The following is a 47852-nucleotide window of genomic DNA, read 5'->3' as shown; positions in this document are numbered from 1 at the left end:
AGCCCCGACAACCCCCTGCCCCTCAACCGCGGAAGCACTTGTGCAAGGGCATTGCCAGCCGCCGTGGCGGGGCGGCTCTCCTCTGGAGGCGGGCGGAACCTCGCCCCCGAGGCCGAGGCGGCTGTCGGGTGCGCTGAAAAAACTCCCTGTCCGGCAGGGAACGTCGGAGGAAAAACGACGGACTGCCCGGCCTCGGAGGCAGGCGTGCGCCAAAGCGAACGCCCGCCAGGTGGCCTGAGGGCCGCTGGCGGGCGCCGGGTGCCTCCACCTGCTTCAGGGGTGAATCAGAGCACCTTGACCTGAATCTCCTTGAGCACCTGGTCCCCGCGCAGCACCGACACCGTCCACGTGCCAGGCTTGCTCATCCGCAGGCCCGTCCACTGCCGCGCGCGCCAGCCTTCGCCCTTGATTTTCACGTCCTTCGTCTCACGGACGACGGTGCCCTGCTTCGACTGCACCATGAGGTCGTCGACGGTGTCGCCCTGCGGCACGAGGTAGGCCTGCCACAACATGACGCTGGTGCCGGCCTTGATGCCCTCGGGCCCCACTTCGGCGGTGCAGTCGTACTTGTTGGGGCCTTCCTTGGCGACCTCGGTGCAGACCTTGGCCTCCACCAGCACGGGGCCCTGGCCCTGGCCCTTGTAGAAGTAGTTCCAGGTGTCACGCACCGCGTCCGCGTCCGGCGCCTTCACCTGCGCGGCGGCGGGCTCCGCCTCCTGCGCCAGGGCCACCGGCGAAACTCCCAGCACCGCGCACAGCAGGCTCCGCGTCAGCATCTTCGCCATCTCAAGTCCCCTCGCTCTCGTGATGTGACAGGCCCCCAGGCCCGCCTTGCCAGGCTGGATTTAGCACAGCCCGCGGCGTCGCTCAGCCGAAGAGGAGGAAGGCCAGCGTCACCAGCGGCAGGTACACGAGGAAGGCCACCAACAGGAAGCCCAGGAGCGCCTTGAACTCCAGGCGCGCCACGGCCAGCAGCGGCAGCGCCCAGAAGGGTTGGATGAGGTCGGTGGCCATGTCCCCCCACGCATACGCCAGCACCACCTTCTCCGGCGCCACGCCCAGCCGCGTCGCGGCGTCCAGGAGGTAGGGCGCTTCAATGGCCCACTTCGAGCCGCCGGAGGGGACGAAGTAGTTCACCACGCCGCTGTACAGGTAGACGATGGCGGGGAACGTCTCGCGCGTGGACAGCGACACGAACAGCTCGCCGATGCGCTCCGTCAGGCCGGTGGCCTTGAAGATGCCGTAGATGCCCGCGTACAGCGGGAACTGGAGGACGATGCCGTGCAGCACGGTGCCGGCCTCCTCGCTGGCCTTGAGCAGCCGCGCGGGCGTGCCGTGCAGCAGCACCGCCAGCACCAGGAAGGTGAAGTTCACCACGTTGAGGTTGAGCGCGCGCCAGCCGCCGTTCATCCACAGGTGCCGCGCCAGCCACACGAGCCCCAGGACACCGATGAGGGTGTTGAGCAGCCTGGAGTGGTCCAGCCACACGGCGAAGCCGCGCTCGGTGGGGCGCGGGGGCGGGGTGAAGTCCCCCAGGGCCTCCAGCACCGCCGGGTCCACGCGGACGGTGTTCTCCGGCTTCGGGTGCAGCACCCACGCCAGCAGCGTCAGCCCCGCCACCACGGCCAGCGTGAGGCCGAGGTTGAAGGGCGAGAAGAGCGTCCTGTCGATGGGCAGCACGCCCAGGCTCTTCTCCAGGAAGTGGCCCGGCGTGGCCACCAGCAGCGGCGCGGAGGCGGACAGGCCCGAGTGCCAGGTGGCGCCCAGGCCGAAGTACGCGCACGCCACCAGCAGCCGGTAGTCCACGTCCGGTCGGCGCTTCACCATGAAGCGCACCAGCATGGCGCTGGCCACCAGGGACAGGCCCCAGTTGACGTAGGCCAGGGCCATGGAGACGAAGGCCATCCACGCCGCCGCGCCGCGGGGCGTGCGCGGCACTCGCGCCGCGCGCTCCAGCACCGCCCGCACCGGGCTGGTGAGGGCCAGCAGGTAGCCGGTGAACATCACCAGCGCCATCTGCATGGAGAAGCCGAGCAGCTCCCAGAAGCCGCCGCCCCAGGCGTCCAGCACGGCGGGCGGCGCGGCCCCAGCCCAGCCGGTGGCCAGCGCCAGGGTGAGCAGCGTGAGCAGGACGGCGATGGCGAACGCGCTGGGGACGAAGCGCGAAGAGAAGCGGCCCAGGCGCTCCGCGATTCGGACAAGGGTCTCCACGAGGTGTCGCTCCTTGGTGGGGGCGGCACGTTACGGCATGTGTGGCGCACCGGTTGCGCAATCCCGCCCGCGGGTCCTGGCCTCTCGACGAGCCCGGGGACGCAGGCTCCCCTGTCCGCGGGGGAGGCGGGAGAGGGAGGGCGGAGGTTCTTTCCGCGCCGCACGGTGTCAACGCTCCAGGATGCGCCGACTGCTGAGACACCTGCGCGCCGTCCTCCGCGTCCGGCCAGGCAAGCCCGCCATTGGCGCGGGCCTGCGGACCGCGCTAGCCACCTCCGTCCCCCTGGCCCTCGCGTTCCTGCTGGGCGTGAAGGACGCGGGCTGGGGGGGCCTGTCCGGTCTCCTGGTCTCACTGGCCGACAAGGGCGGCTCGTACCAGACGCGGGCGAAGGAGCTGGGCACGGTGACGCTGCTGGGGGCGCTGGTGGGCGCGCTGGGCGCGCCGGGCGGGTCCATGCCGTGGCTGGACGTCTCCCTGATGTGGCTGGGCGTGACGACGGCGGCCTTCGCGCGGAGCTACGGAGAGACGGCGGGCTCCATCGGCGGACAGCTCGCGGTCATCTTCGTCGTGTCACTGGGCGCGCCCGCGGTGGGCGTGGATGTCGCGCTGGGCCGCGCCTTCTGGCTGCTCTTCGGCGGCCTGTGGGCCATGACGCTGTCCCTGGTGCTGTGGCCGCTGCGGCCCTACCGCCCGGCGCGGAGGGCCATCGCGCGCGTGTACCGGGAGCTGGCGGAGGCGTGCTGGGATTTGGGCCGCCTGTCGCGCGAGGGCGCCAGCTCCCAGGAGTGGGTGGAGGCCGCGCAGCGGCACATGAGCGTGCGGCCCCTCATGGAGCAGGCGCGCGCCACGCTGGGGGTCATGCGGAGCAGCCACCTGGGCAAGTCCCGGCGAGGCGAGCACCTGCTCGTGTTGCTCGAGACGTGCGAGCCGATGTCCGCCCAGCTCATCGCCCTGGCCGAGGCCATGGAGGCGGCCGTGCGCGAGCCCCGCTTCCTGCCGCTGCGCGCGCGCGTGAGTTCGCTGTGTGACGCCTACGCGGCCATGACGAGCTGGGTGGAGCAGGTGCTGGAGCGCGAGCGCAATGAGGGCGTCCCGCGCGCGCCACGGATGGTGCCTGGCTCGCGCAGACGGAACTACCGGCCCGCTCCAGGCATCCGGAGCCGCGAGGACCCGTTGTCCCTCCACGTGGAGGCGCTCTTCTCGAAGCTGCGGGAGATGGCGGGGGTGGTCCATGAGACGGCCGCGGGCCTGCTGCATGGCGACCCGGTGTCCGACCGCGGGCGGAGCGTGGTGTGCCCTGAGCAACGGCGCGCGCGCTCGTGGCTGGCCCCGCTGCGCGACCACCTCCGCTCGGATTCGCTCGTCTTCCGGCACGCGCTGCGGGTGGGGCTGGTGGCGACGGTGGCGCTGGTGGTGACGCAGGCGCTGGGCATCCGCGACGCCCACTGGGTGAGCCTCACCGTCATCGCCATCCTCCAACCGTATTCGGCCATCACCGAGGAGCGCGCGCTCCAGCGCGTCGGCGGGACGCTGCTGGGCGCGGGCCTGGCGGCGGTGATTGCCACGCGCGTGCAGTCCCCCTCCGCGCTGCTCGCCGTCATCGTCCTGCTCACGGCGGTGTCGGTGTCCCTGCTGCCCATCAACTTCGGCGCCTTCCAGATTCTGCTCACGCCGGACTACCTGCTGCTGGCCACGCTGAGCTCGGGGGACTGGAGCCTCGCCGGGCAGCGCGCGCTGGGCGTGCTGGTCGCGTGTTCGCTCGCGTTGATGGGCGCGTGGTTGCTATGGCCCATGCCGGAGCGCCTCCGCTTCCCGGAGGCCGCGGCGGCCGCGCTGCGCGCGGACGGTGAATACCTGCGCGAGGTCGTCGCCAAGCGCAGCGGCACCCGGCCCGAGGTGGGCGCCGCGCGGCGCGCCTTCGGCCTGGCGCTGCTGGACGCGGAGGCCTCCTTCGAGCGGCTCACCGCCGAGTACCACGGCCCGCCCCAGCAGCTCGAGTCGGGCATGGCCGTCATCACCTACGCGCGCCGCTTCGCCACCGTGGTGACGGCCCTGGGCATGGAGCGGCCGGAGGCGGAGGTCCCCGGCCAGCTGAAGCAACTGGCGCATCAGGCGGGGCGCGCGCTCGACGAGCTCGCGGACGCGCTCAGGGACCGGCGCGTGCCGCCGCCCCTGCCGCCGTTGCAGGTGTCATGCAAGACGGATGACCCCGTCTTCGGCGCGCTGCTGGAGCGGGCGCCCCGCCAGTTGGGCATGCTGCACGGCGCCGTGTCGCGGCTCAGCAGTGGCACCGTCCTGCGGTGAGCCGCGTCAGGGCCGGGCTTCCCGGTGCGCCGTCGCGTTCAGCACGGGCAGCGAGACATGGAACGTGGAGCCCCGGCCCAGCTCGCTGTCCACCCAGATGTGACCGCCGTGCCGTTCGATGATGTCCCGGCAGATGTAGAGCCCCAGGCCCAGGCCCCCGAAGCCCGAAACGGGCGCGTTGCTCGCGCGGAAGAAGCGGCCGAAGAGGTGCGCCTGGTCCTCCCGGGAGATGCCGATGCCGCCGTCCGCCACGCTGAGCACGGCGTCGCCGTCCGCGCGAGACAGGGAGATGCGCACGGTGCCGCCCAGCGGGCTGTACTTGACGGCGTTCTCCAGGAGGTTGGCCAGCACCTGCGACAGCCGGCCCCGGTCGCCCATGACGACGAGGTCCTCCTGGGGCAGCTCGCACGAACAGGCGTGCGCCGCGCTGAGGGCGCGGAACTCCGAGCACACCTCGCGCGCCAGCTCCAGGAGCGATACGGGCTCACGTTGCAGCTTCAGCCGGCCCGCCTCCACGCTGGTGGCGTCCACCAAATCATTGACCAGCGCGGACAGGCGGTGCACCTGCGCCATGGCCTTGTCCACGCGCTCCGGCGCGATGGGCTCCTTGGCGTCCATCGTCCGCTTCAGCAGCTGAAGGTGGAGGCGCAGCGGCGTCAGCGGCGTCTTGAGCTCGTGGGCGGCGATGGAGAGGAAGTCGTCGCGCACGCGGATGGCCTCGTGCGCCTCGTCCAGCAGCCGCTCCTGCATGCGCTGCGCGTGCACGCGCTCGGTGACATCGCGGAAGCTCCAGACGCGGCCGGTGATGAGCCCGCGCCGCCGCTGAGGCAGGGAGTAGCGCTCCAGGACGCGGCCGTCGCGCAGCTCGACGATGTCGAAGCTCTCCTGGCTGGGTTGCTCGTACAGGGCCTGGACCCGCGAGAAGAAGGCGTCCGGGTCCTTCAGCTTCGCGCGCACGGCCGCGAGCAGCGCCGTGTCCTGGGCGCAGGCCGTCAACCCCGTCAGTCCCCAGAGCTGCTCGAACTGGCGGTTGCGGGCGGTGATATGTCCGTCCTGGTCGACGACGAGCAGTCCGTCCGCCGTCGAGTCGAGCGTGGCCTCCAGCAGGGACACCGTCTGCTCCAGCCGCTCCTTGGCCTGCCGCTGCTCGGTGACGTCCACCATGAGGCCGTGAAGCCTGTAGGCACGGCCGTCCCTGCACAGCACGGTGACGAGGTCGCGCAGCCAGACGACGCTCCCGTCCGCGGCCAGCATCCGGTACTCGAATTCGTGGGGCAGGCGCTGCTCCACCGCGGAGCGGCAGGAGGCGGAAGCCCAGTCCCGGTCGTCCGGATGCAGGTGCTCCACCCAGAAGTCAGGCTCCGTGAGCCACCGCTCCACCGGGTAGCCGAGCAGCCGCTCCGCCTGCTTGCTGACGAAGGTGAAGTGAAGAGAGGGGTCCGCCTCCCAGACGATGCCGTCGACGTTGTCGACCCGCGCGTCATGTCCTCCCCGGGCAGGCGGGCTGACGTCCCCGGCTGCGTCGAGGCCAGGCTCCCTCTCCGCCATGGCGCGTTCCCTCCCCTGGAGCGGGGGCGCTCCCGTGTCTCGGGCCCCCTTCAATCAATACACCCGGGGCGCCAGGCGCCACCGGCCCCTGGCGGCCAGGGAGGCATCGCCCGGCGAATCTTCGGGCCGGGCAGGCTGGGGCGCCCCTGGGCAAGGCCTTGCTTGCGCGCCGGGAATGGACAGGCGGGGACATGGGAGGGTGGCGCACCGAGCCAGCTCATGCCGTCTCCTCGCCCCGCCCGTGCCCGTGTGACGCCCTCCCGAGATTGCCGGGGTGCATGTTTTTACAAGCGAGCGGGGGGCTGGGGCGCGAAGGTGGCGCCATGACCAGGAGGAGTCCATGTCGATGAAGGCGAAGCTGCGCGCCGCCTTTGAAGCGGCGCTGCGCGAGGCCCATGAAGCGGAGTCGCGTTCGGAGCATGTGCGTGCCTGGCGGCACCTCGAGCGGGCCCACGTCCTCAGCCAGGCCCACGCGGGTCCTCACGTGCGCGTGCACTGGCGCATGCTGGGGTTCGGTTGGCGCAGGCGGAACGCCGCGGAGTGGGTGGGGCAGGTGGTGCGGTTGCTGGTCGCCGCGCCGGGCTCATGGCTGGGGCGGGCGCCGCTGGGAAACACCGGTGGCGCGAACGTGGGCATCCTCACGCCCATGCCCATTCCCGACGACCTGCGCGCCCTGCTGGACGCTGACCGTTGAGGCGCTTCAGCCGTTCACGGCCCGCGCGGTTTTCTTCGCACATTCCGGCGCGCGCACTGGGGCGAATTACGGTATGGAACGGGCATCATGTCCTCTTCCGAGCAACCCGCACGGCAGGACGCACGCGTCTCCACTGGCGTGCCTGGGCTTGACGCCGTGCTGGGCGGCGGCCTCGTGTCGTCGGGTGTCTACATCGTCGTGGGGGAGCCGGGCGCGGGGAAGACCCTCTTCGCCAATCAGCTCTGCTATCATCAGGGGCGCGCCGGCGCCCGGTGCCTGTATGTCACGCTGCTGGCGGAGTCCCACGCTCGCATGCTGGCCAACATGCGGGACATGGCCTTCTTCGACTCGGCGCTGTTGCCCGAGGGCGTCTACTACGTCAGCGGCTTCCGCACCCTGGAGGAGCAGGGCCTGCCGGGGCTGCTGGAGCTCTTGCGGCGCGAGGTGCGCAACCACAACGCCAGCATGTTGGTGCTGGACGGGCTGGTTCAGGCGCAGGAAGCAGCCGGCAGCAGCCGCGACTTCAAGAAGTTCATCCACGAGCTGCAGGTCGTCGCGGGGCTGGCGCGCTTCACGGCGCTGCTGCTCACCAGCGCCAACGGTCCCGCCGTCCACCCGGAGTACACCATGGTGGATGGCATCCTGGAGCTGCGCGAGCGCACCCAGGGCGTGCGTTCCTGGCGCGAGCTGCAGGTGCGCAAGTTCCGCGGGAGCGCCACGCTGCACGGCGTGCACGCCTTCCGCATCACCAGCGAGGGGCTGGAGGTCTTCCCCCGGTTGGAGTCGCGCGTCCAGCGCTCGCCGCCGCCCGACCCGGGCGCCCACCGCCTCCACTTTGGCGTCCCGTCCTTGGACGCGCTCTTCCCGGAGGGCCTGGCGGCGGGGTCCACCTCCCTGCTGCTCGGTCCGCCCGGCGCGGGAAAGACGCTGCTGGGCAGCAGCCTGCTGGCGGAGGGGCTGCGGCAGGGGGAGCCGTGCCTCTACATGGGCTTCTATGAGCCGCCCAACCGGCTGCTGGGCAAGGTGACGTCCGCGGGCATCGACCTGGGCGGCGCCATGGCGGACGGGCGGCTCAACATCATCTGGCAGCCACCCTCCGAGTGCATCCTGGACGTGCTGGCGGACCAGCTCCTGTCGGATGTGCGGCGCCGCAACGTGAAGCGGGTGTTCGTGGACGGGCTCAGCGCCATGCAGCAGGCCTCGGCCGAGCCCGCGCGCATCAATTCGTTCTTCGCGGCGCTCACCCAGGAGCTGCGTTGCACGGGGGCCACCACCCTCTTCGGCATGGAGACGCCGCGGCTCTTCGGTCCGGTGCTGGACGTCCCGATGGAGGTCGGACTCTCCGCTGTGGCGGAGAACCTCTTTTTCCTGAGACATGTCGAGCTTGAAGGCAGCCTGCGCAGGCTGCTGAGCATCTTCAAGATGCGTGACACCCACTATGACCCCACCCTGAGGGAGTTCGTCATCACGTCACAGGGAATCGAGGTGCTGCCCCCCTTCAGTGTCGCTGTGGATACCTTGCTCACGGGACTTGCCCGACACCCGGGCGCTGGCCATTTCTGAACGAACGTCTAGGAGTAGTACCACCCGTATGGAGACGGTCCTGGTGGTGGATGACGAGCAGGGCATCCTGGAAGCCCTGGCGGACCTCCTTCGAGAGGAGGGCTACCGCGTTCTGACGGCCTCTCACGGTCGTGAGGCGCTGGAGCGGATGGCGGAGCTCCGGCCGGACCTGGTCCTCACTGACTGGATGATGCCCGTGCTGGACGGACCGGCGCTCATCGAGCGCATCCGGGCCGAGTCGGCCTACAAGGATGTATCACTCATGGGGATGAGCGCGGTGGACGTGGCCGCGCTGCGGCATCTGTATCCCGGCATGCCGTTCCTTCAGAAGCCCTTCGACATCCATGCGTTGATGCGACAGGTCCGCAAGGCCCTGGACGGAAAGCAAGGCTGAGCCCCATGTTCTACCTGCTCAAGCTGGGCCCCGTGCCACTCAGCCAGGGCGACACGCAGGTGCAGGTGTATCTGCGTATCTCCGACTCCGGAGAGCCCTCCGCGCCCGTCTTCGAGTCGGACGACGGGGCCGGGCTGCGGGCCCTGCTGGAAGGGGTGGACGCGGCGGAGGTGCGCTGCGTGCCGGCGCTGGCCGAAGCGGGCGCGGAGCTGGGGCTCGCCGTGGCGGAGCCTTCACCGCAGGCGCTGTCATCCTGCGCGGCCATCGCGACCTTCGTGGCGTGGGGGCAGCGAGGCTTGTCCGGGCTTGGCTCGGACAAGGCGCTGCTCTTCGTGCAGGCGTCGTCGGAGTACTGGGATGCGCGGCCGTGGACGCACTGGGATGACAGCCAGCCCTTCGAGGTGGCCGTCACCGGGCCGATGAACCACACCTTCGAGGGGTGTGTCTTCCACATGGGGGACGGGCGCGCGGGGCTGGCGCTGTACTTCAAGCCGGGCGCGCTGCAGGTGTTGATGGAGATGCAGGCGCGCGGCCAGGGTGACGCCGCCACCAGCCTCCCCGCGATTGCCGTCACGCTGGACACGTCTCCTGCGTATGCCGTGGACGCGCTCACCGCCGCGGGGCGCGCGCCGCGCCTGCCGTTGCCCCTGAAGACGGGGCCGGACGGCGTCAGCGTGCCGTCTCCGCTGGAGTCCCTGGTGCTGGTGGCCTCGCTGCGCGCCGTGGCCCGGCTGTCACCGGACCAGCGCGAGGTGCTCAGCAGCGTCGTGGCCGGAGACGAGCAGATGCAGGTGCGCGTCCGCGCGCCCGCGCCTCGCGTCCGGCACTGAGCCTGCCTGCCCTGTCAGCGCGCGCACCGGCTTTCACGCCGGGTGTCGCCGCGCTCGCGCCAGTGTTGGCTGCCGGACGAAGTCCGCTCGGAGTGTCGCCTGATGGCCAGCCGAGCGTCTCGGGGGGGCTGGTCCAAGTGTGTGAAAGCGCGAGAAAACACGCTCCAGCTGCGAGATTCCCGCAGGACGGCAGCCCGTGCTTCGCCGTTCCGGGACCGACCAGGAACTCATATGGCCACGAAGAAGGTTTCCTCCCGCCGCGCACCCGTCGCGGCTCCCCCTCCGCCGCGAGTCCGGGAGGATGATTCGCAGTCGCTCGATTCGCGTCAGTTGCTGCGGGTCCTCACCGCGGTCCGCAAGGGCGACTTCTCCGTGCGCATGCCGGTGGACAAGGTGGGCAGCGCCGGCAAGGTGGCGGACACCCTGAACGAAATCATCGAGCTCAGCGAGCGCATGGCCCGGGAGTTCGAGCGCATTGGCAGCGTGGTGGGCAAGGAGGGCCGCATCACCCAGCGCGGCAACGTGGTGGGCGCGCTGGGCTCGTGGGGCGACTGCGTCGAGTCGGTGAACACGCTGGTGGCCGACCTGGTGCAACCGACGACGGAGATGGGCCGCGTCATCGGCGCGGTGGCCAAGGGTGACCTGTCCCAGACGATGGCGCTGGAAGTGGATGGCCGTCCCCTCCGGGGCGAGTTCCTCCGCACCGCCCGGCTGGTGAACGGGATGGTGGAGCAGCTCGGCGCCTTCGCTTCCGAGGTGACGCGCGTGGCCCGCGAGGTGGGCACCGACGGAAAGCTGGGCGGGCAAGCCAAGGTGAAGGGCGTGGCCGGCACGTGGAAGGACCTCACGGACAACGTGAACTCCATGGCCTCCAACCTCACCGCGCAGGTGCGCAGCATCGCCGAGGTGACGACGGCCGTCGCCAAGGGCGACCTGTCGAAGAAAATCACCGTGGATGTGCGCGGTGAAATCCTGGAGCTGAAGAACACCATCAACACGATGGTGGACCAGTTGTCGTCCTTCGCTTCCGAAGTGACGCGCGTGGCGCGTGAGGTGGGGACGGAGGGCAAGCTGGGCGGTCAGGCCGTGGTGAAGGGCGTGGGCGGCACGTGGAAGGACCTCACCGACAACGTGAACTCCATGGCGTCCAACCTGACGTCCCAGGTGCGAAACATCGCCGAGGTGACGACGGCCGTCGCCAAGGGTGACCTCTCCAAGAAGATTACGGTCGACGCGAAGGGCGAGGTGCTGGAGCTGAAGAACACCATCAACACGATGGTGGACCAGCTCAACTCGTTCGCCTCGGAGGTGACGCGCGTGGCGCGCGAGGTGGGCACCGAGGGCAAGCTGGGCGGACAGGCCGAAGTGAAGGGCGTGGCCGGCACGTGGAAGGACCTCACGGACAACGTGAACTCCATGGCGTCCAACCTGACGTCCCAGGTGCGCAACATCGCGGAGGTCACCACCGCCGTGGCCAACGGTGACCTGTCGAAGAAAATCACCGTGGATGTGCGCGGTGAAATCCTGGAGCTGAAGAACACCATCAACACGATGGTGGACCAGTTGTCGTCCTTCGCTTCCGAAGTGACGCGCGTGGCGCGTGAGGTGGGGACGGAGGGCAAGCTGGGCGGTCAGGCCGTGGTGAAGGGCGTGGGCGGAACGTGGAAGGACCTCACGGACAACGTGAACTCCATGGCGTCCAACCTGACGTCCCAGGTGCGAAACATCGCCGAGGTGACGACGGCCGTCGCCAAGGGTGACCTGTCGAAGAAAATCACGGTCGACGCGAAGGGCGAGGTGCTGGAGCTGAAGAACACCATCAACACGATGGTGGACCAGTTGTCGTCCTTCGCTTCGGAGGTGACGCGCGTGGCGAGGGAAGTGGGGACGGAAGGAAAGCTGGGTGGTCAGGCCATCGTGCGCGGCGTCGGTGGGACGTGGAAGGACCTCACCGACAACGTGAACTCCATGGCGTCCAACCTGACGTCCCAGGTGCGAAACATCGCCGAGGTGACGATGGCGGTGGCGCGCGGGGACCTCTCCAAGAAAATCACCGTGGACGTGCGCGGCGAAATCCTGGAGCTGAAGAACACCATCAACACGATGGTGGACCAGCTGTCGTCCTTCGCTTCGGAGGTGACGCGCGTGGCGCGCGAGGTGGGCACGGAAGGCAAGCTGGGCGGTCAGGCCATCGTGCGCGGTGTCGGTGGGACGTGGAAGGACCTCACCGACAACGTGAACAGCATGGCGTCGAACCTGACGTCCCAGGTGCGAAACATCGCCGAGGTGACGACGGCCGTGGCCAACGGTGACCTGTCGAAGAAAATCACCGTGGATGTGCGCGGCGAAATCCTGGAGCTGAAGAACACCATCAACACGATGGTGGACCAGCTCAACTCGTTCGCCTCGGAGGTGACGCGCGTGGCGCGCGAGGTGGGCACGGAGGGCAAGCTGGGCGGTCAGGCCGTGGTGAAGGGGGTGGCCGGCACGTGGAAGGACCTCACGGACAACGTGAACTCCATGGCGTCCAACCTGACGTCCCAGGTGCGAAACATCGCCGAGGTGACGACGGCCGTCGCCAAGGGTGACCTGTCCAAGAAGATTACGGTCGACGTGCAGGGCGAAATCCTGGAGCTGAAGAACACCATCAACACGATGGTGGACCAGCTCAACTCGTTCGCCTCGGAAGTGACGCGCGTGGCGCGTGAAGTGGGGACGGAGGGCAAGCTGGGCGGACAGGCCGAGGTGAAGGGCGTGGCCGGCACGTGGAAGGACCTCACGGACAACGTGAACTCCATGGCGTCCAACCTCACCACGCAGGTGCGCGGCATCGCCAAGGTCGTGACGTCGGTGGCCAACGGCGACCTGAAGCGCAAGCTGGTGGTGGACGCGAAGGGGGAAATCGCGGAGCTGGCGGACACCATCAACGGCATGATTGACACCCTGGCGGTGTTCGCCGACCAGGTGACGACGGTGGCCCGCGAGGTGGGCATCGAAGGGAAGCTGGGCGGTCAGGCCCGCGTGCCCGGTACGGCGGGCATCTGGCGTGACCTCACGGACAACGTGAACCAGCTGGCCGCCAACCTCACCACGCAGGTGCGCGCCATCGCCGAGGTGGCCACCGCCGTGACGAAGGGTGACCTCACGCGGTTCATCACCGTGTCCGCGCAGGGCGAAGTGGCCGCCCTGAAGGACAACATCAACGAGATGATCCGCAACCTGAAGGACACCACGCGGAAGAACACGGAGCAGGACTGGCTCAAGACGAACCTGGCCAAGTTCACCCGCGTTCTCCAGGGCCAACGGGACTTGCTCACGGTGTCCAAGGTCATCCTGTCGGAGCTGGCGCCGCTAGTGGATGCCCAGCACGGCGTCTTCTACATCTCCGAGCGCGTGGACGCCGGCGACCAGATGCTCAAGTTGCTGGCGTCCTACGCGTACCGTCAGCGCAAGGGGCTGGCCAACACCTTCAAGTACGGCGAGGGGCTGGTGGGCCAGTGCGCCCTGGAGAAGGAGCCCATCCTCCTGTCGGACGTGCCGGACAGCTACATCCGCATCGCGTCCGGACTGGGCGAGGAGGTGCCGCGCAACATCGTGGTGCTGCCGGTGCTCTTCGAAGGGGAGGTCAAGGCCGTCATCGAGCTGGCCTCCTTCCACGCCTTCAGCGAGGTCCACATGGGCTTCCTGGAGCAGCTCACGGAGTCCATCGGCATCGTGCTCAACACGATTGCCGCCAACATGCGCACGGAGGCGCTGCTGAAGCAGTCGCAGGCGCTGACGGACGAGCTCCGCAAGCAGCAGGAGGAGCTGACGGAGACGAACAAGCGCCTGGAGCAGCAGGCCACCTCGCTGCAGCAGTCGGAGGAGCTGCTCAAGCGCCAGCAGGAGGAGCTGCGCAGCACCAACGAGGAGCTCCAGGAGAAGGCGAAGCTGCTCTCCGAGCAGAAGACGGAGGTGGAGCGCAAGAATGGCGAGGTGGAGCAGGCCAAGCTCGCCCTGGAGGAGAAGGCCGAACAGCTCAGCCTCACGTCCAAGTACAAGTCCGAGTTCCTGGCCAACATGAGCCACGAGCTGCGCACGCCGCTCAACTCGCTGCTCATCCTCAGCCAGACGCTCAGCGACAACGTGGACGGCAACCTCACGTCGCGGCAGGTGGAGTTCGCCAAGACGATTCACGCGTCCGGCGCGGACCTGCTGGAGCTCATCAACGACATCCTCGACCTGTCGAAGATTGAATCCGGCACCATGGCGGTTGACGTGGGACCGCTGCGCTTCGGCGACCTGCGCGAGTTCGTGGACCGCACCTTCCGGCAGGTGGCGGACAAGAAGAGCCTGGAGTTCCACATCGGCCTGGCGGACACGCTGCCCGGCGAGCTGGAGACGGATGCGAAGCGCCTGCAGCAGGTGCTCAAGAACCTGCTGTCCAACGCCTTCAAGTTCACCGAGTCCGGATCGGTGTCGCTGGAGATTGGCCTGGCGAAGGGCGGCTGGTCTCCGGACCACGCCATGTTGTCCTCCGCGCCCTCGGTGGTGGCCTTCACCGTGGTGGATACGGGCATCGGCATCCCGAAGGACAAACATCAAATCATCTTCGAGGCCTTCCAGCAGGCGGACGGCTCCACCGCCCGCAAGTACGGGGGCACCGGCCTGGGCCTGTCCATCAGCCGTGAAATCGCGCGGCTGCTCGGCGGCGAAATCCGGCTGGAGAGCGACGTGGGCAAGGGCAGCGCCTTCACCCTCTACGTGCCGCTGGCCTTCATGGCGGAGCGCTCGCCGGAGGAGCCCGCGCGCTGGGACTACAACCCGCTGGCCACCGCGGTGCTCCCCGCGCCCGTCGCGGAGCCGGCCATCAAGGCATCGGTGTCCGCGCTGAGCCGGATGGACATCGATGATGACCGGGGCTCCATCCAGCCCGGAGACAAGGTGCTGCTGGCCGTGACGCACCTGGCGGACCATGCCGCGCGCCTGCGCGCCGCGGCGCAGGGCACGGGCTTCAAGGTGCTGGTGTCCACGGAGGTGGAGGGCGCGCTGGACGCCGTCCGCAACACGCGGCCGGTGGCCGTGGCGGTGGACCTGGACCTGCCGGAGATGGCGGGCTGGGTGGTGCTGGACCGGCTGAAGCACGATTCGTCCACGCGCGCGCTGCCGGTGTACACGGTGTCGGTGGAGGACCACCGCGAGCGCTCCCTCAACCTGGGGGCCCTGGGCCACCTGCGCGCGGCGGCGGACCCGGAGGCGGCGGTGGCCGCGCTGGAGTCCCTCAAGCGCTTCGTGGAGCGCAAGGGCCGCGGGCTGCTCGTGGTGGAGGACGACCCCGTCCACCGCCAGACGCTGACGGAGCTGCTGGGCAGCGATGACGTGCAGACGGTGGCGGTGGGCACCGCGACGGAGGCCCTGGCCGCGCTGGCCGAGCGCCGCTTCGACTGCATGGTGTTGGACCTGGGCCTGCCGGACATGCCCGGCACGGAGCTCATCCGCCGCATCCATGAGGCGCACGGCGCGGGCGGGCCGCCCCTCATCGTCTATACGGGCCGCGAGCTGACGCGCGCCCAGGAGACGGAGCTGCGGCGGGTGGCCGAGGCCATCGTGGTGAAGGACGCGCAGAGCCCGGAGCGGCTGCTGGAGGAGACGAGCCTGTTCCTCCACCGCGCTCCGTCGGAGCTGACCGAGCCCAAGCGCCGCATGCTGGAGAAGGCGCGCGAGAAGGACCCCTTGCTGGTGAACCGCAAGGTGCTGGTGGTGGACGACGACGTGCGCAACATCTTCGCCCTCAACACCGTGCTGGAGCGCTACGGCATGAAGGTGGCTTTCGCGGAGAGCGCGCGCGAGGGCCTGGACCAGTTGGAGAAGGACGCCGACATCGAGCTGGTGCTGATGGACGTGATGATGCCGGAGATGGACGGCTACCAGGCCATGCGCGCCATCCGCCGCATGGAGCGCTTCGTCCACCTGCCGATACTCGCCCTCACCGCCAAGGCCATGAAGGGTGACCGGGAGAAGTGCCTGGAGGCCGGCGCGTCCGACTACATCACCAAGCCGGTGGACATCGAGAAGCTGCTCAGCCTGCTGCGCGTGTGGCTGCACGCGCCGCGGGGCATGCCGCCGCGCGGTCCGCGCACGGAGGTCTCCGGATGACGGGGCCCGGCGCGCGCGGCGCGGAGCTGGAGGCGCTGGAGGTGGACCTGCTGCTGGAGGGCGTGGCCCGTCAATGGGGCTTCGACCTGCGCAGCCGCTCCCGGCCGCAGCTCTTGCGGCGGCTGCGGCACCACCTCCGCGAGGAGCGGCTGGACAGCTTCTCCGCGCTCCAGGCCCGCGTGCTGCACGACGCCGAGGCGCTGGACGCGCTGCTGCGCACGCTGTCATGCACCCCGCCCGCCCTGTTCGCGGAGACCGCCTTCTTCCGCGACTTCCGCGCCCGGGTGGTGCCCGTGCTGCGCACCTGGCCCTCCGTGCGCGTGTGGCACGCGGGCTGTGGCACCGGCGAGGACACGTACGCGCTGGCCATCCTCCTCCAGGAGGAGGGGCTGTGGGGCAAGTGCCGGCTGTATGCGTCCGACGCCAGCGAGGGGCTGCTGGCGGACGCGCGCACCGGGGTGCTGCCGCTGCCCACGCAGGAGGACGCGGACCACTATCTGGAGGCGGGCGGGAAGGGCGCGCTCTGCGACTACTACACGCGCGATGGCAACTGGGCGCTGCTCCAGCCCCGGCTGCGCGACCGCATCTTCTTCACCCAGCACAACCTGGCCACGGACGGCTCGTTCAACGAGTTCCACGTCATCGTGTGCCGCGACACGCTGCTGACCTTCAACCGCGCGCTGCACGACCACATCCACGGCCGGCTCTTCGAGAGCCTCGCCCGCTTCGGCTTCCTGTGCCTGGGGCGCAAGGAGTCGCTGGCGCGCACGCCGCACGCGGGGGCCTATGAGTTGCTGGAGGACCGCGGTCGCATCTTCAGGAGGGTGGCATGAGTCCCTTGGGCCTGCTGGTGGTGGGGGCGCCGCGCTGCGCGGCGGCGGACGTGGAGTCGGTGCTGGCGCTGCTGCCTCCGCACCTGCCCGTGCCGGTGGTGTTGGCGCTGCACCGGGGCCCCCTGGACGCGCTGGCCGCGCCGCTGGGCCGCCGCTGCGCGCTGCCGGTGGTGGAGCCGGACGACAAGGCCCCGCTCGTGCCCGGCGCCGTCTATCTGGCGCCCGCGGGCTACCACCTGCTGGTGGACCGGGGCTGCGTGGCCCTGTCCGTGGAGCCGCCCGAGCATGGGCAGCGGCCCGGCCTGGACGCGCTCTTTGAATCCGCGGCGGACAGCCATGGCCCCCGCGCCGCGGGGCTGCTCTTCGCGGGGCACGAGGATGGGATGGCGGGCTTGCACGTGCTCCAGGCGAGCGGCGCCCGGGTGGCCGTGGTGAGCGCGCTCCAGACGGGCGGAGAGGGTGAGGAGGGGGAGATGGAGCATTTGACGGTGGGGTCCGTGGGAGGGTGGCTCGCGCGGCTGGCCTATGTGCCGCGTTCCAAGGTGCTGCCATGAGCGGCGCGCCCACGCGCGAGCGCCTGCCCGCGATTCCGTCAGAGCCCGTCCGCCTGCTGCTGGTGGATGACCAGCCGGAGAACCTGCTGGCGCTGGAGGCGACCCTGGCGCCCCTGGGGCAGCGGCTGGTCACCGCGAGCAGCGGCCGAGAGGCGCTGCGCCACCTGCTGACGCAAGACTTCGCCGTCATCCTCCTGGACGTCGTCATGCCGGACATGGACGGCTTCGAGACGGCCCAGCTCATCCGCGAGCGCGAGCGCAGCCGCGGCACGCCCCTCATCTTCCTCACCGGGCTGTCGCGTGGGCCGCATCCGGAGCTGCGCGGCTACGCCATGGGCGCGGTGGACTACCTGCTCAAGCCCTTCGAGCCGGCCATCCTGCGCTCCAAGGTGAGCGTCTTCGTGGAGCTGTACCGCAAGACGGAGCTGGTGCGGCGGCAGGCGGAGGCGCTGCGCGAGGCCCAGCAGCGCGAGCACGCGCGGGAGCTGCTGGAGGCGCAGCGGCGCGTGGAGGCCGAGCGGTTTCGTTCAGAAACCAACCGACACCAGCAGCGCTGGCTGGAGGCGGTGATGTCCGCGCTCCCCATGCCGCTGGCGCTGGTGGAGCCGGGAAGCGGCCACACCCTGCTGGCCAACCGGGCCGCGCAGGGGCTGGCGGGGGGCTGCCTGGCCTACCGCGAGGCGCGCGCGCTGCATGTGGACGCACGCTTCCGCGGCGCGGATGGCCGGCTGCTCGCGGACGACGCGCTGCCGCTGAGGCGCGCCGCGCGCGGCGAGGTGTTCCAGGCGTACCCCGTGGAGTGGGACGTCGGTGGCCAGCACGGTTCGGTGCTCGCCTCCAGTGAGCGGCTGCCCCGCATGCACGGGCGTCCCGAGACGATGGTGCTCGGCCTCCTGGACGTGACGGCGCTGCGAGCCGCCGCTCGGCATGACTGGCTTTCCCTGCCGCTGACGGAGCACATCGCTACACTGGAGGCACAAGGGGAGGACACAGGTCCGCTCACCCGGCTCATCGAGGTGCTGCGAAACCTGCCCGGCTTGAGCACCGGGAGCCCCAGCCAGGAGCACGAGGAGGGCTCCTTTCCAGCGGAGGAGAGCGGCCAGGCGGGCACCCCCCCAAGGCCCGTGCGCTGAACATGGCCGGGTGAGAAATGGTTGACGCACAAAATAACATGGGCAAGGTGGCCGTGTGAGTGACGCCGGAATCCCACAGCGGGTCCAGCGCTTCATCTCGACGCACATCGACTCCCTGGAGAAGCTGGAGGTGCTCCTCCTGCTTCGTGCGCGCGCGGACAGGGAGTGGACGGCATCGGCGGTGAGTCTGGAACTGCGCATTACAGATGTCTCCGCCGCCTCCAGGCTGGAGGACCTGACGAACCGACGGATGTTGGTGAGCGATGGTGCCTCACCTCCGTCGTATCGTTACAGTCCCGAGTCGTCGGAGGATGTGCAGGCGGTGACGGAGCTGGCGGCGGTGTATGGCGTGAAGCGCGTCAGCGTCATCTCCTTCATCTTCTCGCGGCCGTTGGACAAGGTGCGGGGCTTTGCCGAGGCATTCATCCTGAAGAAGGACAGGGACGGCCATGGCTGAAGCAGTCTACATCCTGTGTGCGTTGACGAGCGTGGCGTGCGCGGTGCTGCTGCTCCGCGCCTACAAGCGCACGGGCATGCGGCTGCTCTTGTGGAGTGGGCTGTGCTTCGTGGGCATGGTGGTCAGTAATGCGCTCCTCTTCGTGGACCTGGTGCTGCTGCCCAATACCATCGACCTGTTCATGCCGCGCACCATCGCCACGCTGTCCAGTGCCTCCGTCCTGCTCTATGGCCTCATCTGGGATGCGTCCTGAGGTGCCCTGATGCTCAAGCCCATGCTCAACGGTGCGGTGGCGATGGCGTGGCTGGCGAGCGCGCTGTTCTTCCTGCGCTTCTGGCTCCAGTCGAAGGACCGGCTCTTCGCCTGCTTCGCGCTGGCCTTCACGATGCTCGCGGGCAACGCGGTGGTGGCGGCGCTGTTGGACACGGATGACGAGCGGCGCTACTTCATCTACGTGGCGCGGCTCTTTGCCTTCCTGCTCATCCTCTACGCCATCTGGGACAAGAACCGCGCGAACCGCCGCGGCTCCAGCTAGGGCCGCGCCGGTGTCCGGCGGGTCGCCTGGCTGACAGTTGTCTCGTACCCGTGTCCGAGCACCGTTGTCGCGAGCGCGGTGGCGTCATTATCTCGGACACCCATGTCGCGCCGCCCTCCTCCATCCTCGCGGCCCGCGTCCGTGGGCGAGCGCGAACCCGAGCGGCCCGTCTCCAAGGAACCGGAGGACGTCCGCTTGCGTGGCAGTGACGACGCGGAGGAGCGCCTCGCGTTCCTGGCCAGCGCGGGCGAGCTGCTGTCGTCATCCCTGGACTCGGGCACGGTGCTCCAGCGGCTGGCCGAGCTGGCCGTGCCGTTGCTGGCGGACTGGTGCGCGGTGGACGTGCTCACGGCGGATGGGCGGGTGGAGCGGGTGGCCGCGGCGCACCGCCTGGCGGAGCAGGTGCCGCTGGTGCATGAGCTGGCGCGCCTCCAGCCCCTGGACCTGACGGCCGAAGGCGGCATCCCGGAGGTGCTGCGCACTGGCAAGGCCGCTCTCCTTCCCGAGGTCCTGGACGCGCTGCTCCCGGGCGTGGTGCGCACGGAGGCGCAGCTGGAGGTGGCGCGGCGCCTGGGCATCCGGGCGGGCCTCATCGTGCCGCTGCTGGCGCGGGGCCGCGTGCTCGGAGCGCTGTCGCTGGTCCGGGGCGACGCGGACGGCGTGCCCGGCGCGTCCGATTTGGCGCTGGCGTTGGAGCTGGCCCGGCGCGCCAGCCTGTCCCTGGACAACGCGCTGCTATACGCGGAGGCGCGCGGCGCGCAGCAGCGCACCGAGCGGCTCCAGGCCATCACCGCGGCCTTGTCCCGCGCGGCCACCGCCGAGGACGTGGCCGAAGCGCTGATGCGCGAGGAGCTGCGGCCCACGGGGCCGGCGCGCGGCGCGGTGCTCGGCAGGCTGGAGGATGGCCGCCTGCGCGTGCTGGGCTCCTTCGGCTCCGCGCCGTCGGTGCTGGAGGCCCCGCGGGGGCCGTGGGCGGACCCGGTGCCCGGCGTGGACCGGGCGCTGGAGCCGCAGTGGTTCTCCGGCCACGAGGCGGCGGTGCGCGCCATGCCCGACTGGGCGTGGGACCTCGTCCAGGGCGTGGGGACCGGGGCGTGGGCGGTGCTGCCCTTGAAGGTGGAGCACCGCCTCCGGGGCTTCCTGCTGTTCGCGTGGGACGGGCCGCGGGTGTTCCTCCCGGAGGAGCGCGGCTTCCTGTCCTCGCTGGCGCAGCAGTGCGCGCAGGCGCTGGAGCGCGCGGCGCTGTACGAGGCGCTGCGCGAGCGCGGCGGCAAGCTGCACCTGGCGCTGGAGGCCGGCAAGGACGCCGAGGCGCGGCTCTTCTTCCTGCTGGAGGCGAGCCGCGCGCTGGCCGAGCACCTGGACGACGTGGAGTGGACGCTGGAGCACCTGGCGCGGGTGGTCGCGCGAAACGTGGCCTCGTTCTGCCTGGTGGAGCTGGCGGGGGCGGACGGCGTGCCGCGCGGCGTGGCCGCGGCCCACCGGGAGCCGGAGCGGGACGTGTCGGCGCTGGCCTCGCTGCTTCCAGCGCGCGAGTGCTTCCTGTCGGGGGAGACGCGCTTCCTGCCCGAGGTAGGGCCGGAGCTGCGCGAGCGCATCTTCCAGGGGCCCGAGCACCCCGCGCTGCTGGAGGCGCTGAGCCCGCACTCGCTGCTGTCGGTGGCGGTGCGCACGCGGGGACGCACGCTGGGCGTCATCACGCTGGGCGCCGCGGCCCCCTGCCGCCGGCTGGTCACCGCCGACGTGGCCATGGCGGAGGAGCTGGCGCGGCGCGTGGCGGTGGCGCTGGAGAACGCGTCGCTGTACCGAGACGCGCAGGCCGCGGTGCGCCTGCGCGACGAGTTCCTCTCCGTGGCCAGCCACGAGCTGAAGACGCCCCTCACCAGCCTGAAGCTCCAGCACGGCCTCATCGACCGCGCCGTCAGCGGGGACTTCGGGGAGAAGGTGCGGCCCCGGCTGGCCACGGCCGTGCGGCAGGTGCAGCGGCTGAGCGCGCTGGTGGACAGCCTGCTGGACGTCAGCCGGATTTCGCTGGGGCGGCTGATGCTGGAGCCGTCCGACGTGGACCTGGGCCAGGCGGTGCGCGACGCGGTGGAGCGCATGGAGGAGGTGTTCACCCAGGCGGGCTGTCCGGTGCGGGTGGAGGTGCCTGGCCCGCTGCCGGGGAAGTGGGATTCGCTGCGGCTGGACCAGGTGCTGGTGAACCTGCTTACCAACGCGGCCAAGTACGGCGCGGGCCGGCCCGTCCTGGTGGAGGCGGCCTTCGAGGGCGAGGAGCTGGTGCGGGTGTCGGTGCGTGACGAGGGCATCGGCATCGCGGCGGAGGACCTGCCGCGCCTGTTCGGCCGCTTCGAGCGCGCGGTGTCCGACCGGCACTATGGCGGCCTGGGACTGGGGCTCTACATCAGCCGGCAAATCGTGGACGCCATGGGCGGCAGCATCGAGGTGGAGAGCTGGCCCGGGCAGGGCTCCATCTTCACCGTGCGCCTGCCCCGGTCCACGGCACAATGCGCGCCATGGTGATTGCGGGAAGGGCCGGCGTGCCCAAGGTGCTGTCGGTGGCGAAGCTGCGGAAGGAGTACGGCGGCAAGGCCGCGGTGGAGGGGGTCTCCTTCGAGGTGGGGCGCGGAGAGATTGTCGGGCTGCTGGGCCCCAACGGCGCGGGGAAGACGACGACCATCAACATGGTGCTCGGCGTGCTGCAGCCCACGTCCGGCACCATCCACATCCAGGACCTGGACCTGGCGGCGCAGCGCTCCGCCGCGCTGGCGCTGACGAACTTCGCCGCCGTCTACTCACCGCTGCCCGGCAACCTCACCGTGTACCAGAACCTGCGCGTCTTCGGCCTCATCTACGGGGTGAAGTCCCTGGGGGCGCGCATCGCGGAGCTGCTGGAGCAGTTCGACCTGGTGAAGTACCGCGACGTGAAGTGCGGCGTGCTGTCCTCCGGAGAGCAGACCCGCGTGGCGCTGGCGAAGGCGATGCTCAACCGGCCGCACCTGCTGCTCCTGGACGAGCCCACCGCGTCGCTGGACCCCGCGACGGCCCGGGACATCCGCGCCCGGATTCGCGAGTTCGCCGCGCGGGACACCGGCGGCGTGCTGTGGACGTCCCACAACATGTACGAGGTGGAGGAGGTCTGCGACCGCGTGCTGTTCCTGGCGCGTGGCCGGGTGCTGCTGGAAGGCAACCCGCGGACGCTGCCCGGCGAGCACGGCCGGGCCTCGTTGGAGGAACTCTTCATCACCGTGGCGCGCGAGCCGCTCGCGCTGGAGCGGAGCTGACCATGCACCCGCACCGGGCCGCCGCCGTCGCGCTTCGCCACTACTACCTCCTGCGAGGGAGCCTGGCGCGCTTCCTGCCACTCTTCGCGTGGGTGGCCATCGACATGGTGCTGTGGGGCTTCATGAGCCGCTACCTCAACACCGTCACCTCGCGGGAATACAACTTCGTCCCGGTGCTGCTGGGCGCCGTCCTCCTGTGGGACTTCTTCATCCGCGTCATGCAGGGCGTGACGATGGTGTTCTTCGAGGACGTGTGGTCGCGCAACTTCCTCAACATGTTCGCGTCCCCGCTCACCATCTCCGAATACCTGGGCGGGCTGGTGCTCTCCAGCGTCGCCACCAGCACCCTGGGCTTGCTGGTGATGCTGGTGCTGGCCAGCACCGCCTTCGGCCTGTCCTTCGCCGCGTACGGCGCGCTCTTCGTGCCCTTCCTGCTGGTGTTGTTCCTGTTCGGCATCGCGCTGGGCATCTTCGGCTGCGCGCTGGTGCTGCGCCTGGGCCCGGCGTCGGAGTGGTTCGTCTGGCCCATCCCCGCGCTGCTGTCGCCCTTCGCCGGCGTCTTCTACCCGCTGTCCACGCTGCCCGCGTGGATGCAGGCCGTGTCCCACCTGCTGCCGCCTTCGTACGTTTTCGAGGGCATGCGGGCGCTCGCGGCGGGGGGCTCGTTCCAGGTATCCACGTTGCTGTGGGGGGCCGGCCTCGCCGTGGTGGAAATCCTGCTCGCGTGCGCCTTCTTCACCCGGGTCCACCGGCAGGCCGTGCGGAGCGGACTCATCGCGCGATACAGCGCTGAAAGCGTGAGCTGAGACAGGACGTTTTCAGTCGTGCTGTCGACACAGTGGGGGCGTGCGCAAACGCGTGGCCGGTGGGGCCGCGGGCGAGTCTATTTCCCGTGGTGGCTGTATCCGCGGTTGAGGTCGTCGTGGAGGAGGCCCGGCGTGGGTGACAGCAATCGCACACCCGTACCTGGAGCATACCGATGCGAAGCCTCAATCCTGTTTTCTCGTCCGCGGTGGTGATGGCCCTGTGCTCACTGCTCGCGGGCGGTTGTGGCGGCTCACCGTCGGACGGTGAGTCCCCGGACATGCACGCCCCTCAGAGCGGCGGTCTGGGCGGCAAGGCCGGCGATGAGCCCACGTACCCTGATGATGATGGCGATGATGACGCCACGCCGGGCAAGGTCACCATCTGCCACATTCCTCCGGGCAACCCCGCCAACGCGCACACCCTCTCGGTGTCCACGTCGGCCTGGCCGGCGCATGCGCGGCACGGAGACACGTTGGGGCCCTGTGACGCGGGCACGGGCGGCGAGGAGCCGGACGCGGGCACGGGCGAGGAGCCCGATGCGGGCGGCGGCGAGGAGCCGGACGCGGGCACGGGCGGCGAGGAGCCGGACGCGGGCGCTCCGGTGTGCGCGCCCATTGGCGAGGCCTGTGGTGAGTCCGCCGCCTGCTGCTTCGGGCTGACATGCGGTGAAGACAACACCTGCGATCCCATCATCGGCTGAGGTGGATGGAAGCACCTCCCCGTCCGCATCCGGGCGGGGAGGCTCGCCGCGCTCGTCTCACGGGCGCGGAGGCGCGTTGAGCGCAGCACACTTGCCGGGGCTCCAGACGGTGGCGCGACGTGCGCCATGGGGGCCTCGCGCGGCGTGCGTGCTCCGCCCGACAGAGCGGTCGTTGCGCGTTCGACGCACGTCCCAAAGTGCGTCGCGAAACACGCCGTGACGGCATTAGGGTTTCCGCTCACCGTCGCAGCTTCCGAAACCATTTCGCGCTGGCTCGCGCGTGGGCCCACTGGCTGCCGGCCGGAGCGGGGCGCCTGTCGCGCGAAGGATGTTGGCATCATGTCCCGGTTGGACGTCACCACCTCCGTTCCCGTGTTCACGCGGCCGTTGCGGTCCACATGTCGCGGCGTGCCCGCGAGCGAGGCCCCGCCCTTGTCCTCCGCGGCGTCGCTGGTGGGACAGCAGGTGGGCCACTTCCGGCTGCTGCGTGAGCTGGGCCGGGGGAGCCTGGGCGTCGTGCTGCTCGCGGAGCACGCGCTCATCCAGAAGCGCGTGGCCATCCAGGTGCTCCACGCGCACGTGACGCAGGACCCGGCGCGAGTGGCCCGCTTCCTCCAGGCGGCGCGCACGCTGACGCTCATCCAGGACGCGCACATCGTGTCGCTCTACGATTTGGGCATGCGCGACGGGCGGCCTTTCCTCATCATGGAGTACCTGGAGGGACAGAGCCTGGCCGCCTTCGCGAAGGGGCCGCTGGCACCCGCGCTGGTGGTGGACCTGCTCACCCAGGTGTGTGACGCGCTGGGCGCCGCGCATGCGCACGGCATCGCCCACGGCAGCCTCAACCCCACCAGCATCTTCCTCGTCCCCGACGCGAAGGGTCGCCAGCACGTGAAGCTGCTGGACTTCGGCATCGCCGGGTTGCTCCCTCCCTCCGAGGGGGCCGCCGACTCGCCGGTGGCCGCGGACCTCTTCGCCGTGGGGGTGCTGGGCGCGCTGCTCGTCACCGGCCGGCTGCCCTCGCGCGGGCACGCGGCGGAGGAGCCGCTTCACGGCCACGCCTGGGAGGTGCCGCCGCTGCCGTCGGACCTCCGCTCGGCGCTGTCGCGCGTGCTGCTCAAGGCCATGGCGCGCCGCCCGGTGGACCGTTATGCCAGCGCCGCCGGGCTGCGCGATGCCCTGCACGCGTCGGTGGCGCTCGACGGAGGCGCGGCACCTCCGGAGTCCCTGGGCCTGGAGCGGCTTCCGGGCTGGTACGCGCTCCGGGGCCCGCCGGGGGTCGCGCCCGCCTCCAGGTAGGGCGGCCTGGCTGTCTTCGCGAGGCGTCATGCCTTGCGTCTGGCGGGGCCCTCCTCGTTAATCCACATCGGTTCCCATGGCCTCAGACTCCGACGACACGCTTCCTCCCCAGGGCCGCTTCAACCGCCTGCGCAAGCTCGCGGGCCTCTCCGTGCATGTGGGCACGGAGGTGCTCAAGAGCGGCGCGAAGCGCCTGTCCGGGAGCACGCCCGACCTGCTCAGCAAGGAGGCCGCGGAGAAGCTGGTCTCCACCCTGGGCGAGCTCAAGGGGGCCGCCATGAAGATGGGGCAGGCCATCTCCATGGACCCGGACCTGCTCACCCCCGAGGTGCGGCAGGTGCTGGCGCGGCTGCAGAACCAGGCGCCTTCCATGTCCTACGCGCAGGTGTCGCGCGTCATCCAGGCGGAGCTGGGCGCGCCGCCGGAGTCGCTCTTCCGCGAGTTCAGCGAGGCGCCGCTCGCGGCCGCGTCGCTGGGGCAGGTGCACCGCGCGGTGCTGGAGGATGGCCGGGCGGTGGCGGTGAAGGTGCAGTACCCTGGCATCGACGTGTCCCTGGCCCACGACATGGCGAACCTGGGCATCGTGGCGAAGACGGCGTCGACGGTGCTGCGCGTGTCCGACGCCGGCGCCTACTTCAAGGAGTTCCGCGACGAGCTGCTGCTGGAGCTGGACTACCTCCGCGAGGCCGAGCTGGCCCAGGGCTTCGCGCGCAGCGTGGCGAAGCTGCCGGAGCTGTGCGTGCCCGCCGTCGTCTCCAGCCACAGCGCGAAGCGGGTGCTGACGCTGGAGCTGCTGGAGGGGCTCACCCTCAAGGACTGGCTGCCGACGAACCCCGCGAACGAGGAGCGCTTCCGCGTGGCGCGCCAGCTCATCCTCGCCACCTACGGGCCCTTCTTCGGCGCGGGCGAAATCCACGCGGACCCGCACCCGGGCAACTTCATGGTGATGCCGGACGGGCGGCTGGGCCTGCTGGACTTCGGCTCCATCAAGCGCTTCTCCCCGCGCTTCGTGGACGTCAACCACCGCATGCTCCGGCAGACGGTGCGCATGGAGCCGTTGGACATCCTGGGCCTGAGCCGGGAGGTGGGCTTCACGGTGGAGCTGCCGGACGCGGAGGCCGAGGGCCTCATCGCGGAGGTGCTGCGCATCGCCGGGCGGCCCATGCACCTGCCGGACTACGACTACGCCGTGTGCGAAATCAACCGCGACATGCGCCACCACTTCTCGCGCAACGCGCCGCGCTTCCTCAAAATCAGGCCGCCGCCGGAGGCCATCATGTTCTTCCGCTCCACCGGAGGGCTGGCGCAGAACCTGAAGCTCATCGGCGCGCGCGGTGACTTCCGCGCCGTCTTCCTGGAGGTGACGGACCTGCCCGCGTGAGGTCGGCGCCGCGTCAACGCGCGGCCGGCACGGACTCCGGGGCCGCGGGCTTGAGGTGGAGCGCTTCCAGCCGCTGGGCCAGCTCCTCGCCCTGCACGCTCTTGCAGATGTAGCCGTCCGCGCCCGCCGCGCGCGCCAGGGCGCGCAGCTGGGCTTCGTCCGACGCGGAGTAGAGGATGAACTTCGTGCCCTTGGGCGCCTGTCCGCGCGCGAGCGTGAGCACCTTGTCACCGCTGAGCGCGGGGATGTTCACGTCCAGCAGCACCAGGTCCGGCAGGGTGGTGCGCACCAGGTTGGACACGCCCAGGGAGGAGCGGTGGGTGCGGACGTCGAAGCCGAAGGTGGAGAGGGTGCGCTCCGCGAGTGAGAGCTGGTCCTGGTCATCGTCCACGATGAGGACGCGGATTTTCGTCTCCGGCATGGCTTTCCCCCTTCAGCGTGCGGATGGCACTGCGGGTGCTTCCTGACGGGGTGAGTATCCTCCAGTCGTCATTCCCTGTCGCCCCCCACATGAGGGAATCCCCTTAGCGGGGTTGAATCGCGGGGAATGAATGGAGACGGTGAAGGGGCCATGGAATCAGAACGCATCCGGGTGGCCATCCTGGAGGACCAGCAGGTCTTCCGTGAGGCCCTGGTGGCTGTGCTGGAGGGCGCGGGCATGGACGTGGTGGCGGGCTTCGCGGAGCCCGCGCCGTTCTTCGCGCGCGTGCGCGAGACGCTGCCCCATGTCGCGCTGGTGGACCTGCGCCTGGAGCTGCCGGAGTGGGAAGCGCCCACCAGCGGGATGTCGGCGCTGCGGTGCCTGCATGACTTCTTCCCGGCGGTGAAGCCCCTGGTGCTGTCGGGCCACCGCGAGGCGGAGCTGGTGGAGCAATGCCTCCAGGCGGGCGCGGCCGGCTACCTGTGGAAGCAGAACGTGGGCTGCGCGGAGGTGGTGGAGGCGGTGGAGCGGGTGGTGCGTGGGGAGCGGCTGCTGCCCGCCGGGCTGTCGTGGCCCCTGTCGGAGTCGCCCCCGCAGGGGGAGCTGGGCCGGCTGACGCCGCGTGAGCGCGAGGTGCTGGGCTACATCGCCGCGGGCGCGGACAACCTGCGCATCGCCGCGTGCCTGGGCATCACCGAGCGCACGGTGAAGGCGCACATCACCAGCATCTACAAGAAGGTGGGCTCGGAGAGCCGCACGCAGCTGGCGGTCCTGGGGTGCCAGTTGGGTGTGCAGCGCCCGGCAAGCCTCTAAGCCCGGAGGGCCTGGGCGTCAGACCGCTGGCCACTGGGAGCGCGCCACGGTTGGTGGCACCGTGGAGGTGCCTGGGCGTCAGGCGCCCCTCGCGCCTCCTCCCCCCACGCCGAGGCGTCTCCAGGGGGCCAGGGCAGCGCTGCTGGCTGCCCTGGCCCATTCAGTGGAAGGCCGGTGCTTCAGCTCCCGGCGGCGCGCGGCGCGGGCAGGCAATCCCAGCGCGGCGCGCCCAGGTGCTGGAGGAACCAGAGGCACGCCAGGTCCACCATCTGCGTCAGCGTGCCGGGCTCCTCGAAGCGGTGCGTGGCGCCGGGGATGACCTCCAGGCGCTTCTCCGCCGTCATCGCGGCGTACGTGCGGCGGTGGGGCTCCTGCGCGGACGAGTCCTCCGCGCCGACGATGAGCATCGTGGGCGCGCGCACCCGGGCCAGCGTCGCCCCCGGCTGCGCCAGGCGTCCGCCCCGGCACACCACCGCGTCCACCGACTCTGGCCGCAGCGCCGCGGCGGCCAGGGCCGCGGCCGCGCCCGTGTATGCCCCGAAGTAGCCGATGCGCAGGGCGCTGGTGCGAGGCGCGCGCCGCAGCCAGCGCGCCACGCCCGCCAGGCGTCCGCCGAAGAGGCCCAGGTTGAAGCGCAAGTCCCGCTCGCGGCAGGCCTCCTCTTCCGCCGCCGTCAGCAGGTCCACCGCGAGGGTGGCCAGCCCCTCGTTCTGCAGCAGCCGGGCGACTTCCAGGTCCGTGACGCCGCGGCGGCTGCTGCCGTGGCCCCGGACCATCACCACCACGCCGGTGGCGCCTGGCGGCACCTGGAGCAGGCCCCTGAGCTCCACGCCTTCTTCAACGGGGATGCGGACCTCTCCGTCCGCGGCGGGAGGCGTCCAGCCCCCCGTGCCTTGCGGCTGCGTCACCAGCCCGCGGACCGCCTTCTCCGAGCCTTCATCCGACCTGCGTGAACCCTGCTTCTTCATGCGGAGTCCCTCCTCTTTGTCGGACTGCGTCGCTGCCGTGCTACACGCGCTACGGACTGGGATTTTGCAGAAGCCGTGCCAGGGCTTCCCCGGGCACGGGGTGAGCCCATTCTACCAGCGCTGCCCTGGCGCGGCGCGGCGGGGCCGGTGACACTTGGGGGACGAACAGATGACCCCACCTGGGGAGTCCTATCGTTTTTACCGGTGGGCCAGGATGAGCTCGAAGGGGCCGGGGAGGACTTCGGCGTCCTTGAAGCCCGTCTCGTCCAGCACGCGCAGGTAGTGCTCCACCTCGCGCAGGCGGCTCACGCAGGTGTCCACGCCCATGAGGAAGTAGGACCAGAAGAACTGGGCCGCCAGCCGCTCCGGGGTGCGGAACTCCTCGCAGATGAGGACGCGGCCGCCGGGCGGGAGCGCGTCGCGCGCGGCCACGAGCAGCGCGCGCGCCGTGTCCGCGGGCCAGTCGTGCAGCACCCGCACGAAGCAGAGCGTGTCGTAGCCGCCGGGCAGCGGTTCCCGGAGGAAGTCGCCGCCCTGGAAGCCCAGGCGTTCGGGAGGAAGGCCGAAGCGCTCGCGGGTGCGCGCCACCAGCGGCTCGGTGGCGGGCAGGTTGAACACATCCACGCGAAGGCCCGGGTGCTCGCTCGCCAGGTGCGCGGCCAGCGTGCCGTCACCACCGCCCACGTCGAGCGCGCGCCCGCCGCGCTCCCAGAGCCGGTCGCGATGGGCGCGGAACGTCTCCAGGATGGGGGGCAGGCCCGCGGCCATGCTGGCCTCGAAGCCCGCCACCTGCTCGGCGGTGCTCGGAGGCCAGTCGAAGGCGGCGGGGGGCATGGAGCGCTCACCGCGCAGCACCTGGGGCAGGTGCCCATGCAGCTCGTGCCAGGCGTAGCGCTCCCGGTCCTTCTCCAGGGACTGCGGCCCCAGCACGGCCTGGGCGGCGGCGCGCAAGCCAGGGACGGCCTGGTAGCGCGCGGACTCCAGGGCGTCGGTGGGCTGCTCGCGCAGCACCAGCCCCAGGCTCTCCAGACAGTCGAGCAGCTTGTAGAGCCGCACGGGCACCAGCCGGTGCCGCGCCGCCAGCGCTCCCAGGGTGACGGGGCCCGGCTCCAGGGCGTCCAGCAGCCCCAGGTCCAGGGAGGCCTTCAACACGTCCACGGCGCGGGCGCCGTTGTACAGCAGGTGGAGCAGCGCGCGAGGGGTGGTGGCCAGGGCCGTGGCCGCCCCCTTCATGGCTGTTCCGCCTGCATCCTGGCCGCGTGCGCCACGGGGCAGCCGCCGCCTGGAGGGGCCCGGGTGGCGCCCGGGGCGAGGCCGCCTTCGCGCTGCCACCCGGACGTCAGCTCCAGCCGCACGTCCCAGAGCTGGCGGAACAGCGGCAGCGTCATCCGCCCCGCGAGCACCTGCGTGGGCAGGCCGTCCAGCGCCTTCACGGAGCGGTCCACGCCAATGGTGCGGCGCACGAGCTGGAAGTGGGCATGGAGCCAGCCCTGGAAGGCCTCGTCCAGGTCCACCAGCTGCTCGCAGAGGCGCTTCAGGTCGTCCGGGCCGCCCGCGGTGTACACCGTGGTCAGCGTCTGTCCCCGCCGCGCGAGCAGCCGCTCCAAGGCGCCTTCCAGCCCCTGCGCCACCCGCCGCAGCATGTTGTAGCCGGGGGACTCCTGGCCGCTGCCGTTGCCCAGGCTGCGCCGGATGACCTGGTAGGTGTCCGGCGTCATCGTCTCCAGGATGGCCAGCTCCTGCTTCACCGCCAGGAGCACCCGGCAGATGCGCTCCAGCCGCGACGAGGCCGCCCACAGGGCGTCCCTGTCCAGCTCGGCCACGACCTCCACCGCCTCGCGCGAGGCCAGCTTCAGCCAGAGCTCCTGCGCCTGGTGCACCACCTGGAACATCAGCTCGTCGTGGGCGACGCGCTCGCCGTCCGCCGCCTGCAGCGACAGCAGCGTGGGCGTCTTGAGGTAGACCTCGTAGTCGAGCTCGCCCTTGCCCACCCACTTCTTCAAGAGGGGGTTGAAGAGGGGTTCTGCCAGTTCGAGTCGTAGTCTTTCAGCGTGGCTGTAATCGATGGACGCGCTCATACGGCCCTCCTGAGTCGGGGAGATAGCTCGGAAGGTGTGGAATCGCGGGCACCGTCCCAACGGCACCCGCGGGCATGTCATCCGGCGTTCAGGGAGCGGGCGTCGGTGTGGGCGGCCGGGGCTTCAGGTGGAAGGCGCGCAGGCGCTGGGCCAGCTCCTCGCCTTGCACGCTTTTGGAGATATATCCGTCCGCACCGGACGCGAGCGCCAGGGAGCGCAGCTTCGATTCGTCGGATGCTGAATAGAGGATGAACTTCGTCTTCGGCAGCGCGTACTGGCGCGCCAGGTTGACGACCTTGTCGCCCTTGAGGGCGGGGAAGTTCACGTCGATGAGGACGAAGTCCGGCTCCACCGAGCGGACGAGGTTGGAGACACCCAGCGCGGAGGTGTGCGTGAGCACCTCGAAGCCGTAGGCGCTCAGCGAGCGCTGTACGAGGTCGAGCAGGTCCGGGTCGTCGTCCACCACCAGGACGCGCGCTTTTTCTTCAGACATGGGTTCTCCCTAGATGCTTTCGAATCATCTCGAGCAACTGGTCACGATCAAGGGGCTTGGTGAGGTACGCGGTGCAGCCGGCCTCGTGTGCCTTGTCCTGGTACTCCCGCCCCGCGTGCGCCGTCACCGCGATGACGGGAACATTGGCCGCGGCGGGTAGGGCTCGCAACCTGCGGGTGACCTCCCAGCCGTCCAGGCGGGGGAGCGACAGGTCCATCAGGATGAGGTCCGGGGCGTCGCGGATGGCGCGCTCCAGGCCGTGCTCGCCGTCCTCCGCTTCAATGACCTCGAAGTGGCCGTTGAGGTAGCGGCGGACGATGTCGCGGTTCTGCGCGCTGTCCTCCACATAGAGGATGCGGGCCCGCTTGCCGGCGCTGGCGGCGCGCTGGGACAGCAGCAGGCCCTTGGCCTGGGCGATGACGTCCTCCAGCGCGTGGCCGCCCTTCTTCACGAAGCCGGCGAAGCCGTCACGCAGGAGGGCCTCTTCCTCCTCGGAGAGCGTCTTGCCGGTGAGCACCACCACGGGCACCTGGAGCTTCTCCGCGCGCAGCCGGCGCAGCACCTCGAAGCCGTCCAGGTTGGGCATCATCAAGTCCAGCACCACCAGGGCGGGCGGGGACACGCGCGCCTTGAGCAGGGCGTCCTCGCCGTTGCGGGCCTCGGAGGTGGAGAAGCCGGCGCGGCGCAGGTTGCGGCTGACCAGCTCGCGGGTGGCCGAGTCGTCGTCCACCACCAGCACCTCGCCCACGCTGGTGGAGGCGCCGGCCGTCTGATGGAGGCTGCGCTGCACCACCTCCACCAACCGGTCCGGCTCCACCGGCTTGACGAGGTACTCGCACGCGCCCAGGGAGAAGCCGCGCGCGCGCTGCTCCTCCACGGAGATGAGGATGACGGGGATGCCGGCCAGCGAGGGCTCGCTCTTGAGCTGGCTGAGCACCGACCAGCCGTCCAGCTTGGGCAGGTGGATGTCCAGGAGGATGGCCTGGGGCCGCAGCTCGCGGGCCCGCTTGAGGGCGGCGATGCCGTCCTCGGCCACCACCACCTTGAAGCCAGCGGGCTCCAGTTGTCCGGCCACCAGCTGCTGGATGAGCGGGTCGTCGTCCACCACCAGCACCGTGCTGCCCGGCTGCGCCAGGGTGCCCACGTGCTGGGCCACCTCCGACACGGGCACGCCGCGCTCCAGGTGCGGGCCGCCGCCATTGTCCGGTGACTCCAGGGTGGAGGGCAGGCGCACCGTGAAGGTGGTGCCGCGGCCCAGCGTGGAGCTCACGGACACGGTGCCGCCCAGCACGCGGGACAGCTCGCGGACAATGGCCAGCCCCAGCCCGGTGCCGCCCACCTTGCGCGTGGTGGAGCCGTCCACCTGACGGAACTTCTCGAAGATGAAGGGCAGCTGGTCGGAGGGGATGCCGACGCCGGTGTCCTCCACCGTCATGACGACCTCGCCGCCAGAGGGGGCCAGGCTCAGCGACACCTCGCCCGCGTCGGTGAACTTGGCGGCGTTGCTGAGCAGGTTGAGCATGATCTGCCGCAGCTTCAGCGCGTCCGAGCGGAGCATGCGGGCGGACGGGTCGATGTTGGTGGTGAGGGCCACGTCCTTGCCCTTGAGGTACTCCTTCACCGTGGCCAGGCACTCCTCGGCCAGCTCCTGCACGTCCACCTGCTCGGTGACGACCTCCACGCGGCCGGACTCAATCTTGGAAAGGTCCAGGATGTCGTTGATGAGCGCCAGCAGCGTCTTGGCGTTCGTCTTCACGACGTTGAGGTCGCGGCGGCCATGCGCCGTCAGCCGCTGGCCCTCCTCGCGCATCAGCAGGTCGCAGTAGCCGATGATGCCGTTGAGCGGGGTGCGGATTTCGTGGCTGAAGTTGGCCAGGAACTCGCTCTTGAGGCGGGCGGCGGCCTCCGCTTCCCGGGCGCGCTCCTCCTCGTTGCGCTTGGCCACCGCCAGCTCCTGGGCCAGCCGGTCCAGGTCCTCGTTCTGCTGACGGATGATCTCCATCTGCAGCGCGCGCTGCTGGTAGGACGCCAGCGAGCGGGCGGACACGGCGCGGGTGCGCTTGATTTCCTCCAGGCTGGCGGCGAGCTGCTTGTTGGCCGCCTCCAGCTCCGCCTTGGACGCGCGCAGCATCTCTTCATGCTGCTTGCGCTCGGTGATGTCCTCGGTGACGCCCATCACGTAGCGGGCCACGCCCTGCTCGTCCAGCAGGGGCAGCTTGCGCGTGGCGAAGATGCGGTCCACGCCGTCGGCGCGGGCCACCTCCTCGAAGGACTTCATCTGCCGGGTTTCGAGAATCTCCGAGTCGATGGCGATGAACGACTCGGCCTGCTCCTTGGGGAAGTAGTCGTGGTCCAGCTTCCCCAGCAGCCACTGCTTGGTGACGCGGAAGGCGTCCGCGAACGTCTTGTTCGCCACCACCAGCCGGCGCGTCTGTGCGTCCTTCACGAAGAGGACGAACGGAATCGCGTCGATGATGTTCTCCATCAAGTAGTTGGTGCGCTCCAGCTGCTCCGCGGTGGCGGTGTGGCGGCGGCGGTCCGCCGTCATCCGCAGCTCGCGTTGCACCACGGGCGCCAGGCGGCTGAAGCGGTCCTCGGTGATGTAGTCGAGCGCTCCGGCGCGCACGCTGGCCTCCAGCGTGTCCTCGCTCCAGTCGCGCGACAGCACCACGAAGGGCAGCTCCTTGCCGTACTTGCTCCACAGCGCCTTGACCTCGGCGAAGCCCATGTCGGGGACTTCCGCGCCGCACAGCACCAGGCCCCACGTGCGTGACAGCGCGGCCTCCGCCGCGACCGCCGTGGTGGCGCGCTCCGTCACCACCGTCACCCCCGCGCGCTGGAGGGCTTCCTCCACGCGCTGGCACTCGCGCTCGCCGGCCACGAGCAGGAGAGACGCATTGTCCGCCGGAGACTCAGAGGGAGGCTGGGAGGAGGCCATGGCTCAGTTCGCCCCGAAGACCAGCGCGGTCAGCGTGGTGTTGATGTGGAACCCCGAATAGATTTCGAAGTGCACGTTCATACCAGCGGCGGTGGGTGCGGCCTTCAGCGTTTCCGCCAATTGCTGCACGGTGTTGGTGGCGCTGGCGTACCACATGCGTCCACCGCAATGGAAAAGCAGGGCGGCCTGGGGCTTCTGGACCCTGCGGGGGACCTCGTCGGTGAAGAAGCTGCGCGTCATGCCGGCCATGTCGCCCAGCTTCATCAGCTCCAGCTCGGTGCCTTCCTCCAGCAGGTTGGCGAAGAGGATGGAGCCATCCTCCTGCGGGCTCCAGGCGGCGCGGATGAAGTACTCCCGGCCCACGCGCAGGGCGGTGGGGCGCACGGCGAAGCCCCGGGGCGTGCCGAACTCCAGCTCGTCCACGCCCACGCCCAGGATTTCCGCGTAGCGCTTCGCCGCCGGGCGCCCGTCGATTTCGAGCGCGCGGGTGTGGCTTTCGTCCACCTTGGTGATGGTGAGCTTCTCGCCGGTGGGCACGTACCAGTGGGAGCGGAGCGCGGCCCAGGGCGCGCTCGTCTTGAAGAGGGCCACGAGCACCGCGTCGGTGGCGACCTCGCCATCCACGTGGACCATGGCGGACTGCTTGGCCGGGTCCCGGTTGGTGTCGCTGGCGCCGCCGCCCACCAGCACCAGCGTCTGGCACTTCTCCAGGATGCCGAGCAGCAGCTCTTCCTTCTTGTAGCGGAAGCCGTCGTCAATCACGAGGCCGACGAACCGGCGCGGGTCCAGGTCCTGCTGCCGCACGCCCAGGTCCTCGCACGCGCGCTTGATGGAGGTGGCGCCCGCGCTGATGGCGTCCACGGACAGGCCGGTGCCCAGGCCCAGGCCCACCTCGAAGTCACCGAAGAGGGCGCTCATCACCACGCTGCCCTCGTGGATGCCGGTGTTGTCCAGCTCGCCCGCGGTGGTGGCGCCAATCAGGCGCGTGCCCGCCGGCAGCCGCTGACGCACGGCGCGGTTGAGCGCCTGCTGGTCACGCTCCCGCGAGGCGAACATCGTCACCAGGCGGGGTGTGTCGCTGCCCAGCTGACTCAGGAGGTCCTCCGCGGCGGCATCCGGCTCCTTCAACGTGGTGCGAGCCGTCTGCATCTTGACCTGAGCCATGGAGGTACTCCGGGTTGCGCGAGCGGGGGTTAGAGGCCGCTGCCGGGGTGCCGAGTATGACAGGCGCCGGTGCACTGCTGGAAAGACTCCGCGCCGCCCCCCACGTACATGCTCTCGATGGGTCCGAATTGCGCCACATGGCTGTCCGGGTAGCGCTTGTGACAGGACAGGCAGGCGGCCTTGCTGGTGCGCTGGATGCTCTCCTTCGTCTGGTGACAGGACGAGCACTGCTGGAGCGGTGCGTCAAAGCGGTTGGACCGCGAGTGGATGAAGTGGGTGCGCACGAAGATGGGGCCCTCCAGCTCGAAGGCGAGCGGGGCGTGGCACCCGGCGCAGGCGGCGCGGTTGTCGTTGGCATGGAGCACCACGCCCAGCTCGCCGCCCTTGCTGTGGCAGGAGGTGCAGGGGCCCGTGGTCAGCTTGGGCTGGGTGCGCTGCTTCGTCCCCACCTGGAGTTCGATGGTCGTCGTCGCGGGGAGGTCCTCGCCCAGGTACGCGCGGCGGCCCTTCACCGTCACCAGGTAGGTGCCGGGGGCCGCGTTGGCCGGCAGCTTGAACTGCCAGGTGTCCGTGTTGGGCTGGTTCCAGAGGTTCGGGTCGATGAAGGCGCCGCCGAAGAGGACGTTGGCGAAGGGCAGGGTGGCGAACTGGGAGAAGACGCCGTCACGCTCGGGCGTGGCCACCACCTGCTCGTCCACCTCGGGGTCCAGGAAGGCCTCCAGCGCGACGATGGAGCGGATGGGCTGGATGTGCTGCGCCGGCCCGATGATTTGCGTCATCAGCATGCGCTCGCGGTGCTTGCGCCGGTAGTAGGTGGCCGTCGCGTCGAAGAAGGCCCGGTAGTACTGCAGCCCGGAGTCGGTGCCGTCGGGGGCCACTTCGTTGTAGGGCGGCAGGTAGCCCTTGTCGTGGAGCCGGTTGCCCGCGCCGTCCCGCAGGGTGAGCTGGAAGGAGATTTCCGTGCCGGGGGCGTAGGTGCCGTCCGGGCGCGGCGGGGTGAGGGCCTCCACGCCGATGCGGAAGCCGTAGGTGTAGCGGCCGTCCACCACCTGCTCCACCGGGATTTCGTAGGGGGCCGCCGGGCGCAGGCTCCAGCGCAGGCGCAGCGTGCGCGTGTCGGAGCGCAGCGTGAGCGTCTGGCGCTGGGCGTGCTCGTACGCGTTGCGCAGCTCCAGGATGGCCTCCTCTTCGAAGGACGTGGAGGCCGAGCAGTCGTCGGGTGTGGCGCAGCCGTTGGCCGTCTGGATGCCGCGGAAGCGGCGGATGAAGAAGTCATCCAGGCCCGCGCGGCGCTGATGCTCGGTGCCCGCGTTGAGCAGGATGGGGACGCCGGTGAGCCGGCCGCGCGAGTCCACCGGCTCCACGATGAAGTGGCTGGGCAGGTCCATCCACGCCGCGCCCCGGTAGTAGCGGCGGCGGGTGTAGGGCCCCGGGGCGCCCACGGACTCCTGGTCCACCTGGCGCACGCCCCACCAGCCCAGGCCGCCGAAGTCACTCTGCGCGATGAGGTTGCGCAGCCCTTCGTCCCGGGTGGAGTTGACGAAGGCGCGGATATCAATCTGGTTGATGAAGAAGGTGGCGCCCTGCCGCACGCGCAGCGGCTTGCCCACGCCGTTCTTCACCTCGAGCGCCAGCCCCACCGCGGGCGTCTTGTCAGGCCACGGCCAACCGCCGAACAGCGACGGGGCGCCCACATCCAGGAGCGCCTTGTCCATGAGATGTGTGTCCGGCGAGGCCGGCTTCGGTGAAGTCGTCTCCAGCGAGGTCAGGTCCGGCGCCTGCGCGTCCAGCGGGGCTGCGTCCAGGGTATCCTGTCCGCCGCAAGCGAGCATCAGCCCCGCGAGTGACGCGAGCAGGGCCCGGGGGGCTCCAAGTCCACCCATGGTGCAACTCCTCGTACGTGTGAAAGCCGACGCCGCCATGGCGCCTGGGGCCAGTGGGCCGTGTAACCCGTCGCCTGTGGGGCGGTGTGGGCCGGGCCTCTCCCGTTTCCGGGTTTCCCCGGTTCGAGCCTTTTTAGCCGTACGAAGATTATCTGCAACCAGCAGATTTGTTCAACTTTTAGGAAAACAATCCGCCTGGGGTCGAACCTGCTGTGTTTTCAAGGAGATGAAGGACTGCCCCGCAGGGTGGCCTCACCCACAAGGTCATACCTGCACTTCATTCACTGAGCAGGATTCCTTGTTTGCCCTGCGGGGAAGCTCAATCGTGAATTCCGAGCCTTCCCCGGTGCGACTCTGGACGTGGATGGTGCCTCCGTGGGCCTCGACGAGCTGGCGGACGATGTAGAGCCCCAGGCCGGTGCCGGGGTGCTGGCCGCCGGCATGGACGCGCTGGAAGCGGTGGAACAGGCGCTGCTGTGCTTCCACGCCAATGCCGATGCCGCCGTCCCGGACGGCGAAGCGGACGCAGTGGGCGTCCGCCTGGACGCGCAGCTCCACGGGGTGGCCGCGGCCGAACTTGAGGGCGTTGCTCACCAGGTTGGTGATGACGCGGTCCAGGCGCTGCCGGTCCCACTGGCCGGTGGCGCCTTCCTCCACGCGGACGCTGAGGGCGCAGCCCGCGGCGCTGGCCTGGTCGCCGTGGCGCTCCGCCACCTCGCGCACCAGGTGCGCCAGGTCCAGCGGCTCCGTGTCCAGCACCATGCGGCCCGCCGACAGGCGGGACAGGTCCAGGAGGTTGTGCACCAGCCGGCCCAGGCGCCGCGTCTCGCCCTCGGCGCCGGCCAGGCCCTCGCGAAGCCGCGCGTCGGAGCCGCCGGCGCTCTGCATGGACAGGCGCCGCAGCCGCAGCTGGAGCGAGCTGAGCGGGTTGCCCAGGTCGTGCGCGGCGACGCCGATGAGCTCCAGCGCGTCCTGCGCCTGCGCCAGCAGCCGGGCGTTGTCGAGCGCGAGCGCGGCGCGCGCCGCCAGCTCCTCCATGAAGGCCCGGTCCACCTCACCGAAGCGGCGGTGCGTGCCGGTGGACAGCAGGCACAGCGCGCCCAGCACGCGGGAGCCCACCGCCAGCGGCACCGTGAGGGAGGACGTCACCCCCAGCGCGCCCAGCAGCTCGCCATGCGCGCTGCCTTCCAGCGCTGGCGGGAGACGGGCGCCGTCCAGCTCCGGCAACAGCTCGCTGCGGCCCGTGCGCACCACGCGGGAGGGGCCCACCTCGCCATCCTCCGGACACCGCAGCAGCGGCTCCCACATGTGGTGGGTGGCGGCGAGGTCCTCGCAGGCCACCGCGTGCGGACGCACCGTGCCGTCCTCGGAGGGGAGGAAGAGGATGCAGGCGTCCGCCACCTCGGGCACACACAGCCGGGTGAGGGCCTCGCCGACTTCGCGCGCGCCTGACAGCGGCTGGAGCACGCGGCCGGCCTCCGCGAAGAGCGCCTGGGCCCGCTCCATCCGGCGGCGCTCGGTGATGTCGCGGGTCACCATCACGAAGCCGCGCAGCCGCCCGTGCGCGTCGTACAGCGCGGTGAGCAGCGTCTCCGCCCAGAAGCGGCTGCCATCGCGGCGCACCCGCCAGCCCTCCGCCAGCAGGCGCCCCTCGCGCGCGGCCCTCTCACGGTGCGCGCGGGGCACGCCAGCGGCCACCTGGTCCACCGGGTAGATGCGGTCCGTGTCGCGTCCGGCGAGCTCCACCTCGGACCAGCCCGTGAGGCGCTCGGCGCCCGCGTTCCACGCCGTCACCTGGCCGTGCCAATCCAGGAAGCACAGCGCGTAGTCCGTCACCCCGTCCATGAGGAGCTGCAGGTGCTGCTCGCTGGACTGGTGGCGCGCGTGCAGCGGCGCCAGCGCGCGGTGGAGCACGAAGCCCAGCGCCGCCACGCAGGCCAGCCCCAGCAGCCCCGCCAGCACGGCCTGGGGCAGGGCGCCGTGGCCCAGGGGCATGCTGGCTTGCGCGGAGACGGCCGACAGCAGCGTCGCGAGCAGCAGCAACCCGGCGAACAGGCAGGCGGACAGGCCCGCACTCACTCGCTGAGCGAACGTCCAACGGCGCATCATGTGGTGACTCCCCCCCAAGGCACCCGGTCGGGCGTGCCGTCGGTGAGGAAAGCATCACCCAGACTGCACGCTGGAAGACATCGTCCTGGTGGGCGGGGTGGGTCCACCCCAGGGGCGTCATGGAATGGCCTTCGTCCAGACAGGGGGTTATGAGCGGACGTTCCATGTCTCTCGTCGAAGGTTCGAAGGTCCGCTACCTCCCGCAGCCCGAATGGGGTGTGGGGCATCTGTTGTCGCTGCAGGAGGAGGGCGCCAAGGCGCTCGTCGCCTTCCCCGCACGGGAAGACGCCCCGGTGCTGGTGTCCACCAAGGGGGGCGCCCTGGTGCAGTACCCGCTGCCTCCAGGCGAGCCGGTCATCACCTACAAGGGCCGCCTGGCGCTGGTGGTGCGCGAGGAGCCGGGGGCGCGCGGCCTGCGCCGCTACGTGCTGCGCTACGTGGAAACCGACGAGGAGGACGAGCTCCCCGAGTCCTCGCTGCGCGCGCTGCCGCCCCGCTCCGACCTGCTGTCCACCCTGCGCGAGGGCCGCGTGGGCGAGGCGCGGGCCTTCACGCTGCGCAAGCAGGCGCTGGTGCTGGACGACGAGCGCCGCTGTGACGCGCTGGGCGCGCTGCTGGCCAGCCGCATCATGGTGAAGCCGCACCAGGTGGGCGTGGTGCAGCGCGTGTTGTCCGCCAGCCGTCCGCGCTTCGTGCTGGCGGACGAGGTGGGCCTGGGCAAGACGATTGAGGCGGGCATGGTGTTCAGCGCGCTGCGCCTGTCCGGACTGGCGCGCCGCTGCCTGGTGGTGGCGCCCAGCCACCTCACCGTGCAGTGGCTGGTGGAGCTGTTCCACAAGTTCAACCAGCTCTTCACGCTGATGGATTCGGACCGCTACGCGCAGTCCCTGAAGGAAGCGCCAGAGGTGTCTCCCTGGGCGCGCTTCCCACTGGTCGTGACGAGCCTGGAGCTGCTCCAGCGCAGCGAGGAGCACCGCCGCGCGCTGGCGGGCGAGGACGCCTTCTGGGACCTGGTCATCATCGACGAGGCGCACCACCTCAAGGGCGAGCGCGCCTTCGAGGCCGCGCAGGTGCTGGCCAGGAATACGTGGGGCCTCTTGCTGCTCACCGCCACGCCCATGCAGTTGGATCCGGCGGAGTACCACGGCCTGCTCACCCTCATCGACGCGGCCACGGCGCCCACCGTCGCGGGCTTCGAGGAGCGCCTCAAGCGCCAGGAGGAGCTGTCCGCCGCGGTGCGCGCGCTGATGGAGGGGGGCAAGCCGTCCGCGGCGGTGCAGGCGCTGGCCAGGCGCTTCCCCGAGGACGCGAAGCTGTCCTCGCTGAAGGACCGGGACGCGCTGCTGCAACACCTGTCGGAGACGTACAGCCTGAGCGACAGGCTGGTGCGCAACCGCCGCGCGGTGGTGGGCGGCTTCTCCACGCGCCGGCTGCACCGCCACCCGGTGACGCTGCCCGCCGAGGAGCTGAAGGTCCGCGACGCCGCGCTGGCGGTGCTCGCCGGGGCCAGCCTGCGCGGCGCGCCGCTGGGCAACGTGCTGCGCCGGCTGGAGTCCAGCCCCGCCGCCTTCGCGGGCGCGGTGCGCGCCAACCCCGTGTTCAAGGGCCACACGGAGGCGCTGCGGCTGCCGTCGCGCGACGCGAAGTTCGGCGCCTTCCTGGGCGTGCTGCGCGGCGTCTGGGCGTCGGAGCCTGGGGCGAAGGTGCTCGTCTTCACGGAGAGCCGCGACACACTGGACGCGCTCCAGTCCGAGCTGGGCCGCGAGGGCGTGGAGGCGCTGGGCTACCACGGGGATTTGCCCCTGGTGGAGCGCGACCGGCAGGTGGCGCGCTTCCGCGACCCGGAGGGGCCCAGGGTGCTGCTGTGCACCGAGGTCGGCGGCGAGGGCCGCAACTTCCAGTTCGCGCACCACCTGGTGCACTACGACTTGCCCTGGAGCCCGGCCACGGTGGAGCAGCGCATTGGCCGCCTGGACCGCATTGGCCAGACGCACCCGGTGGAGATTCACGTCTTCGACCCGGCGGGCACGCTGGCCTCCGACGTGCTGATGCTGCTGGCGGACGCGGTGGGCGTCTTCGGCGAGACGGTGGGCGGCCTGGACGCGGTGCTGGAAGAGGTGGAGGCGCGGCTGGCCGAGCTGGCGCTGCTGCCGCGCGAGGCCCGCATGGCCTACGCGCAGGAGCTGAAGGCCCGCGTGGAGGCGGCGCGCGCGCAGGTGAAGCGCGCCTATGACCCGCTCCTGGACGTGCGCAGCTTCGACCGGCCCGCGGTGGAGCGCCTGGTGAAGCGCGCCCAGGAGCGCATGGGCATCGAGGCCGACGAGGACGGTGAGGCGGAGGCGCCCGGCGTGGAGGATGGCCTGTGGGGCATCGCGCGCGACCTGGACGAGCGGCTGGAGGAGACGGTGGCGGAGCTGGCGCGTCGGGTGGGCATCGGCGTGGACACCGACGAGCAGGTGGAGGCCTTCCAGGTGGCCTTCCAGTTCGGCCACGCGCTGAAGGTGGACGGGCTGCCGGGCATCGACGTGATGGAGGACCGCACGCAGCTGGGCACCTTCTGGCGCGACACCGCGGTGGAGGCGGAGGAGCTGGAGTACTTCGCCACCGGCCACCCGCTGGTGGAGGCGCTCTTCGGCTTCCTGCGTGACGGCCCCTACGGGCGCAGCGCCTTCCGCTTCATCGAGCGGCGCGGACCCCAGAAGGGGCGCGGCGTGGAGCTGCTCTTCCACGCCCAGCTGCCGGAGCCGGAGGACACGTCCCCGGGCGCCCGGGTGCCCAGCCGCCAGCTGGCGCGCTTCCTGGAGCGCACGCTGCTGCACGTGGCCGTGGTGGACGGCGCCGGGGGCCCCAAGGCCGACACCGCGCTGCTGCCCGCGCTGGAGACGGAGGGGCGCTCGCTCAAGGGGGACGAGGTGGCGCGCGCCTTCCCGGGCTTCGCGGACTTCGTGGACGCGGCGGTGCCCGTGGGCCAGAAGGCCGCCGAGGCGGAGCTGGCGAAGCTGGCCACCCGGGCGCGCAAGGCCATTGAAGCCGAGCGCGACGCCGCCGTGGCCCGCCTGCGCCTGTCCCTGGGGCACCAGGGCCTCTCCCCCGAGGCCGTGGAGGCGCAGCTGGACGCGGAGCGTACCCACTACGCCCGGCTTTTGGACGCGCTGGCCGGCGCCAAGGTGGTGCTCGACTCGGCCTGCGGCTTCGTCCTCAACCGCTGATGCGGCCTTTGTTCTCTGAGTGAAATCGCGCGTCTTCAGCCTGGCGGGCCATTTGACCGATTCCTCAATCAACGAGAAATAGGATGGTGGAGGCTCGTATGATCCACCGAGGCACCCCACGTACACGACGTCAGTCGGGACAGGCCGCGGTGGAAGCGGCGCTGACCCTTCCCCTGGTGGTGTTCCTTGTCCTGGGGACGCTGCAGCTCTTCATGATGCTCCAGGCCCGCATCCTGGCGCAGGTGGCGGCGTACCGGGCGGTGCGCGCGGGCAGCATCAATCACGGCAGCTGCCTGCCGATGATGCACGCGGCGCTGGTGACGATGCTGCCCACGGTGGCGCGCACGGACAGCGCGGAGACCCTGGCGGCGGCGTTTTCGCCCCGGCGTCACAACCACTACCGGGTGCGCAGCTCCTACGGGCGCGACTTCAACGAGCCGTTGATTGAAATCGTCCGGGAGTCGCCGGATGCCGGCTGGGCGCAGTCGCTGACGGGGGGCGAGGACCTGCTCTTCGACCAGCCCACGGACAACGCGGGGGCGCTGCGGGCCCGCACGTTGGAGATACGCATGGTGGCCTGGTACTACATGCGCATCCCCTTCGCGAACTGGGTGATGAGCCGCATGCTGCTGGCCCACTTCCGGCTCCGGCGCTACACGGCGGCCAACCCGCTGATGCCGGTGCAGCGCCGCTCCGCGTGGTGGGGTGAGACGAGCGCCACGCTGGGACGCGACGGCTGGCCCGGCGGCGACCTGGGCACCCGCATGGTGCGCTGGAGCGACGAGGGGCACTTCGTGTTCCCCATCCAGGTCAACGCGGCCATGCGGATGATGACGCCCGTCATGGCCGAGCACTTCATGGGAGGTCCCGCGTGCAATCTCCACGGCTCGTGAGGCGCTCGCGGCGAGGTCAGGCGCTGGTGCTGTTCGCGCTGACGCTGCTGCTGCTGACGTTGATGGTGCTGATGACGCTGGGCTTCGGCATGCGCGCCAAGGAGCGCGTCGAAATCCAGATGGCCGCGGACGCGGCCGCCTACAGCCAGGCGGTGGCCACCGCGCGCGCCTTCAACGCCATCGCGGTGATGAACCGCGCCCAGGTGGCGCACATGGTGGCCATGGCCGGCACCCAGTCGCTCATCAGCCACAGCAGCCAGGCCTACGCGGCGCACGACGTGGCCTGCCCCGGCGCCATTCCACCGCCGGTGTGGTTCGCCGCGGACGCGGCCGCCGCCACTCAGGTGCAGCAGCTCCAGGGGCGGGCCGGCAACATGTTCCGGGGTGGGCTCAACATCTACGGCAAGCTGCTCAGCGAGCACATCGCGGGGCAGGAGCTCACCCGGCGCGTCGCGCAGGCGGTCAACCCGGAGCTCCAGGCGCCCGCCGCGGGCGCGGCCAAGAGCTTCTCCGAGCTCAACGGGGGCAACGACGTCCCCGAGCGCGACGCGGTCATCGCGTCCATCAAGGCGGGGACCTACAGCTGCGGCGTGGGGGACGGGACGCTGTGCCCTTCGGGCGGCGGCAGCCCCGCGCTCAACGCCACCATGGGGAGCATGGGGTGGACGTGGGTCCACAACCGGCCAGGAGGCACCGCCAGCTTCGGCACCGGCGGCGCCGCCGTCTCCACCGCGTTCCGCCGCTACGGCTCGGTGGCGCAGATGGACCCCTCGTCGTACCACACCGTGTCGGGCCGCAACTCGACGGCGCATGACCACGGGCGCGTCGTCATCCCCACGCGCTGCCCCACCCCGCCCTCGGCGCCGCCCATCGCGACGGACGCGTGGGTGATGTCCGACGAGGAGCAGACGCACGAGGACCAGCACGTCTACGGCGCGCGCCTGCCTCCGGGCCAGGCGCCGGAGGACGGAAAGCCAACCTATGAGACGCACACGCTGGGCGCCTGCGTCGTGTGCCCCGGCATCTGGCCCTACTCCATTGGCTACAACGTGGACGAGCTGCAGGCGGGCGCGTCCAACCACTACGGCCAGCCCAAGCTGTACAGCCTGCTGTACCGGGACTACGCGAGCCCAGCGCGCCGGGCCCGCCCGGACCCGTGGAACCTCTTCTTCCGCTTCCGCTTCGCGGGGACTGAGACAGAGTTCGACAACAGCAGCCCGCTGGGCCGCATCCGCCCCACGGGCCGCGAGGACGTGCACCGCAACCAGGTGGCCCTCTCCGCGGGGCAGGTCTACTACCACCGGCCCGCGGGGCAGGGGGGCGGGTGGCGCGAGCCCCCCAACTTCCTCAACCCCTTCTGGCGCGCCACGCTGGTGAGCGCGGAGGGCGCCCGGGATGACCGGCCCGCGGACAGCTTGTCCGCCGCGGGCTTCTCCGGGCACGCGCGGGCGCTGCGCGAGCTGCACTCCGTGGGCTACCGGGGCGGTGGTCCCAGCGACAGGAGCTACTGACATGAGGGCTCGCCACGCACGAGGCCAGTCGTTGGTGGAGACGGCGCTGGGGACGATGGTGTTCGTCACCATCCTGCTCTTCGGCATCTACTTCGCCGAGGTGGGCGCGCTGACGCTCAAGGTGCAGGAGGCCGCCAACTTCGCGCTGTGGAACGCCACCGGCCGCGTGATGCACGACCCGCGGGACAACGAATGGGGCCGGCGGGGCACGGTGCTCGCCGCCGAGGCGGAGGCCAACGGCCGCTACGTGGACTTCGACGGACGTCGGCGCATGGGTGGCACGGGCGTGGCCGTCCAGCAGGCCATTGCCCGCGCGCAGCCCATCCAGGTGGATTGCCGCCCGGAGCTGCCGGGCACCGTGCGCGGCCTCTCCATGGCGGACGCGGACCCGGCCCTGGCCGGCACCATCGCCATGGGGACGCAGGGCATGGGGTGCACCGCGTCCTCGAGCATTCGCGGCGTCCGGATTGGCCGCTACCTGGAGGATGGCCGGGAGGGGTTCTTCCAGGTGGCCCATCGCCGGGCCGCGAATGCCTTCACGGTGTGCGCCGCCGGGCGGGCCTCGGGTGGCCGCTGCACGGCGCGCTTCGGCATGCTGCTGGATGACTGGGGCCTGGGCACCGCGGCGGAGGGCCGGTCCTGCGCGCTCAACACCGATGGCGCGAGCCGGTGCGCCAACCCGGACTACTACGAGTGGACGCAGCGCGTGTACCGGGCCAACGGCGCGGGTGGCAACGCCGGCTCCGCGCTGGCGGCGCTCACCGGCGCGGACGGCGTCAACGAGGACCAGTTCTTCATGAGCTTCCGCGGCGCGGAGGCCAACTACGAGGAGAACCTCGGCGCCACGCACGCTGGCGGCCAGACGCGCTGGGAGGTGACGCCCTTCGACGCGCCCAACATCCGCTCACACAACGTGGGCCGGGCGAACCACTGGCTCGGGGTGCCGCGGTGACGTGGCGCCGGGGGCTGCTCGTCACGGCATGGCTGCTCGGCGCGGCGCCCGTGGCGGCCCAGGGAACGGCGGCGAGCAAGGCGCCCGCCACGGCTCCGGCGCGGTCCGAGGCTTCCTCGCGGCCCCGCTTCGCCTGGCCCCGCGTGCAGGTCATCGACACCGTCCAGGCGAATGAACTCGTCGAGGCCGGGGGCATCCCCGTCGCCCTGCGCGCCGTGCACGCGAAGGAGCGGATGGATGACCTGGTGCAGCGCTTCGCGGACGCCTTCATCCAGGCGGGCCTGCACGTGCCGCCGGGGCATGAGCAGCCGCAGCTCGCCAGCGGCGCGGTGATGCTCACCGCCATCGACGGGCACCGGGGCATCACCTACACCGTCATCTTCCAGCCGCGGCCGGACCGCACCACGATGATGTACCTCGGTGAGGCCAACCACGCCCTGCGCAGGGACCCGGCGGCGGCGGGGGACTTCGCGCCCATGCCGCCCCAGGCCAGCCAGGTGCTGCGCGTCAACAGCGAGAGCACACGGACGCTCGCCTTCCACGTCCCCATGTCCGGCGAGGCCGTGGACGCCTTCTACGCCCAGGCGCTCACGCGCGCGGGCTGGCGGCTGGAGGAGGGGGAGACGTCCTTCTACGTGCGCACGGGCGAAGAGCTGCGCGTGGTCCACGAGCCGGGCGAGGCCCACCAGCGGGCCGTGGTGCTGGTGTACCGCGGCGGACGGAGCGCGCCACCGCCGCCGCCCGGGCCCGCCGCCGTTCGCTGAAAGCCCCACGCCGCTCAGGCGCGCAGCTTGTCGCGCAGCGCCTTGGCGCGGCCCTGCATGTCCGGGTCCATGCTCGTCAGCTCGACGGACTTCAGGCGCTGGTCCAGGCTCTGCGGCACCTTGGCCTTCAGCTTGCCTTCCTCCCCGAGCAGCTCCAGCTTCGCCAGCGCCTTGTCGACGATGCGCTCGCGCGGGTGGTCCAGCAGGCTGTCGAGGAAGTACGCGTCCTCGGGCAGCTCCGGGTACTTCTCCAGGTAGTCCACCACGGCCTTCACCCAGTCGGCGCGCGTGTCGGACTCCGTGACTTTCTGCATGGCCTGCTTCTGGGCCTTGCGCTTGCCTTCGGGGTCGAACGTCTTCGCCAGCCCCTCCGGCAGCTCGCCGCCGGTGAAGAGCGCGTCCGCGGCGGCCTTGTACTTCTGGTAGCTCGCGCTGCGCTCCAGCTTCTGCTGCGCGGGGTCGTCCTGGCGGGAGGTGTACTTGCTGCCCTTGCCCCGCCCCGCGTCGATTTCGCGCCAGCTCTTGGAGCGCTTTTTTTCGTCGGCCATCCTTCATCTCTCCTTGCGAGCGCCCCACAGCGCCGCCAGTCCGCGATGGACGAGGCGCCGCACCACCTCCAGTTCCTGGGAGGACAGGGGCTGCTCCTCGTCCTGCTCCGCCTCGAAGAGCACCTCGTCCGCGTAGTCCTTCAGCGGCTGAGGCACTGGCGGGGCATCCGTGTCCGCCTCCAGCACCGCCGGATTGATGGACGTGAGTCCCGGCGGCCAGCCCAGCTCCAGCATGGCGTACAGCTCGAGGAGCAGGTGGCGGGCGACGCCATATCCTTCGTCCGTGAGCGCCGCCGCGTCAAGCGCGCCCAGCAGCACGTCCTGCCGGTTTTCGAAGGCGTGGGTGAAGCGCGTGCGCGTCTTCTCGTCGTCCTCCAGGTAACGCCAGGCGGCCTCCACGAATTCGCCAGACGGCGTCCCCGGGTGGAAGGGCGCGGGCGGGGCG

General features: G+C 70.7%; 37 protein-coding genes and 1 pseudogene. 24 read left to right on the top strand and 14 right to left on the bottom strand.

The window, feature by feature from the left end:
* Window positions 1–284 precede the first annotated feature (284 nt).
* Both HV826_RS26760 and HV826_RS26755 read right to left on the bottom strand, forming a co-directional pair.
* Window positions 285–785 carry a hypothetical protein gene (locus HV826_RS26760; protein ID WP_176419811.1) on the bottom strand — a complete coding sequence of 167 codons (501 nt, stop codon included), beginning with the start codon at window positions 783–785 and terminating at the stop codon, window positions 285–287.
* A gap of 82 nt (window positions 786–867) precedes the next feature.
* Window positions 868–2211, bottom strand: a complete 1344-nt coding sequence (locus tag HV826_RS26755; protein WP_176419810.1) for a TIGR00366 family protein — start codon at window positions 2209–2211, stop codon at window positions 868–870.
* Between the two features lie 181 nt (window positions 2212–2392).
* Here HV826_RS26755 and HV826_RS26750 point away from each other — a divergent pair, with 181 nt between their 5' ends.
* Window positions 2393–4516, top strand: coding sequence for an FUSC family protein (locus HV826_RS26750; RefSeq protein WP_176419809.1), 2124 nt, complete (start codon window positions 2393–2395; stop codon window positions 4514–4516).
* Window positions 4517–4522: 6 nt separating this feature from the next.
* Here HV826_RS26750 and HV826_RS26745 read toward each other — a convergent pair whose 3' ends face one another.
* Window positions 4523–6064: a PAS domain-containing sensor histidine kinase gene (locus HV826_RS26745; protein ID WP_176419808.1), complete on the bottom strand. Its 1542-nt coding sequence runs from the start codon at window positions 6062–6064 to the stop codon at window positions 4523–4525.
* A gap of 340 nt (window positions 6065–6404) precedes the next feature.
* Here HV826_RS26745 and HV826_RS26740 point away from each other — a divergent pair, with 340 nt between their 5' ends.
* The 17 genes from HV826_RS26740 to HV826_RS26660 all read left to right on the top strand — a co-directional run bounded on the left by HV826_RS26740 (window position 6405) and on the right by HV826_RS26660 (window position 26663).
* The gene (locus HV826_RS26740; RefSeq protein ID WP_176419807.1) at window positions 6405–6758 is read left to right on the top strand and encodes a DUF3703 domain-containing protein; all 354 of its coding nucleotides are present in this window, start codon (window positions 6405–6407) and stop codon (window positions 6756–6758) included.
* Window positions 6759–6845: 87 nt separating this feature from the next.
* Window positions 6846–8321 carry an ATPase domain-containing protein gene (locus HV826_RS26735; RefSeq protein ID WP_176419806.1) on the top strand — a complete coding sequence of 492 codons (1476 nt, stop codon included), beginning with the start codon at window positions 6846–6848 and terminating at the stop codon, window positions 8319–8321.
* Window positions 8322–8349: 28 nt separating this feature from the next.
* Window positions 8350–8715 (top strand): response regulator, encoded by a 366-nt coding sequence (locus HV826_RS26730; protein WP_176419805.1) that lies wholly within the window; start codon window positions 8350–8352, stop codon window positions 8713–8715.
* A gap of 5 nt (window positions 8716–8720) precedes the next feature.
* Window positions 8721–9545 (top strand): hypothetical protein, encoded by an 825-nt coding sequence (locus HV826_RS26725; RefSeq protein ID WP_176419804.1) that lies wholly within the window; start codon window positions 8721–8723, stop codon window positions 9543–9545.
* A 231-nt stretch (window positions 9546–9776) separates the two neighbouring features.
* The gene (locus HV826_RS26720) at window positions 9777–15680 is read left to right on the top strand and encodes a HAMP domain-containing protein (RefSeq protein ID WP_176419803.1); all 5904 of its coding nucleotides are present in this window, start codon (window positions 9777–9779) and stop codon (window positions 15678–15680) included.
* Window positions 15677–16513: a protein-glutamate O-methyltransferase CheR gene (locus HV826_RS26715; protein WP_176419802.1), complete on the top strand. Its 837-nt coding sequence runs from the start codon at window positions 15677–15679 to the stop codon at window positions 16511–16513. The genes HV826_RS26720 and HV826_RS26715 overlap by 4 nt, the downstream gene beginning before the upstream one ends.
* Complete coding sequence (locus HV826_RS26710; protein WP_176419801.1) at window positions 16510–17067, top strand: chemotaxis protein CheB; 558 nt, start codon at window positions 16510–16512, stop codon at window positions 17065–17067. Before HV826_RS26715 ends, HV826_RS26710 begins: the two co-directional genes overlap by 4 nt.
* Window positions 17064–18200 (top strand): two-component system response regulator, encoded by a 1137-nt coding sequence (locus tag HV826_RS26705; protein ID WP_176419800.1) that lies wholly within the window; start codon window positions 17064–17066, stop codon window positions 18198–18200. Before HV826_RS26710 ends, HV826_RS26705 begins: the two co-directional genes overlap by 4 nt.
* Window positions 18201–18255: 55 nt before the next feature.
* Window positions 18256–18657, top strand: coding sequence for a hypothetical protein (locus tag HV826_RS26700; protein WP_176419799.1), 402 nt, complete (start codon window positions 18256–18258; stop codon window positions 18655–18657).
* Window positions 18650–18910: a DUF5985 family protein gene (locus HV826_RS26695; protein WP_176419798.1), complete on the top strand. Its 261-nt coding sequence runs from the start codon at window positions 18650–18652 to the stop codon at window positions 18908–18910. Before HV826_RS26700 ends, HV826_RS26695 begins: the two co-directional genes overlap by 8 nt.
* A gap of 9 nt (window positions 18911–18919) precedes the next feature.
* On the top strand, window positions 18920–19192 hold the full coding sequence (locus HV826_RS26690) for a DUF5985 family protein (RefSeq protein ID WP_176419797.1): 273 nt from the start codon (window positions 18920–18922) through the stop codon (window positions 19190–19192).
* A gap of 102 nt (window positions 19193–19294) precedes the next feature.
* The gene (locus HV826_RS26685; protein WP_176419796.1) at window positions 19295–21715 is read left to right on the top strand and encodes an ATP-binding protein; all 2421 of its coding nucleotides are present in this window, start codon (window positions 19295–19297) and stop codon (window positions 21713–21715) included.
* Window positions 21700–22476, top strand: a complete 777-nt coding sequence (locus tag HV826_RS26680; RefSeq protein ID WP_176419795.1) for an ABC transporter ATP-binding protein — start codon at window positions 21700–21702, stop codon at window positions 22474–22476. Before HV826_RS26685 ends, HV826_RS26680 begins: the two co-directional genes overlap by 16 nt.
* Before the next feature lie 2 nt (window positions 22477–22478).
* Window positions 22479–23282 (top strand): ABC transporter permease, encoded by an 804-nt coding sequence (locus HV826_RS26675; protein WP_176419794.1) that lies wholly within the window; start codon window positions 22479–22481, stop codon window positions 23280–23282.
* A gap of 173 nt (window positions 23283–23455) precedes the next feature.
* Window positions 23456–23983: a hypothetical protein gene (locus tag HV826_RS26670; protein ID WP_176419793.1), complete on the top strand. Its 528-nt coding sequence runs from the start codon at window positions 23456–23458 to the stop codon at window positions 23981–23983.
* Window positions 23984–24322: 339 nt separating this feature from the next.
* Complete coding sequence (locus tag HV826_RS26665; RefSeq protein ID WP_176419792.1) at window positions 24323–25282, top strand: serine/threonine-protein kinase; 960 nt, start codon at window positions 24323–24325, stop codon at window positions 25280–25282.
* A 76-nt stretch (window positions 25283–25358) separates the two neighbouring features.
* Window positions 25359–26663: an AarF/ABC1/UbiB kinase family protein gene (locus tag HV826_RS26660; RefSeq protein ID WP_176419791.1), complete on the top strand. Its 1305-nt coding sequence runs from the start codon at window positions 25359–25361 to the stop codon at window positions 26661–26663.
* Window positions 26664–26676: 13 nt separating this feature from the next.
* Here HV826_RS26660 and HV826_RS26655 read toward each other — a convergent pair whose 3' ends face one another.
* Window positions 26677–27084 (bottom strand): response regulator, encoded by a 408-nt coding sequence (locus tag HV826_RS26655; protein WP_176419790.1) that lies wholly within the window; start codon window positions 27082–27084, stop codon window positions 26677–26679.
* 150 nt (window positions 27085–27234) lie between these two features.
* Here HV826_RS26655 and HV826_RS26650 point away from each other — a divergent pair, with 150 nt between their 5' ends.
* Window positions 27235–27897 (top strand): response regulator transcription factor, encoded by a 663-nt coding sequence (locus HV826_RS26650; RefSeq protein ID WP_176419789.1) that lies wholly within the window; start codon window positions 27235–27237, stop codon window positions 27895–27897.
* Between the two features lie 179 nt (window positions 27898–28076).
* Here HV826_RS26650 and HV826_RS26645 read toward each other — a convergent pair whose 3' ends face one another.
* The 8 genes from HV826_RS26645 to HV826_RS26610 all read right to left on the bottom strand — a co-directional run bounded on the left by HV826_RS26645 (window position 28077) and on the right by HV826_RS26610 (window position 39530).
* A complete protein-coding gene (locus tag HV826_RS26645; protein ID WP_176419788.1) occupies window positions 28077–28865 on the bottom strand; it encodes a dienelactone hydrolase family protein in 789 nt (262 codons plus the stop codon).
* Window positions 28866–29063: 198 nt separating this feature from the next.
* Entirely contained in the window at window positions 29064–30098 is a 1035-nt protein-coding gene (locus HV826_RS26640; protein ID WP_176419787.1) for a methyltransferase, read from the bottom strand.
* A complete protein-coding gene (locus tag HV826_RS26635; RefSeq protein ID WP_176419786.1) occupies window positions 30095–30943 on the bottom strand; it encodes a tryptophan 2,3-dioxygenase family protein in 849 nt (282 codons plus the stop codon). The genes HV826_RS26640 and HV826_RS26635 overlap by 4 nt, the downstream gene beginning before the upstream one ends.
* An 88-nt stretch (window positions 30944–31031) precedes the next feature.
* Window positions 31032–31436: a response regulator gene (locus HV826_RS26630; RefSeq protein WP_013936116.1), complete on the bottom strand. Its 405-nt coding sequence runs from the start codon at window positions 31434–31436 to the stop codon at window positions 31032–31034.
* A complete protein-coding gene (locus HV826_RS26625; protein WP_176419785.1) occupies window positions 31429–34374 on the bottom strand; it encodes a response regulator in 2946 nt (981 codons plus the stop codon). Before HV826_RS26625 ends, HV826_RS26630 begins: the two co-directional genes overlap by 8 nt.
* 3 nt (window positions 34375–34377) lie before the next feature.
* Window positions 34378–35538, bottom strand: a complete 1161-nt coding sequence (locus tag HV826_RS26620; protein WP_176419784.1) for an FIST signal transduction protein — start codon at window positions 35536–35538, stop codon at window positions 34378–34380.
* Between the two features lie 29 nt (window positions 35539–35567).
* The gene (locus tag HV826_RS26615; RefSeq protein WP_176419783.1) at window positions 35568–37460 is read right to left on the bottom strand and encodes a cytochrome C; all 1893 of its coding nucleotides are present in this window, start codon (window positions 37458–37460) and stop codon (window positions 35568–35570) included.
* 225 nt (window positions 37461–37685) lie between these two features.
* Entirely contained in the window at window positions 37686–39530 is a 1845-nt protein-coding gene (locus HV826_RS26610) for an ATP-binding protein (RefSeq protein ID WP_176419782.1), read from the bottom strand.
* A 164-nt stretch (window positions 39531–39694) separates the two neighbouring features.
* Here HV826_RS26610 and HV826_RS26605 point away from each other — a divergent pair, with 164 nt between their 5' ends.
* From HV826_RS26605 to HV826_RS26585, 5 genes are all read left to right on the top strand, one after another.
* Complete coding sequence (locus tag HV826_RS26605) at window positions 39695–42739, top strand: helicase-related protein (RefSeq protein ID WP_176419781.1); 3045 nt, start codon at window positions 39695–39697, stop codon at window positions 42737–42739.
* 83 nt (window positions 42740–42822) lie between these two features.
* Window positions 42823–43632, top strand: coding sequence for a TadE family protein (locus HV826_RS26600; protein ID WP_176419780.1), 810 nt, complete (start codon window positions 42823–42825; stop codon window positions 43630–43632).
* Entirely contained in the window at window positions 43611–45143 is a 1533-nt protein-coding gene (locus tag HV826_RS26595; protein ID WP_176419779.1) for a pilus assembly protein, read from the top strand. The genes HV826_RS26600 and HV826_RS26595 overlap by 22 nt, the downstream gene beginning before the upstream one ends.
* A gap of 1 nt (window position 45144) precedes the next feature.
* Window positions 45145–46095 carry a hypothetical protein gene (locus HV826_RS26590; RefSeq protein ID WP_176419778.1) on the top strand — a complete coding sequence of 317 codons (951 nt, stop codon included), beginning with the start codon at window positions 45145–45147 and terminating at the stop codon, window positions 46093–46095.
* On the top strand, window positions 46092–46859 hold the full coding sequence (locus HV826_RS26585) for a hypothetical protein (protein WP_176419777.1): 768 nt from the start codon (window positions 46092–46094) through the stop codon (window positions 46857–46859). The genes HV826_RS26590 and HV826_RS26585 overlap by 4 nt, the downstream gene beginning before the upstream one ends.
* A gap of 14 nt (window positions 46860–46873) precedes the next feature.
* Here HV826_RS26585 and HV826_RS26580 read toward each other — a convergent pair whose 3' ends face one another.
* The gene (locus tag HV826_RS26580) at window positions 46874–47407 is read right to left on the bottom strand and encodes a hypothetical protein (RefSeq protein WP_176419776.1); all 534 of its coding nucleotides are present in this window, start codon (window positions 47405–47407) and stop codon (window positions 46874–46876) included.
* Between the two features lie 3 nt (window positions 47408–47410).
* Window positions 47411–47852, bottom strand: a pseudogene (locus HV826_RS26575) (hypothetical protein); the annotation flags it as partial.

The organism is Myxococcus sp. AM010 (genome assembly GCF_013372585.1).
GTDB lineage: Bacteria > Myxococcota > Myxococcia > Myxococcales > Myxococcaceae > Myxococcus > Myxococcus vastator.
This window is presented reverse-complemented; position numbering and strand designations above follow the sequence as displayed.

What these genes read in the sequence shown, in the direction of transcription:
- HV826_RS26655 (WP_176419790.1), bottom strand. Translation starts at nt 27,084, where the DNA reads ATGCCGGAGACGAAAATCCGCGTCCTCATCGTGGACGATGACCAGGAC.
- HV826_RS26625 (WP_176419785.1), bottom strand. Translation starts at nt 34,374, where the DNA reads ATGGCCTCCTCCCAGCCTCCCTCTGAGTCTCCGGCGGACAATGCGTCT.
- HV826_RS26610 (WP_176419782.1), bottom strand. Translation starts at nt 39,530, where the DNA reads ATGATGCGCCGTTGGACGTTCGCTCAGCGAGTGAGTGCGGGCCTGTCC.
- HV826_RS26715 (WP_176419802.1), top strand. Translation starts at nt 15,677, where the DNA reads ATGACGGGGCCCGGCGCGCGCGGCGCGGAGCTGGAGGCGCTGGAGGTG.
- HV826_RS26645 (WP_176419788.1), bottom strand. Translation starts at nt 28,865, where the DNA reads ATGAAGAAGCAGGGTTCACGCAGGTCGGATGAAGGCTCGGAGAAGGCG.
- HV826_RS26720 (WP_176419803.1), top strand. Translation starts at nt 9,777, where the DNA reads ATGGCCACGAAGAAGGTTTCCTCCCGCCGCGCACCCGTCGCGGCTCCC.
- HV826_RS26745 (WP_176419808.1), bottom strand. Translation starts at nt 6,064, where the DNA reads ATGGCGGAGAGGGAGCCTGGCCTCGACGCAGCCGGGGACGTCAGCCCG.
- HV826_RS26735 (WP_176419806.1), top strand. Translation starts at nt 6,846, where the DNA reads ATGTCCTCTTCCGAGCAACCCGCACGGCAGGACGCACGCGTCTCCACT.
- HV826_RS26760 (WP_176419811.1), bottom strand. Translation starts at nt 785, where the DNA reads ATGGCGAAGATGCTGACGCGGAGCCTGCTGTGCGCGGTGCTGGGAGTT.
- HV826_RS26580 (WP_176419776.1), bottom strand. Translation starts at nt 47,407, where the DNA reads ATGGCCGACGAAAAAAAGCGCTCCAAGAGCTGGCGCGAAATCGACGCG.
- HV826_RS26740 (WP_176419807.1), top strand. Translation starts at nt 6,405, where the DNA reads ATGTCGATGAAGGCGAAGCTGCGCGCCGCCTTTGAAGCGGCGCTGCGC.
- HV826_RS26660 (WP_176419791.1), top strand. Translation starts at nt 25,359, where the DNA reads ATGGCCTCAGACTCCGACGACACGCTTCCTCCCCAGGGCCGCTTCAAC.
- HV826_RS26600 (WP_176419780.1), top strand. Translation starts at nt 42,823, where the DNA reads ATGGTGGAGGCTCGTATGATCCACCGAGGCACCCCACGTACACGACGT.
- HV826_RS26750 (WP_176419809.1), top strand. Translation starts at nt 2,393, where the DNA reads ATGCGCCGACTGCTGAGACACCTGCGCGCCGTCCTCCGCGTCCGGCCA.
- HV826_RS26640 (WP_176419787.1), bottom strand. Translation starts at nt 30,098, where the DNA reads ATGAAGGGGGCGGCCACGGCCCTGGCCACCACCCCTCGCGCGCTGCTC.
- HV826_RS26730 (WP_176419805.1), top strand. Translation starts at nt 8,350, where the DNA reads ATGGAGACGGTCCTGGTGGTGGATGACGAGCAGGGCATCCTGGAAGCC.
- HV826_RS26690 (WP_176419797.1), top strand. Translation starts at nt 18,920, where the DNA reads ATGCTCAAGCCCATGCTCAACGGTGCGGTGGCGATGGCGTGGCTGGCG.
- HV826_RS26725 (WP_176419804.1), top strand. Translation starts at nt 8,721, where the DNA reads ATGTTCTACCTGCTCAAGCTGGGCCCCGTGCCACTCAGCCAGGGCGAC.
- HV826_RS26680 (WP_176419795.1), top strand. Translation starts at nt 21,700, where the DNA reads ATGCGCGCCATGGTGATTGCGGGAAGGGCCGGCGTGCCCAAGGTGCTG.
- HV826_RS26590 (WP_176419778.1), top strand. Translation starts at nt 45,145, where the DNA reads ATGAGGGCTCGCCACGCACGAGGCCAGTCGTTGGTGGAGACGGCGCTG.
- HV826_RS26620 (WP_176419784.1), bottom strand. Translation starts at nt 35,538, where the DNA reads ATGGCTCAGGTCAAGATGCAGACGGCTCGCACCACGTTGAAGGAGCCG.
- HV826_RS26685 (WP_176419796.1), top strand. Translation starts at nt 19,295, where the DNA reads ATGTCGCGCCGCCCTCCTCCATCCTCGCGGCCCGCGTCCGTGGGCGAG.
- HV826_RS26695 (WP_176419798.1), top strand. Translation starts at nt 18,650, where the DNA reads ATGGCTGAAGCAGTCTACATCCTGTGTGCGTTGACGAGCGTGGCGTGC.
- HV826_RS26670 (WP_176419793.1), top strand. Translation starts at nt 23,456, where the DNA reads ATGCGAAGCCTCAATCCTGTTTTCTCGTCCGCGGTGGTGATGGCCCTG.
- HV826_RS26710 (WP_176419801.1), top strand. Translation starts at nt 16,510, where the DNA reads ATGAGTCCCTTGGGCCTGCTGGTGGTGGGGGCGCCGCGCTGCGCGGCG.
- HV826_RS26615 (WP_176419783.1), bottom strand. Translation starts at nt 37,460, where the DNA reads ATGGCGGCGTCGGCTTTCACACGTACGAGGAGTTGCACCATGGGTGGA.
- HV826_RS26665 (WP_176419792.1), top strand. Translation starts at nt 24,323, where the DNA reads ATGTCCCGGTTGGACGTCACCACCTCCGTTCCCGTGTTCACGCGGCCG.
- HV826_RS26650 (WP_176419789.1), top strand. Translation starts at nt 27,235, where the DNA reads ATGGAATCAGAACGCATCCGGGTGGCCATCCTGGAGGACCAGCAGGTC.
- HV826_RS26605 (WP_176419781.1), top strand. Translation starts at nt 39,695, where the DNA reads ATGTCTCTCGTCGAAGGTTCGAAGGTCCGCTACCTCCCGCAGCCCGAA.
- HV826_RS26635 (WP_176419786.1), bottom strand. Translation starts at nt 30,943, where the DNA reads ATGAGCGCGTCCATCGATTACAGCCACGCTGAAAGACTACGACTCGAA.
- HV826_RS26630 (WP_013936116.1), bottom strand. Translation starts at nt 31,436, where the DNA reads ATGTCTGAAGAAAAAGCGCGCGTCCTGGTGGTGGACGACGACCCGGAC.
- HV826_RS26705 (WP_176419800.1), top strand. Translation starts at nt 17,064, where the DNA reads ATGAGCGGCGCGCCCACGCGCGAGCGCCTGCCCGCGATTCCGTCAGAG.
- HV826_RS26675 (WP_176419794.1), top strand. Translation starts at nt 22,479, where the DNA reads ATGCACCCGCACCGGGCCGCCGCCGTCGCGCTTCGCCACTACTACCTC.